Origin of the sequence: Halorubrum zhoui (genome assembly GCF_051194155.1) — an archaeon.
GTDB lineage: Archaea > Halobacteriota > Halobacteria > Halobacteriales > Haloferacaceae > Halorubrum.
This window is the reverse complement of the sequence record NZ_JBLZNJ010000006.1, coordinates 54766-111597: the sequence shown is the minus strand read 5'-3', so window position 1 is coordinate 111597 and position 56832 is coordinate 54766. Positions and strand designations below refer to the sequence as shown.

At 68.2% G+C, this 56832-nt stretch carries 55 protein-coding genes (1 of these 55 only partly in view); 32 read left to right on the top strand and 23 right to left on the bottom strand.

The window, feature by feature from the left end; all coding sequences use genetic code 11:
• Window positions 1-35 precede the first annotated feature (35 nt).
• The 5 genes from ACNTAO_RS10310 to ACNTAO_RS10290 form a co-directional block, all read right to left on the bottom strand.
• Window positions 36-2120 (bottom strand): helix-turn-helix domain-containing protein, encoded by a 2085-nt coding sequence (locus ACNTAO_RS10310; protein WP_435161922.1) that lies wholly within the window; start codon window positions 2118-2120, stop codon window positions 36-38.
• Window positions 2121-2449: 329 nt separating this feature from the next.
• Window positions 2450-3310 carry a hypothetical protein gene (locus ACNTAO_RS10305; protein WP_435161921.1) on the bottom strand — a complete coding sequence of 287 codons (861 nt, stop codon included), beginning with the start codon at window positions 3308-3310 and terminating at the stop codon, window positions 2450-2452.
• A gap of 487 nt (window positions 3311-3797) precedes the next feature.
• Window positions 3798-4733: a hypothetical protein gene (locus ACNTAO_RS10300; RefSeq protein WP_435161920.1), complete on the bottom strand. Its 936-nt coding sequence runs from the start codon at window positions 4731-4733 to the stop codon at window positions 3798-3800.
• A gap of 183 nt (window positions 4734-4916) precedes the next feature.
• The gene (locus ACNTAO_RS10295) at window positions 4917-6008 is read right to left on the bottom strand and encodes a S26 family signal peptidase (RefSeq protein ID WP_435161919.1); all 1092 of its coding nucleotides are present in this window, start codon (window positions 6006-6008) and stop codon (window positions 4917-4919) included.
• Window positions 6009-6087: 79 nt separating this feature from the next.
• Window positions 6088-8235: a DUF5305 family protein gene (locus ACNTAO_RS10290; protein WP_435161918.1), complete on the bottom strand. Its 2148-nt coding sequence runs from the start codon at window positions 8233-8235 to the stop codon at window positions 6088-6090.
• 372 nt (window positions 8236-8607) lie between these two features.
• Here ACNTAO_RS10290 and ACNTAO_RS10285 point away from each other — a divergent pair, with 372 nt between their 5' ends.
• The 3 genes from ACNTAO_RS10285 (at window position 8608) to ACNTAO_RS10275 (ending at window position 10777) form a co-directional block, all read left to right on the top strand.
• Entirely contained in the window at window positions 8608-9447 is an 840-nt protein-coding gene (locus ACNTAO_RS10285) for a hypothetical protein (RefSeq protein ID WP_435161917.1), read from the top strand.
• 114 nt (window positions 9448-9561) lie between these two features.
• Window positions 9562-9993 carry an HIT family protein gene (locus ACNTAO_RS10280; protein WP_435161916.1) on the top strand — a complete coding sequence of 144 codons (432 nt, stop codon included), beginning with the start codon at window positions 9562-9564 and terminating at the stop codon, window positions 9991-9993.
• A gap of 4 nt (window positions 9994-9997) precedes the next feature.
• Window positions 9998-10777: an AAA family ATPase gene (locus tag ACNTAO_RS10275; RefSeq protein WP_435161915.1), complete on the top strand. Its 780-nt coding sequence runs from the start codon at window positions 9998-10000 to the stop codon at window positions 10775-10777.
• A gap of 8 nt (window positions 10778-10785) precedes the next feature.
• On the opposite strand, the gene ACNTAO_RS10270 is transcribed toward ACNTAO_RS10275, so the two are convergent.
• Window positions 10786-11307: a DUF7858 family protein gene (locus tag ACNTAO_RS10270; protein ID WP_435161914.1), complete on the bottom strand. Its 522-nt coding sequence runs from the start codon at window positions 11305-11307 to the stop codon at window positions 10786-10788.
• A 174-nt stretch (window positions 11308-11481) separates the two neighbouring features.
• On the opposite strand from ACNTAO_RS10270, the gene ACNTAO_RS10265 reads away from it, so the two are divergent.
• Entirely contained in the window at window positions 11482-12540 is a 1059-nt protein-coding gene (locus tag ACNTAO_RS10265) for a transcription initiation factor IIB (RefSeq protein ID WP_435161913.1), read from the top strand.
• A 134-nt stretch (window positions 12541-12674) separates the two neighbouring features.
• A complete protein-coding gene (locus ACNTAO_RS10260) occupies window positions 12675-14306 on the top strand; it encodes a GTPBP1 family GTP-binding protein (RefSeq protein ID WP_435161912.1) in 1632 nt (543 codons plus the stop codon).
• 87 nt (window positions 14307-14393) lie between these two features.
• Here the strand turns inward: ACNTAO_RS10260 and ACNTAO_RS10255 are convergent, their stop codons facing one another.
• Window positions 14394-15626, bottom strand: coding sequence for an aminotransferase-like domain-containing protein (locus ACNTAO_RS10255; protein WP_435161911.1), 1233 nt, complete (start codon window positions 15624-15626; stop codon window positions 14394-14396).
• A 302-nt stretch (window positions 15627-15928) separates the two neighbouring features.
• Here ACNTAO_RS10255 and ACNTAO_RS10250 point away from each other — a divergent pair, with 302 nt between their 5' ends.
• The 5 genes from ACNTAO_RS10250 to ACNTAO_RS10230 are packed head-to-tail and all read left to right on the top strand — an operon-like array spanning window position 15929 to window position 22039.
• Window positions 15929-17563, top strand: a complete 1635-nt coding sequence (locus ACNTAO_RS10250) for an ABC transporter substrate-binding protein (protein ID WP_435161910.1) — start codon at window positions 15929-15931, stop codon at window positions 17561-17563.
• A gap of 13 nt (window positions 17564-17576) precedes the next feature.
• Window positions 17577-18572, top strand: a complete 996-nt coding sequence (locus tag ACNTAO_RS10245; protein WP_435161909.1) for an ABC transporter permease — start codon at window positions 17577-17579, stop codon at window positions 18570-18572.
• On the top strand, window positions 18572-19558 hold the full coding sequence (locus tag ACNTAO_RS10240; protein WP_435161908.1) for an ABC transporter permease: 987 nt from the start codon (window positions 18572-18574) through the stop codon (window positions 19556-19558). Before ACNTAO_RS10245 ends, ACNTAO_RS10240 begins: the two co-directional genes overlap by 1 nt.
• Before the next feature lies 1 nt (window position 19559).
• On the top strand, window positions 19560-20678 hold the full coding sequence (locus tag ACNTAO_RS10235; RefSeq protein ID WP_435161907.1) for an ABC transporter ATP-binding protein: 1119 nt from the start codon (window positions 19560-19562) through the stop codon (window positions 20676-20678).
• Entirely contained in the window at window positions 20675-22039 is a 1365-nt protein-coding gene (locus ACNTAO_RS10230; protein WP_435161906.1) for an ABC transporter ATP-binding protein, read from the top strand. Before ACNTAO_RS10235 ends, ACNTAO_RS10230 begins: the two co-directional genes overlap by 4 nt.
• Window positions 22040-22052: 13 nt before the next feature.
• On the opposite strand, the gene ACNTAO_RS10225 is transcribed toward ACNTAO_RS10230, so the two are convergent.
• Genes ACNTAO_RS10225 through ACNTAO_RS10215 form a run of 3 tightly spaced genes read right to left on the bottom strand, consistent with a single transcriptional unit; the run spans window position 22053 to window position 23797 of the window.
• Window positions 22053-22553 carry a DUF7974 family protein gene (locus ACNTAO_RS10225; RefSeq protein WP_435161905.1) on the bottom strand — a complete coding sequence of 167 codons (501 nt, stop codon included), beginning with the start codon at window positions 22551-22553 and terminating at the stop codon, window positions 22053-22055.
• 15 nt (window positions 22554-22568) lie between these two features.
• Entirely contained in the window at window positions 22569-22952 is a 384-nt protein-coding gene (locus tag ACNTAO_RS10220) for a dihydroneopterin aldolase family protein (protein ID WP_435161904.1), read from the bottom strand.
• Between the two features lie 44 nt (window positions 22953-22996).
• Window positions 22997-23797, bottom strand: coding sequence for a PHP domain-containing protein (locus ACNTAO_RS10215; RefSeq protein WP_435161903.1), 801 nt, complete (start codon window positions 23795-23797; stop codon window positions 22997-22999).
• Window positions 23798-23878: 81 nt separating this feature from the next.
• Here ACNTAO_RS10215 and ACNTAO_RS10210 point away from each other — a divergent pair, with 81 nt between their 5' ends.
• From ACNTAO_RS10210 to hisH, 4 genes are all read left to right on the top strand, one after another.
• Complete coding sequence (locus ACNTAO_RS10210) at window positions 23879-25159, top strand: MFS transporter (protein ID WP_435161902.1); 1281 nt, start codon at window positions 23879-23881, stop codon at window positions 25157-25159.
• A 24-nt stretch (window positions 25160-25183) separates the two neighbouring features.
• Complete coding sequence (locus ACNTAO_RS10205) at window positions 25184-26515, top strand: amidohydrolase (RefSeq protein ID WP_435161901.1); 1332 nt, start codon at window positions 25184-25186, stop codon at window positions 26513-26515.
• A 122-nt stretch (window positions 26516-26637) separates the two neighbouring features.
• Window positions 26638-27927 (top strand): adenosylhomocysteinase, encoded by a 1290-nt coding sequence (locus ACNTAO_RS10200; protein WP_435161900.1) that lies wholly within the window; start codon window positions 26638-26640, stop codon window positions 27925-27927.
• 539 nt (window positions 27928-28466) lie between these two features.
• Window positions 28467-29123 (top strand): imidazole glycerol phosphate synthase subunit HisH, encoded by a 657-nt coding sequence (hisH, locus tag ACNTAO_RS10195; RefSeq protein WP_435161899.1) that lies wholly within the window; start codon window positions 28467-28469, stop codon window positions 29121-29123.
• 65 nt (window positions 29124-29188) lie between these two features.
• Here hisH and ACNTAO_RS10190 read toward each other — a convergent pair whose 3' ends face one another.
• On the bottom strand, window positions 29189-30202 hold the full coding sequence (locus ACNTAO_RS10190; RefSeq protein ID WP_435161898.1) for an aldo/keto reductase: 1014 nt from the start codon (window positions 30200-30202) through the stop codon (window positions 29189-29191).
• 111 nt (window positions 30203-30313) lie between these two features.
• Between ACNTAO_RS10190 and ACNTAO_RS10185 the strand changes: the two genes are divergently transcribed.
• The 3 genes from ACNTAO_RS10185 to ACNTAO_RS10175 are packed head-to-tail and all read left to right on the top strand — an operon-like array spanning window position 30314 to window position 32208.
• Window positions 30314-30928, top strand: coding sequence for a class I SAM-dependent methyltransferase (locus ACNTAO_RS10185; protein ID WP_435161897.1), 615 nt, complete (start codon window positions 30314-30316; stop codon window positions 30926-30928).
• A complete protein-coding gene (locus ACNTAO_RS10180; protein ID WP_435161896.1) occupies window positions 30918-31229 on the top strand; it encodes a DUF8101 family protein in 312 nt (103 codons plus the stop codon). The genes ACNTAO_RS10185 and ACNTAO_RS10180 overlap by 11 nt, the downstream gene beginning before the upstream one ends.
• 46 nt (window positions 31230-31275) lie before the next feature.
• On the top strand, window positions 31276-32208 hold the full coding sequence (locus tag ACNTAO_RS10175; RefSeq protein ID WP_435161895.1) for an ABC transporter substrate-binding protein: 933 nt from the start codon (window positions 31276-31278) through the stop codon (window positions 32206-32208).
• 4 nt (window positions 32209-32212) lie between these two features.
• Here the strand turns inward: ACNTAO_RS10175 and ACNTAO_RS10170 are convergent, their stop codons facing one another.
• On the bottom strand, window positions 32213-32671 hold the full coding sequence (locus tag ACNTAO_RS10170) for a DUF8743 domain-containing protein (RefSeq protein ID WP_435161894.1): 459 nt from the start codon (window positions 32669-32671) through the stop codon (window positions 32213-32215).
• A 56-nt stretch (window positions 32672-32727) separates the two neighbouring features.
• Here ACNTAO_RS10170 and ACNTAO_RS10165 point away from each other — a divergent pair, with 56 nt between their 5' ends.
• Window positions 32728-33777, top strand: a complete 1050-nt coding sequence (locus ACNTAO_RS10165) for an ABC transporter ATP-binding protein (RefSeq protein ID WP_435161893.1) — start codon at window positions 32728-32730, stop codon at window positions 33775-33777.
• Complete coding sequence (locus ACNTAO_RS10160; protein WP_435161892.1) at window positions 33774-34598, top strand: ABC transporter permease; 825 nt, start codon at window positions 33774-33776, stop codon at window positions 34596-34598. Before ACNTAO_RS10165 ends, ACNTAO_RS10160 begins: the two co-directional genes overlap by 4 nt.
• Window positions 34599-34618: 20 nt before the next feature.
• On the opposite strand, the gene ACNTAO_RS10155 is transcribed toward ACNTAO_RS10160, so the two are convergent.
• From ACNTAO_RS10155 to ACNTAO_RS10145, 3 genes are all read right to left on the bottom strand, one after another.
• On the bottom strand, window positions 34619-35068 hold the full coding sequence (locus ACNTAO_RS10155) for an acyl-CoA thioesterase (RefSeq protein ID WP_435161891.1): 450 nt from the start codon (window positions 35066-35068) through the stop codon (window positions 34619-34621).
• Window positions 35069-35114: 46 nt separating this feature from the next.
• A complete protein-coding gene (locus tag ACNTAO_RS10150) occupies window positions 35115-36512 on the bottom strand; it encodes a cryptochrome/photolyase family protein (RefSeq protein ID WP_435161890.1) in 1398 nt (465 codons plus the stop codon).
• A 117-nt stretch (window positions 36513-36629) separates the two neighbouring features.
• A complete protein-coding gene (locus ACNTAO_RS10145) occupies window positions 36630-36812 on the bottom strand; it encodes a hypothetical protein (RefSeq protein WP_435161889.1) in 183 nt (60 codons plus the stop codon).
• A gap of 106 nt (window positions 36813-36918) precedes the next feature.
• Between ACNTAO_RS10145 and ACNTAO_RS10140 the strand changes: the two genes are divergently transcribed.
• Window positions 36919-37158 (top strand): DUF8024 family protein, encoded by a 240-nt coding sequence (locus ACNTAO_RS10140; protein ID WP_435161888.1) that lies wholly within the window; start codon window positions 36919-36921, stop codon window positions 37156-37158.
• 3 nt (window positions 37159-37161) lie between these two features.
• Here ACNTAO_RS10140 and ACNTAO_RS10135 read toward each other — a convergent pair whose 3' ends face one another.
• Window positions 37162-38145: a 5,10-methylenetetrahydromethanopterin reductase gene (locus tag ACNTAO_RS10135; protein ID WP_435161887.1), complete on the bottom strand. Its 984-nt coding sequence runs from the start codon at window positions 38143-38145 to the stop codon at window positions 37162-37164.
• Between the two features lie 29 nt (window positions 38146-38174).
• A complete protein-coding gene (locus ACNTAO_RS10130; RefSeq protein WP_435161886.1) occupies window positions 38175-38930 on the bottom strand; it encodes a coenzyme F420-0:L-glutamate ligase in 756 nt (251 codons plus the stop codon).
• Window positions 38931-39052: 122 nt separating this feature from the next.
• Between ACNTAO_RS10130 and ACNTAO_RS10125 the strand changes: the two genes are divergently transcribed.
• The 5 genes from ACNTAO_RS10125 (at window position 39053) to ACNTAO_RS10105 (ending at window position 44350) form a co-directional block, all read left to right on the top strand.
• Window positions 39053-39556, top strand: coding sequence for a DUF367 family protein (locus ACNTAO_RS10125; RefSeq protein WP_435161885.1), 504 nt, complete (start codon window positions 39053-39055; stop codon window positions 39554-39556).
• Between the two features lie 113 nt (window positions 39557-39669).
• Window positions 39670-42045, top strand: a complete 2376-nt coding sequence (locus tag ACNTAO_RS10120) for a heavy metal translocating P-type ATPase (protein ID WP_435161884.1) — start codon at window positions 39670-39672, stop codon at window positions 42043-42045.
• A gap of 84 nt (window positions 42046-42129) precedes the next feature.
• A complete protein-coding gene (locus tag ACNTAO_RS10115) occupies window positions 42130-42453 on the top strand; it encodes a WNWW family protein (protein WP_496923241.1) in 324 nt (107 codons plus the stop codon).
• Window positions 42454-42583: 130 nt separating this feature from the next.
• A complete protein-coding gene (locus ACNTAO_RS10110) occupies window positions 42584-44086 on the top strand; it encodes an amidase (RefSeq protein WP_435161882.1) in 1503 nt (500 codons plus the stop codon).
• 72 nt (window positions 44087-44158) lie between these two features.
• A complete protein-coding gene (locus ACNTAO_RS10105) occupies window positions 44159-44350 on the top strand; it encodes a hypothetical protein (RefSeq protein WP_435161881.1) in 192 nt (63 codons plus the stop codon).
• A 16-nt stretch (window positions 44351-44366) separates the two neighbouring features.
• Here the strand turns inward: ACNTAO_RS10105 and ACNTAO_RS10100 are convergent, their stop codons facing one another.
• Window positions 44367-45434, bottom strand: a complete 1068-nt coding sequence (locus tag ACNTAO_RS10100) for a type II glyceraldehyde-3-phosphate dehydrogenase (RefSeq protein WP_435161880.1) — start codon at window positions 45432-45434, stop codon at window positions 44367-44369.
• A 194-nt stretch (window positions 45435-45628) separates the two neighbouring features.
• Here ACNTAO_RS10100 and ACNTAO_RS10095 point away from each other — a divergent pair, with 194 nt between their 5' ends.
• On the top strand, window positions 45629-46579 hold the full coding sequence (locus tag ACNTAO_RS10095) for an aminopeptidase (protein WP_435161879.1): 951 nt from the start codon (window positions 45629-45631) through the stop codon (window positions 46577-46579).
• Window positions 46580-46615: 36 nt separating this feature from the next.
• On the opposite strand, the gene ACNTAO_RS10090 is transcribed toward ACNTAO_RS10095, so the two are convergent.
• On the bottom strand, window positions 46616-47509 hold the full coding sequence (locus ACNTAO_RS10090) for an HVO_0234 family beta-propeller protein (protein ID WP_435161878.1): 894 nt from the start codon (window positions 47507-47509) through the stop codon (window positions 46616-46618).
• Window positions 47510-47642: 133 nt separating this feature from the next.
• On the opposite strand from ACNTAO_RS10090, the gene ACNTAO_RS10085 reads away from it, so the two are divergent.
• Entirely contained in the window at window positions 47643-48617 is a 975-nt protein-coding gene (locus tag ACNTAO_RS10085; protein WP_435161986.1) for a nucleoside recognition protein, read from the top strand.
• A gap of 59 nt (window positions 48618-48676) precedes the next feature.
• Here ACNTAO_RS10085 and ACNTAO_RS10080 read toward each other — a convergent pair whose 3' ends face one another.
• Window positions 48677-49963 (bottom strand): MFS transporter, encoded by a 1287-nt coding sequence (locus tag ACNTAO_RS10080; RefSeq protein WP_435161877.1) that lies wholly within the window; start codon window positions 49961-49963, stop codon window positions 48677-48679.
• 136 nt (window positions 49964-50099) lie between these two features.
• Between ACNTAO_RS10080 and ACNTAO_RS10075 the strand changes: the two genes are divergently transcribed.
• Window positions 50100-50660, top strand: coding sequence for a helix-turn-helix domain-containing protein (locus tag ACNTAO_RS10075; protein ID WP_435161876.1), 561 nt, complete (start codon window positions 50100-50102; stop codon window positions 50658-50660).
• 16 nt (window positions 50661-50676) lie between these two features.
• Window positions 50677-51849: an HD domain-containing protein gene (locus ACNTAO_RS10070; RefSeq protein WP_435161875.1), complete on the top strand. Its 1173-nt coding sequence runs from the start codon at window positions 50677-50679 to the stop codon at window positions 51847-51849.
• Window positions 51850-51861: 12 nt separating this feature from the next.
• Here the strand turns inward: ACNTAO_RS10070 and ACNTAO_RS10065 are convergent, their stop codons facing one another.
• The gene (locus tag ACNTAO_RS10065) at window positions 51862-52260 is read right to left on the bottom strand and encodes a universal stress protein (protein WP_435161874.1); all 399 of its coding nucleotides are present in this window, start codon (window positions 52258-52260) and stop codon (window positions 51862-51864) included.
• 98 nt (window positions 52261-52358) lie between these two features.
• Here ACNTAO_RS10065 and ACNTAO_RS10060 point away from each other — a divergent pair, with 98 nt between their 5' ends.
• From ACNTAO_RS10060 to ACNTAO_RS10050, 3 genes are all read left to right on the top strand, one after another.
• The gene (locus tag ACNTAO_RS10060; protein ID WP_435161873.1) at window positions 52359-53606 is read left to right on the top strand and encodes an HD domain-containing protein; all 1248 of its coding nucleotides are present in this window, start codon (window positions 52359-52361) and stop codon (window positions 53604-53606) included.
• Between the two features lie 63 nt (window positions 53607-53669).
• Window positions 53670-54125, top strand: a complete 456-nt coding sequence (locus tag ACNTAO_RS10055) for a hypothetical protein (protein WP_435161872.1) — start codon at window positions 53670-53672, stop codon at window positions 54123-54125.
• Between the two features lie 100 nt (window positions 54126-54225).
• A complete protein-coding gene (locus ACNTAO_RS10050; protein WP_435161871.1) occupies window positions 54226-54855 on the top strand; it encodes a thymidine kinase in 630 nt (209 codons plus the stop codon).
• A gap of 16 nt (window positions 54856-54871) precedes the next feature.
• On the opposite strand, the gene ACNTAO_RS10045 is transcribed toward ACNTAO_RS10050, so the two are convergent.
• A complete protein-coding gene (locus tag ACNTAO_RS10045) occupies window positions 54872-56380 on the bottom strand; it encodes an RtcB family protein (protein WP_435161870.1) in 1509 nt (502 codons plus the stop codon).
• A gap of 101 nt (window positions 56381-56481) precedes the next feature.
• Window positions 56482-56832 carry the 3' portion of an archease gene (locus tag ACNTAO_RS10040; protein ID WP_435161869.1) on the bottom strand. It continues 75 nt past the right edge of the window, so only the last 351 of its 426 coding nucleotides appear in the window; the start codon falls outside the window, past its right edge; its stop codon occupies window positions 56482-56484.

The following is a 56832-nucleotide window of genomic DNA, read 5'->3' as shown; positions in this document are numbered from 1 at the left end:
CGTCGATCGAGGCGTCGGCAGCACGCTCGGGTCGCTTATTGTACGGCGGTAGTCGGCTCTCGCTCTGTGCCACCGAACACCACCGACAGCAGTTTTCGTTCGGCGATTCGGATGTGTCGTAGCGCGGTCGTGCGCGAGACGCCGAGCAGGTCGCCGACCTCGTCGGCGGTCGCCACCTGTGGTCGATCGAAAAAGCCCGCCCGCGTCGCGACTTCGAGCGCACGGTGTTGCTTCTCGGTGAGCGAGTCTACTGCTAACGGGAGCCGGTCGTCGGTGTCCACCTGTTCTTTCGCCGCGAGTCGTACCCCGGGGTGTGCGTCTCGAATTTGTTCGACGAACGTGCCCACCGGCGTGTGCCTGGGGAGGTCGACGACGAGCGTCACGGTCCCTCCCACAGCCTCCACCGACTGCACCATTCCGGCGTGTCGTCTGACGTCGCGGACCAGGGTCGGTGACGCCACGGCTACCGTCACCATCGAGACCGGTCCCTTGCTCTCGACGGGCTCGACGTCGACGACCGCGTCGAGCGCCTTCGCCCGCCGTTCGAGGTCGGCTCGTGTGACCGACGGATCGCTCGCGGCGACGAGGTACCGCGAGCTCGACGCCGACCCCTCGTCGATCGGCGTCACGTCTAGGGTCGCTCCATCGAGCTCGGGCGCCGACGACAGCGCGGCGAGCGCGTGGTCGCCCGTGAGCGAGAGCGACACTCTCGTGACCACGTCGCTGGTGAGCGCGTTCTCCTGTGTCTCGATGCCGTAGCGGTACGCGAGCGACGCGGCTATCGAGCGCAGCCCCTCGAGAAATAGGTCCGTCGGTGGCGTCTCCTGTGCGACGGTGACCGTCCCGTAGGTGACCGCCGCGTGCGTGATCGTCACAGACGTGAGGTGCACCGTGCCGGTCTCCGTCGAGACCGTCTCTGTGTGTAGCAGCTGATCGCGCGTCTCGTGGTCTGTAGACTCGTGGCTTCTCTCCTCGTGGTCGTCGGCTGCGGCCGCTGCGACTCGCGCCCCAGCCGGTGCCGTGATCGTCTCGACGAGGTGGTCCGTGGCGGGGTCTCGGACGAGCGAGTCGCCTTCGTCGGGTGCGAGCGGGCACGCCCCCTCTACCGCGAGCACCTCGAGGTCGGACGTGACGTCTGGAGTCATCGTGCTCACTACCCAGGCGCCCGCACAGTCGTTGCTCTCACAGAGCGTTCGGCAGGCACGGGTCGCGGCCGTCCGGACCGACCCGGTCGAGAACAACAGCTCGGCGGAGGACTCACGCCACTGTCGTTTGACCCCGTCAGTGATGCTCACGACGGTGTTTAACATTAGCGAGGGGATCCCGTCCTCGAGCAACACCACGCCCCGCATGATGAACGGCGCGTAGCTGCCGTCGGCACGTCGCAGCCGGATCTCTTCGGAGAACTGTCCGAACTCGTCGGTGAGCTCGTCGAAGACGTCCGGCTGTAACCCGAGCACGGCGGCGTGTTTTGTGCCCACCCGCTCGACATCGCTCGGGTGGAGTAGCTGAAATATCTCCTCGATCTCCCACGACTCCCCGTCGGTGTCGTAGCCGAGCTCGCGGAGGTTGCCGAGCTGGACGTTTCGGCCGGTCCGGAGGTCGTGTGCGGCGAACGTGTTCCCTGTGAGTTCGCCGAACCGCTCGTAGTCCGTGAGCCGCGGTTTCGTCGAGTACTGATGGTGATACGCCAGTGCGCAGCCGCGGATGCTGGCGCCGATCTCCGCCCGCGAGTCGGGGTCGGTCGTCTTGACGTAGTACTCGGTCGCACCCGCATCGAGCAGTTTCGCCCGGGTGAGCGCCGAGTCTCGCTCCGTGTAGAAGACGACCGGAAGCTCCGGGGTGACGTCTCGCACGAGCGCGAGAAAGTCGATCGCCTCGACGCCGATCGAGTCGCACTCGCTCACGACACAGTCGACGCGTCCGGCGTCGACGTGCGCCATCCCGGCCTCTGCGGTCGGCTCACACAGCAGCGTCACGCGGTCCGCGTCGTCGCCGGCTATCGTCTGGACGTCTGGCGTCGGGTCGACGACGAGGACCGTACTGTTCGAGAGCGAGTGGCTCCCGTCGGAGCCGATGAAGGCGTCGAACCCGGCGCGTAAATCATCACGAAGTGACATGTGTGGTGGCGGTGCTGGCGGTGAAGCGGCCTACAGACGACTGCCGCTGTTCGTCGAAGTGCGGATACACGGTCATGAAAACGCGTACTTCGGGAGCAGTTATCAACCGTCTCACCTACATGTGTACAAACTAGCCGAACATATACGCTGTGCGCCCCGTTAACTTCTACAAGCTCTGCTTATGGGTCTGCAAGCCACTGATCAAAAATAATGTTTATATGTTATATTGTATTCACCAAGTTAGTTATTATGGCATGAACATCGACGACTCGCTCTGATAATAACAAATCACAGTATCTCTAAAACCAACACAGAAAAAAAGCGGCAGCCTAGCTGATTGGCTCTGGGGGTACTCCAACTGACGATACCTCTGTCCCATCGGTCGTTCCCACGAAAATTTTATTCAGTATTTTAAACGACCCCGCCTCTATCCCCTCCACAAATGAGTGAATCTTTTCGCCAACACTGTTATCAATCTCAATTTTCAAATCGACGTCAAATGCTACGCCACCTCCTGTCCTAGCAGAAAATGACGAAGCCTGACCTGCTGCTCCGCTCGCAGGAGATATTCGTTTTTTATCATTATCATTGGTATTTTCTATTTCAAAACTAACCACGTCAGCAGCAGCATCGAAATCTATGCCATCACTTGTTAAGCCACCATATTCATCGCTGACAAATGGCTTACCAGTCCCCGCTTTTGAACTCGTATTTGCGTATCCAATTTTTTCATCAGCGAGATTATTTGGAACCGTTCCGAAACCAGTTCCGCTAACATTAATTTCTTCAGCATACTGGATGATAATCTTCTGCTCACTACCGCTATTATTTGTTATTTTAAGAAATTGTGGAAAATCAAGCGTAAGCGTGTTCTCCCCACTATCTGGAATTTGATCAAACGGAATAACTAATCCGAGCTTCAAGTCGCCGTTCGTGTTGTCATCCGCGGCGACTGCTGATTCAGTCTTATCGTAAAAGGTATCATCCGGCGCGGATGCCGTGTAGGCTCCACTTGCACCGGATGGCTCCGTGTCGAATCCTTGGCCACGCTCGATTAGCAACGCATCGGCCGGTGTGTCATCTGGTACGCCAATACGAAAGTCAGCCGTTGGTGCGATCGAATTCTGAATCGTCGCTCCAGTGAGCGCCGTAGCTCCGCTCCCAACTCCTAATGCACCCAGCCCGATCATGAGATTGCGTCTTCTCATTGTACTCTACGGTATGCCTGGCAGTGGGTTCAGCATACACGCTTCATATGCCCACTCGTAGCATCTACATGACGGCAACTTGTCGTGCACACGCGAAAGGTGATACATGACAACTTCATCACGAACCCCGAATACCACCTGTCACAGGGTAGATGTTAGTGTTCGCTCATGTCTGTCGAAGCGGTTGAACCAGTAGTGAGCGAAAAGTCACTGAATCGGTGTGTGGTCAACTAATGGTTTTGACACACCATTGGCGATTGTCGATTAATGACGCCCACATATGATCTGTTTACCGTTTGATCATCTATGCCGGTAGTCTGAGAGCTGACTTTGCTGGTCAAGCATCACAGTGATTACTCTACTCAGTTATTTATTCTCCGCACCCGCCACGTACTACAAATTATATCGTTAAATGCCTCAGCCGGTTACGCCTCTAGTTGATGTACCGCACTTACGATTGAACCGTCGACTATGAATTAAACACTCCGTCTACAGTGACATCACCTGGGCTGTTCGTTTCAACGATGAATATTTTGTCCATCAATCGAACGAAGCTCTCTTCTAGGCTATTGTTGACGTAGTCAGCGATCTCATTGCCCCGGGGTTCACTCATCGTAAACTTAAGTTGTATATTTACGGAACTATTTCCTTCAATGCGCACCGCATTACTTGGTTTTTGATTGGTGTTTGTTCCTTGGTCGGTTTGATGTCCGGATGGTGATATTATTCCACTACTACCGGAATCGTCGATTGCCTCAAATCTGAAGGTGAACGCAACTTCATCGAATGCCAGGTCTTGACCATCGTCTCCAGTTTCCACTACTAAAGGGTCAGTACCGCCTGTCGCATACCCTACGTCGCCCGAACCTGGTGACCCATCTGCGTCAACACTCTCTGTAAACTGAATTGCCACGTCCTTCGCCGCATCCCCATTATTTTCGATCTTGAGAAGGCCATCATCAGATGATTGATTCGTCGGGCCAAATATGTATGTCCGGAGTTTACTGGGACCTAGCTCTACCGCACTTGTAGAGGTAGCACTGTTGTTAGTAGGGATTTTGTCAAACGGTACTCGGATTCCAAACTCAAGATTCTCGTTTATTTCGTCGTTGTGCACTGCTGCGAATTCGGCTTCATCATCCAACGCTGATATCTCACCATTGTCAATATAGTTGATATTTGGGTTAGGACCAAAGTTAGTTCCCCCAAATCCATTTATTACACGTGTGCCCGAGCCAAATACACTACCTCCTTTGACCACGAGGTCAGGGCTCGCCTGTTCGGTGTTCACCCGGAAGTCTGCACTCGGCGCCACTCTGTTAGAGAGTGTCGCGCCTGTCAGCGCCGCTGCTCCACTGCCGATTCCCATCGCGCCCATGCCCATGAGCAGGTTTCTTCGTCTCACAGGTACCCGTAGGATGGTCCACTACCTGTACTCACCCGCTTCATATGTCCAGTACACACGCTCCGTGTTTTTCACACTGCAGACACGCTCTTCGAATCTCTCATACGAATGGTACTTTTACACTGCGCCTTTCTGCCTCGCTAACTGACTTAGTGAGTTGCTGTTAGTGAGCCCTATCGCTTCTCAGAGGTCTCGCAACGGAATCGCCTGAAACCCGACGAACAGGTAAAACGCCACGATAATCGGCGTCAACACCACTCCGGTGACTCCCGCGATCGCCACTGCCGGCGAGATCCCGTGCAGTCGTTCCAACAGTCCAACCGGCATGACGTACGGGTAGTGTGCTTCGGTCCGGAACCGCGCGTAGCGTCCCGGCTCAGCCGGCGCGGTGACCGTGTAGTTCGTCGACGCCGAGGCGTTGTGTGGAACGACGAGCACGGTCTCAGAGAGCGTGGCACCCGACCCGGGTGCCTCGAGAATCACCACCTTCGGCACGTACAGTGTGTTCGTCACCCCGATCGGGACCGTCCGGTCGGTGCCCGGCTCGATGGCCCCCGGCCGACCATCGCTGTCGCTGCTCAAGATCGTGACCTGTGTCGTCCCCGAGGGCACCGTCATGAACGTCACGACGGGGAGCGCCACGATGACGAGAACGACCACCAGGATCACCCAGCCGCGTACCTCCGAGCGGGTCGACTGTCTCGTCGTCTGTCGCCCCTCCTCAACGACGACGTCGTACCCGATGGCGAGCGCGATGAACCCGAGCCCGACGATCAACAGAAACAGGGCGATCTGTGCGCCCGGGTATCGACCGAGGCCGAGCCGCTCGATCCCGCGCTGGAGTCCGCCTTGGACCCCCGTCACGAACCCGCCGTAGCCCGGGATCGTGACCACCTCGCCGCCGACCGCGAGCGGCTTCCCGACGATCTGCGGCGTGGCGACGGGCGGCTCCCCGGACGCTTGGTCGGTGAAGGTGCTGTTGTCGCCCTTCGTGATGTAGCCCTCCGGCGTCTCGTCGACGATCCGGTGAACGGTGAGCGTCACCTCGTTCGTCTCGGATTCGAACACCACGAGGTCGCCGACCCCGGCCGGAGCCGTCACCATCGGCGAGAGGGCGATGAACCCGTCTCCGGGCGCGATGACCGGGTCCATGCTCCCCGTCTCGACGTACCCGAGAAACAGCGGGTGACCCGTGAGCTCGCCCAGCACGACGAGCACGACGAGCCCGACGACCCCGGTACCGAGCACCGACCAGATCGGATTCCGACGCGTCATCCGTCACCTCCCTGGAACCGACCGGACCGGCCACCGAGCCCGCTCGTTCCCGCCCGCCGCTGTCGGGCACCCGCCGGGCTCACGACGTCGACCCCGCGGCGTCCTCACCTGTTCCACGGCCCGGCGCATCGTCGCTCGCCGCACGACCGACTGCGTCGTCGCTCGCCGCACGGCTCTGTGTGTCGCCGAGATCGGCGTCGCCACAGTGCGCCCGGGCGGCGTCGATCCACCGCGCGATCCGAGATGCCGACACCCCCGTTTGTTCACACAGCACCGTCGCGTCCGCCGATGCCAGCTGTCCGACGGTCGTGACGCCGGCGTCGGCCAACTTGGCGCTGTACCGCTCACCGATGCCGCGTATCGCCGTCGGCGGCTGCGCCCTGGGTGACGGCCGTCGGGACCCCCCACGTCCATCTGTGACTGCACCACTCGCCGACGAGGCGTCGGCACCCGGCAACTCCGGCTCCGAGGCCGGTGGTGTCGGCGTTGACCGCTCCCGCGTCGGGGCGGGCGTCTGCGATGCTGCGCGCTCGCCGTCCGCCTGCTCGCGCTGCTCCGGAGACTCCCACACTCGCTCCCCGACCGACTCGCCACCGGCGCGAGTGGGTTCCTCGCCGGCGGCGGACCCACCATCCACGCCCGCGGACTCCTCACTCTCGCGTGCCGGCTCGGTCTCGCTCACGTCGTCGGCTCGTTCGTCTGGTGTGGTCACCTCGTCGTCGATGGGACCGGCCACGAGCCGTCGGGCCCGGTCGACTATGAGCCGCCGAGCCCGGTCAACTACGATCCGCCGAGCCCGGTCGAGCCCGTCGCTCGCTCGCGCCACCCCCGCGCGGCCGACCGACGCGACGCGCGCTTCGCGGTGTCCGTCCCACTCGCGCCCCCGACGCGACACACGGCCGCTCAGCTCGTCGGACGACGGCAACCGCAGCCGAACCCACTCGACCAAGGTCGGTATGGGCCCCTCGGCCGGAGACTCCGTCGTCTCGGGACGCCCCAGCGTGGCCGCTTGCCCGCGTGCAACTAGGTGATGAGCCCGCTCGCGCACGCGTCCCCATCGCGTTCGGACGTCCTTCCGATATCGCTCGACGTGGTCGTCGACGCTGTCGACCCAGGCTGCCGGCACGAGCCGGCCGCCAGCGAGACGGCTCGGTCGGTCGCCGGCTGGCGCTTCGTCCTCGTCGGCGGCCGGGCGTCCCTCGTCGCGCGTCGCTCGCTCCGGTTCGAGCCAGTAGTAGCGCTGGTCGCCGAGCGTGACGACGTACACTCGGTCCGTCTCGTCGTAGATGATCCGCCGGTTGGCGTCGATCGCGAGGTTCGCCAGGTCCCCGAGCGAATCCATCTCGACGTACGCCGCTCGTGGGGCGAACACGTGCTCACCCGCGGATATCCACTCGGCGTATGTCGCCCGCTCGACGGCCCGGGCCAACGCCGTCGTCGGTGGTAGCGTGCGCCGGTACGAGTCGACCCCCCGCGCGAGCAGGAGCAAGAACACTCCGCCGCCGAACAGGAACAGCGCCGACTCCGTGTCTCGCTCTCCGGTCACGGGGTCGCCCTGTACCGTGACCGACTCGGTGTTTGTCGCCGAGGCCTCTCCCTCCACCCAGTACGCGTTGTCGACGATGCGGAGTTCACGGGTGACGTCGAGTGTGCCCTCGTACGGCTCCCCGGTCGTCGAGACCGTACTGTATGTCGCCTCAAGGACGACCTGCGTTCGAATCCCGGCGACGGTCTGGGTGATCTCCTCGACGCGAAAGAGGTAGTCGCTCAATGCGACGACGTCGACCGTCTCCTCGAAGCCGATCTCGCCGTCCGTCACGGTGGCCTCACCGGCTGCGAGCAGCGTCTCGTTCGTCCACACGGTCTCGTCGGCCCGGTCGGCGAACGCCCGAAGCGTGAGCCGATACGTGACCGACACGGATCGGTTGGCAGGGACGGAGACGGCTCCGGTCAGCGTGATGTTGTCTGCCGTGTTCGTGAAGTACGCTGGGTGATTCTCGAGCACTGCCCCGGGCTGGTACAGCGGCGTCTCGCGCTCGACGGTGACCCGGTCGCCGACCGTCGCGGTGAACCGCTGGGTGTCGACCCGCTCTTCGGTCGGCTCCTCGGTGGGTGGCGCGGCGTACACGTACCCCCCGGCGAGAAGCAACACCACGCCAACGAGCACAGCGAGGGCGGCGATACCGCGACCTTTCGTCGCTAGTTGGAGTCGAAATCGAGGAGTCATCCACACCGGGGCCGGCGCGGTGAGACATCGACTCCGTGGTGGCGTTCACACCGAGACGAGCGTGCGAGTACCGTCACTACCGTATCAGTGTATGCCCCGGCGGCAAAACCACCGACCGTACATATGTCCACGTGATTGGCCACTGTCACGTGCTCGCCGCCGTGCCCGACCGTCAACGCACCTCGGCTCGTGCCGAGTAGATGCGGCTAGAACGCGAACGGAGGCGCCTCGTCACGAGTTCGCCGAGAGCGACGAGAGATACACGACATCGCGGCCGTGTCCTGCCCCGGCGTGAGCTCTCGCCCTGCGGCGAGACGACGTGAACATATGACGCTCCCGAACGTATGCGCGTGCACCCTTGATGTTTCCACAATGAAACGGCGACGGCTCTTACTCGGACTCGGGACGGTGGCGGTCGGGAGTGCCGCGGCGGCACTCACCGGCGCGACGCTCTCGAACACCGTCTCACCGACGGCCGACTTTCGCGTCTCCGTCGACAGCGGAACCGAAGTGAAGGCGGCGACGGCGAATCCGACGTACGATTCACGCGGCAATGGCTTCAACGACCTAAACAGCACTTCTACAAAATTGAGCGGGGCATTCCCGAGTCCGGACAACACCGATATCGCAAACAATCCCACGTTCGAACCTGGAAATAACGAGATTCCGGTCGAGGGACTCGGCCGACAAGTCGACTTTTCGTACATCCTCTCGGAAACGCCGGCGGAGCAGGTCGGATTCGGCACCGGCGGCGGCGTCGGTCGTCTGATCGCCGCAAACGCGAAGACGAACGACGAACTCGAGGTCGCGATGAACGTCGACCTTCCATCGACAGACGAAACATTTGAGGCCCCGACTGCAATTGCGATCAAGAACACTGGCTCAGCCTCAAAGAATTACGCCATCTCGTATGAGTACGGGCCGGACGTCGACGCGAACGGAGTGACGGAGGCCGATGTCGCCCAGCTGTACCAGTTCGTCGACGTCGATCCGCAAGATAATACCAATGAGACGCAGCTCTCTCCGACTCAGTCGACACCCGGCAACACACTCACGATCGGTTCCGGTGAAACGTTTCTCATCGATATCCGCGTCAACCTGGATTTTACAGGCGAACAGGAAACGAACATCCGAACACAGATCGCCGATGAGGTCGGGACCGCCGGGGGCGAACTACAGCTCCTCTCGAACATTAACGTTGGCACGCGGTGACTCCGCCGCTTCGATCGCGTCTGCTCACCCACGTCTCTGCATCCGTCACAGCCAGGTGAAGTCGTCGCACCCACACGCCAAACCTTGATACCCCGCGCCGTCGACCCCTCTGACATGACCGACGACTGCATCTTTTGTTCGATCGTCGCAGGAGACGTACCGGCACGCACCGTGTACGAGACCGACGCGGTCCTCGCGTTCCTCGACGCGAACCCGCTCGCGCCCGGGCACACCCTCGTGATCCCGAAGTCGCACGCGGCCCGCATCGAGGACCTCGAGACCGACCTCGCGGCCGCCGTCTTCGAGGCGGTCGCCGACCTCACCCCGCGCGTCCAGGACGCGGTCGATGCCGACGCCGCGACCGTCGGGATCAACGACGGCGAGGCGGCCGGCCAGGAGGTGCCACACGTGCACGCACACGTGATCCCACGATTTGACGACGACGGCGGCGCGCCGATCCACGCGGTCGCGGGCGACCGTCCCGACCTCGATTCGGACGATCTCGACGCGCTCGCCGACTCGATCGCCGACGCGACCTCGGCGTGAGCCGATGACGCCACACACCCTCGCGCTCGTCGGCGCGACCGGCGGCGCGGGAACCACCCGGACGGCCGTCGAACTCGCGGCTGTCGGCGCCCGTGCCGGTCACGACGTCGTCGTCCTCGACGCCGCCTACGCGACTCAGGGACTCTCGGAGTACGTCTCCGGTCGGATCGGCACCGACCTCACGACGCTCCTCACCGACGACCCCGACGCGTCGCTGTCGGCGGCGACGTATCCGATCGCGGTCGACGACGACGCGCGTGGCGCACTCGACGGTCGTGCCGACATGGTTCCCGCTCGGGCCCCGTTCGAGCGCGTCGCTCGCGCGAAGACCGCCGAAGCCGCGCGTGCACTTGAACGCCGCATCGACGAGGCGGCGGCCGCGTACGACGCGGTGGTCGTCGACACGCCGCCCGTCGCCTCGAATCAGGCCGTCGCCGTCGTCACGACGGTCGACCGCGTCGCCGCGGTTCGGCCGGCCACGCCACACGGCCGCGACGCACTCGCTCGGCTCTACGGTCGAGTCGCCGACGTCGGCGGCAGCGTCGACGCGACGGTCGCGGTGGCGCGCACGGATACGACCGCCACCGACGCGGACGAGCCGACGGACGGGGCCCTCGACGCGTCGATCGGCGTGACGAACTCACCCGTCGCGGCGGCACCGACCACGGCAACGGCGACCGACGCGTACACGGGTGCGGTCGTCGACGCGTACGAGACGCTGTTCGACACCTCGCTCGATCTCGAGTTCGACCGGCCGGGCGTGTTCGACCGACTCACGGGGTAGCGACCGTGCTATCGGAGCCCATCGGGTGCACCGACCGCGTCGCCGAGCGGGTCGGCCGCGCCGAGTCCGCACCCGAGCGGCGAGGAGCCGGCTAGGTTCGCGGCGACGGCGTCGGCGACGGCCGGCAGCGGGTCGTGGGTCTCGACGTACGCCGTGAGTGCGAAGTCTGCTTCGTCGCCACCCGTGAGCGCGAGCGCCTCGCTGCGCGCGATGGCCCCGTCGAGCCACTCGCGAACCACCGCGCGACGGGTGGGTGCGAGCGGGCACACGCCGTTGACGCCACAGCGGTGCAGCGTCTTCGCGGCAGTCATCGGCGTCACGCCGGCGGCTGCCGCGGCGTCGCCCACGCTCCGGCCGGCAGTGTAGGCGTCCACCAGCGTCGCGGTCGCCGCTGGCGTACACGGGAGGGCGTCGGCGTGCTCGCGGAGTCGCTCGACGAGCGGCACGTCGGTGTCGTCGGCGACGGCGACCCCTCGGTCGCGCTGGTCGAGGGTGATCGTGAGCCCGTCGGCGATCTCCGACAGCGTCATGTGCACCACTGCCGCGGATCGACTGATAAATCCACCGCCTGAGACGCGATCGGTGCCCCGACGCTCGCCGAGATCACCGACCGGTAACCGGTCGGTAATCGGTCGGCCGATCGCCGGGGATCCGGTGGATCGACCTGGATTTAAGTAACCGATCGGGCCCGACGTTCAGGTGTGATGAGCGAGGCACCCTCGATCCGCTCCGGCGCGGCCGCCACCGACTCGACCGACGACCGGCTACCGAACGATGGGGTCCCCACAGACCGACCGCACGGTGATCGGCCGCGCGACGACCGGACGCCGGCGACGAACCCGAGTCGTTCGCGGACGACCCGGTCTCTCGTCTCCCCGCCGTCGGCGCTCGCGCACCGCCACACGGACGCCTGTCCCGAGTGCGACGGCCGCATCGAGACGACGAGCGGGGAACGCGTGTGTGCCGAGTGCGGGCTCGTCGTCGAGGCCGATCGGATCGACCACGGCCCGGAGTGGCGGTCGTTCGACGACGACGAGACGGACCCGAAACGAACGGGCGCGCCGCGAACACGCTCGCGTCACGACCGCGGCCTCTCGACGGAGATCGGCCGGTCGACCCACGTCGCCGGTCGCAAGCGCCGCCGACTGGCCCGTATGCGGACCCAACACAACCGCGCGCAGATCGCCACCAAGCGCGACCGAAATCGGGTGTACGCGTACACCGAGATCCGTCGACTCGTCGGCGCGTTAGAGCTGCCGACGGGTCTCCGGGAGACCGCCTGTTCGCTGTTCGACTCCGCACAGGACGCCCGGCTGCTCCGTGGTCGGTCCATCGAGGGGTTCGCGGCCGCGTGTGTGTACGTCGCCTGCCGAACCGTCGACGTCCCGCGAACGGTCACCGAGGTGTGTGCGGTCGCGAAGGCCACGGAGGCGGAACACCGCGCCGCCTTCGACGCGATGAACCGCGAACTCGGGCTCCCGATCGGGCCGACCGCCCCGGCCGAGTACCTGCCGCGGCTCGCGAGCGACCTCGGCTGTTCGGCCGAAACCGAGGCCCGTGCCCGCGACCTCGCCGACCGGGCCGTCTCCGAGGGCATCGCGAACGGTCGAAACCCGGTCGGCGTCGCGGCTGCCTGTGTGTACACGGCTGCCAGACAACGCGGGGACGACTGTACCCAGGCGGCCGTGGCTGCGGCCGCCGACGTCACACCGGTGACGGTCCGACGGACCTACCTCGACCTGACGCGTGGGGACGGCCCCTGAGCGCAGGACCTCTGGCACATCCCCGGACGACTCACGAGCCGAACGGACCGCTCGAGCCGGCTCTGGTCCGCTCGGGACCGCTCTGGACCCCACGGACGAAAACCGTTAAGCCGTGCTATCACGTACCGAATTTTATGAGCGCTGACCGGTCCGCCTTACGGCGGGCCCTGGAGCGCGGCGAGCGCGACGGCGGTGCGATCGAGTTCAAAGAGCGGCTCACCCGCGAGATCCACCTCGCAGACGGTCGGATGGAGTCGCTCGTCGCCCAACTCCGACACCGCGTTCTCTCTGGTGACGGCGAAGCAACGTACGTGGTGGGCGTCACCGACGACGGTGGGCTCGCCGGCATCGCCCCCGAGGCGTTCTCCGAGACGATGGACGTCCTCTCGTTGCTCGCCGAGGAGGCCGACGCCCACATCGCCGACGTGGAGACGTGGAGCGCCGGAGCGGACGGCGAGGGCGACGCGGCCGGACTCGTGGGACTCGCGACCGTCAGAGAGGGCGCGATGTTCGCGACGGACGACGACCACCTCGTGATCGGTACGGCCGGGCACGTCGACCACGGCAAATCGACGCTCGTCGGCAGCCTCGTCACCGGCCAGGCCGACGACGGCCAGGGCGGGACCCGCGGCTTCCTCGACGTCCAGCCACACGAGGTCGAACGCGGGCTCTCTGCCGACCTCTCGTACGCGGTGTACGGCTTCGCCGAGGACGCGGGCGACCCGGTCCGTATGGACAACCCACATCGCAAGTCCGACCGGGCCCGGATCGTCGAGGAGGCCGACCGACTGGTGTCGTTCGTCGACACCGTCGGCCACGAGCCGTGGCTCCGTACGACCATCCGTGGGCTCGTCGGCCAGAAGCTCGACTACGGGCTGCTCGTCGTGGCGGCCGACGACGGCCCGACCGCGACGACGCGCGAGCATCTCGGTATCCTCCTCGCGACCGAACTCCCGACCATCGTCGCGATAACCAAGACGGACGTCGTCACCGACGAGCGGCTCGCGGCCGTCGAACGCGAGGTGGAGTCGACGCTGCGAGACGTCGGCGAGACCCCGCTCCCGGTGGATCGATACGGCGTCGACACCGCCGTCGCAGAGGTGGGTGACGGCGTGGTACCCGTGCTCCGAACCAGCGCGGTCGAACGGACCGGCCTTGACACGCTCGACCGGCTCTTCGAGACGCTCCCCAAGCGCGCGACGCCCGAGCGGGAGGCGTTCCGGATGTACGTCGACCGGAGCTACAAGGTGACCGGCGTCGGCGCGGTCGCTTCCGGGACGGTGAACTCGGGCGTCGTCGAGGCGGGCGACGAACTCCTGTTGGGGCCGATGGCCGACGGCTCCTTCCGCGAGGTCGAGGTCCGGTCCATCGAGATGCACTACCACCGGGTCGACCGGGCGACGGCCGGCCGGATCGTCGGTATCGCGCTGAAGGGCGTCGACGAGGAAGACGTCGAACGCGGCATGGCGCTCGTCCCCCGGGACGCCGACCCGACGCCGGTCCGGTCGTTCGACGCCGAGGTGATGGTGCTCAACCACCCGACGCGGATCCAGCCCGGGTACGAGCCGGTGGTCCACTTAGAGACCCTCTCGGAGGCGGCCGTCTTCACCCCGGCGGAGGGGCGGCTCCTCCCGGGTGACACCGGCCGTACTCGCGTCCGATTCAAGTTCCGGCCGTACCTCGTCGAGGCGGGCCAGCGGTTCGTCTTCCGGGAGGGCTCGAGCAAGGGCGTCGGGACGGTCCGGGCCGTCGGGCCGACCGAGTGAGCGGACCCGTCGAGACGAGACCGGATCGTGGGCCGAACCGTCGCCGGAGCGCCCGAACAGTTCCAGAACCGCGTCGTTTGAGCCCGGTCAGTCGTCGGCCTCGGCCGTCGGCATCGCCGCCTCGACGGCACCGGCGAGCGCGGCGATCCCCTCGTCGATCGCTTCTGGGGTCGTGTGGCTGAACGAGACGCGGGCGTGTCCCGCTCCGCGGTCGTCGGGGTAAAAGAAGGTCCCCGGCAGGTAGGTCACGCCGCGGTCGATGGCGTCGTCGAGCATCGTCTCCGCGTCGACGCCGTCGGGGAACCCGACCCAGACGAAGAACCCCCCGTCGGGCTCACTCCACGTCGTTCCCGGCGGCATCCTCGCTTCGAGGCTCTCGAGGAGCTGGTCGCGGCGAGGCTCGTAGCCGGCACACAGCGCCTCGATCGCGCGGTCGAGGCGACCGTCTTCGGCGTACTTCGTGATCAGTCCACGGGTGAAGCTGGGCTCGCCGCCGGCGTTGATCCGGTCGAACTGCGCCGTGATCGCCTCGTCTGCGATCGTCCACCCCGTCCGGACGCCGGGCGCGATCGTCTTCGAGAACGTGTTGACTCGGATCACGCGCCCGCTCTCGTCGAGTGCCTTGATCGGTGCGGGTTCCGTGCCGTCGAACCGCAGCTGACCGTACGGGTCGTCTTCGAGGATCACGAAGTCGTACGTCTCGGCGAGTTCGAGCAGCCGGGCCCGTCGGTCCGCGGTGAGCGTCACCCCGGTCGGGTTGTGGAACGTGGGGATGGTGTACAGAAGCGTCGGGAGCGTCTCGCCGGCCGCGGCACGCGCCTCGAGCGCCGCGGCGACCGCCTCGACGTCGAGCCCGTCCTCGTCGACGTCGAACGCGGCGATCTCGACGTCGTAGTTGCGGAACAACCGCAGTGCACCCATGAACGTCGGTCCCTCGACGAACACCGCGTCCCCGGGGTCGAGGAACGTCTGACAGACGGTGTCGATCGCGTTCGTCGCCCCGTTCGTCAGGTGTATTTCGTCGGCCGTGCACGCGATGCCACGGTCGCGTGCTCGCGACGCGATCAACTCGGGCAGCGCGTCCGCGTACTCGCCGCCGCCGTACTGGAGCGCGCAGTCGCCTTCGGCCGCGACGAGCGCCTCGGCCGACTTGACGAGGGCGTCGTTCGGGAACGAGTCGGGGTACGGAAAGCCGAAGCTCAACGGTACGGCGTCGGCGCCCGCTATCGACCGCCACGCGCCGTACGTTCCCCCGTCCATCGTCGCGCGAACGGTCTCGCTGTACAGGTGTGTGAGACCGTCGGAGTCTGTGTCGGTCATTCGGTGTTTGTTGGTGAAAACGGCAACACGGACATAAATCTACTGGCGCTCTCGGCGGCGTTTGCCGAATAATACCGTCGTTCAGCGCCGATCTGCCGGGCGTTCGTGACGAATGCTGATCAAATCCGGACTCCGCCGTCGCGTGACGGCGGGGGCCGATCCGATACGTCGACTCCCGACCCGGCTCACCGCGCCGTCACTCGTGTCTTGTCGAGTCACGATATCAGCGGTCGGCCACGCGGCGCGCCCATCCGTGACCGACCGAAGACAACGTTTTTGTGTATTACCATCAAGCAACAGGTATGTCTCAGCAACGGCAGACAGGGCTCTCCAGACGACGACTCCTCGCCTCTGGCGCCGCGGGCACTTCGCTCCTCCTCGCCGGCTGCACGGGTGGTGGGGAGTCCGGCTCCACGGACGATGGCGGCTCGTCCGAAGACGGCGGTGCCGACCCGACGCTGTACTTCGCACAGGTGAAGGGGCCACTCGACATGGACCCCGTCGTGATCAACGACGTCCCCTCGGGGCAGATCGCCGGCCAGATCTTCGACGGCCTCTACGAGTACGGCACCGACGTGAGCATCCAGCCGAAGATCGCCGCCGACATGCCGACCGTAGAGCGCGAGGGTACCCGGTACATCGTCCCGCTTCGCGAGGGGGCGACCTTCCACAACGGCGATCCGGTCACTGCCGACGACGTCGTCCACACCATGACCGCTCCGGTCGACGAACAGACCGAGAACGCCTCCGAGGTCAACATGATCGACACCGCCGAGGCGGTCGACGAGACGACCGTTCAGTTCGATCTCAAGTACCCGTACGGCGCGTTCACCACGGCGATGGTGCGTAACGTGGTCAACGCGGACGTCCGGCGCGACGACCCAGAGGCGTACAACCAAGACCCGGTCGGTTCCGGCCCCTTCCAGCTCGTCGAGTGGGAGCCGGAGAACTACGCGACCGTTGAGCGGTGGGACGACTACTGGGACACCGACAGCCGTCCCGCGGTCGCGGGGATCGAGTTCGACCCGATCGAAGAACAGACCACTCGGGTCACCGAACTCGAGACGGGCAACGTCGACGTCATCGAAACGATCCCTCCACAGTTGTACGAGACGGTCGAGGGTAACCAGAACGCACAGATCACCGAGTCCCCAGGTGTCGGCTACTACTACCTGGCGTTCAACTGTGCCAACGGCCCGACGAGCGACCCGCGCGTCCGTGAGGCAGTCGACTACTGCTTCTCGATGGACCAGGCCATCGAGAACTTCGTCGAGCCCTCCGGCGTGCGCCAGTACAGCCCGTACCCGGCGTCGATCTCCGAAGAGTGGGAGTTCCCGGTCGACGAGTGGGCGAGCATCCCGCACGACCAGGACATCGAGACGGCACAGTCGCTGTTCGAGGAGGCGGGCGTTCCGACCGACTACGAGTGGCGGATCATCGTGCCCCCGGACGACATGCGCGAGCAGATCGGGATCACCATCGGCGACGGGCTCCAGAACGCCGGCTTCGAGAACGTCCAAGTTCAGCGGCTCGACTGGGGGACCTTCATCCAGACGTACCAGAGCGACGAGGGACCGAACAGCGAGGACGCGTACAACATGTACACGCTCGGCTGGTCTGGATCGCCCGATCCGGACGCGTTCGCGTACTACCTGCTCAGCCAGCAGACCAACGGAGTCACCAACGGGACCTTCCACGGGTACGACGAGGCCTCCGAGATGCTCACACAGGCGCGTGAGTCCGCCGACTACGAGACGCGCCGCGAGCGCTACATCGACGCGACGACCCGGCTGCTCGAAGCGCGCGTGCACCTCCCGGCGTACAACCTGAACAACTCCTACGGGGTCCGCAACGCCGTCGACGGCTTCAGTGCACATCCGATCGCGACCGAGGTTCAGGTGGCGACCGACCACACCACCGTCTCGGTCTCACGATAACTCGTCACGACCCGTGGGCCTCCTCCGATACACGCTCTGGCGGTTCGTACAGGCGATACCCGTCTTACTCGGGATCGTGACGATCACGTTCGTCCTCGCCAATCAGATCCCCGGCGACCCGGTCGAGATCATGCTCGGCCCGACGCCGGCACAAGAACAGGTCGAGGCGATCCGCGCCCGGTACGGACTCGACCGGCCGATACACGAGCGATACCTCACCTACCTCGCCGGGGTAGTCACGGGCGACCTCGGCCAGAGTATCTACTACGACCGGCCGGTGCTCGAGATGATCCTGTTGCGGCTGCCGGTGACGCTGCTGCTCATGTTGTCGGCGTTCGCGTTCGCGATCGTCACGGCAATCCCGCTCGGCGTGCTCTCGGCGAAGCGCCGGAACGAGCCTGCAGACCACGTCTCCCGGGTCGTCTCGTTGATCGGCGTCTCGACGCCGTCGTTCTGGATCGGGCTGGTGTTGATCATCGTCTTCGCGTTCTACCTGGGGTGGTTCCCGGCGCGGGGGCTCGTCCTCCCGTGGGCCGATCCCGCGGACGTCCGTGGCGCGGCGACGCGACTCGAGGTGCTCCGGCAGTCGGTCCACCACCTCGTCTTACCGATGGTCGCGCTCGGGACGCTCCAGATGGCACAGATCACGCGGATCGAGCGCTCGTCGATGGTCGACTCTCTCCAGGGCGAGTACGTGACGCTCGCGCGGGCGTACGGCGTCCCCGAGTCGACGATCGTCCGCAAGCACGCGTTCCAGGTCGCACAGCTCCCGGTGATCACCATCATCGGTCTCGGGCTCTCGACCGCGCTCGGCGGTGCGGTGCTCACGGAGACGGTCTTCGAGATCCAGGGGATGGGCCGACTGATCATCACGGCGATCAACAACCAAGACTACGAGCTGATCATGGGGACGACACTCGTGTTCGGGGTCGTCTACGTGGTCGGTGTCATCGTCACCGACGTCGCGTACAGCTACCTCGACCCACGGGTCACCTACGGTGACGACTGATGGCGATCGACAGCGCTCCCACGGACGACGACGCGCCGGTCGACGGCGACGCGAGCGGCGGCCCCGACGAGGTCGAGGCCCGCGTCGGCGCTCGGTACACGCTGAAGCAGGTTCGACAGGACACGACGGCACGGATCGGGGCCTACGTCGTCGGACTCATGACGTTCGTCGCGGTCTTCGCGGCGGTCGACTACTACCTCCTTGACTACGCGGTCGCGGAGGCGATCCTGTACAACCCCGAGACCGATCCAGAGACCGTTCGACGGCTGCTCCCGCCGGTCGGCATGGAGAACCAGTTCGGGCAGGGGGTGATCGAGCACCCGCTCGGCACCGACCACCGCGGGCGCGACCTGCTCGCCCGCACGATCTACGGCACGCGGATCGCGATGACGGTCGGGTTCCTCGCGACTGCCATCGGCCTCGGCGGGGGCACCGTCATCGGCGCGGTCTCCGGCTACTACGGCGGGTGGATCGACGACGTGCTCCAGCGCGTCACCGAGACCATCTACGCGATCCCGTTTCTCGTGCTGGTCATCGCGTTCATGACCGCGTTCGGGCGGGACCTCACGTTCGCGATGGTCGGGGTCGGCATCACCGCGATTCCGGTGTTCAACCGACTCATCCGGTCCCGGGTCGTCTCGATCCGCGAGGAGGACTACGTCGAGGCCGCCCGGGCCGCCGGGGTGAGAGACCGGAACATCATCCGTCGACACGTCATCCCGAACAGCTTCGCGCCGGTTCTCGTTCAGGCGACCCTGCAGGTCGGCGTGAGCATCCTCATCGTCGCCGGGCTCTCGTTCCTCGGCTTCGGCGCACAGCCGCCGACGCCGTCGTGGGGACAGATGCTGTCCGCGTCGCGAGGGTACATGCTCCCTGCGCCGACGTTCAGCATCTTCCCCGGTATCGCCATCCTGATCACCGTCATCGGGTTCAACATCCTCGGGGACGGGCTCCAAGACGCGCTCGACCCACGCATCAACAACTGACATGAGCGACCCCCTACTCAGCGTACGCGACCTCAAGACACAGTTCTTCACCGAAGACGGGACGGTCCGCGCCGTCGACGGCATCTCGTTCGACGTTCACGAGGGAGAGATCGTCGGGCTCGTCGGCGAGTCGGGCGCCGGCAAGTCGGTCGCGACCGCCAGCATCCTCCGCCTCGTCGACAGCCCCGGCGAGATCGTCGGCGGCGAGATCGTCTTCGACGGCGAGACGTTGTTCGGACTCGAAGAGGGGCCGAACGGCGAACTCCGCCCGCGCGAGGAGATGCTCTCGGAGTCGGCGATGCGCGAACGGATCCGCGGGCGCCGCATCGCGATCATCTTTCAGGACCCGATGGAGTCGTTGAACCCCGTGTTCACCGTCGGGGGCCAGCTCCGGGAGTTCATCGAGCTCAACCGCGACCTTGACGCCGACGCGGCGAGGGCCGAGGCGATCGACATGCTCAGAGAGGTCGGGATCCCGGCGCCGGCAGAGCGGTACGACGAGTATCCCCACCAGTTCTCGGGGGGGATGCGACAGCGCGTGCTGATCGCGATGGCGCTCGCCTGTGAGCCCGATCTCATCGTCGCCGACGAGCCGACCACCGCCCTCGACGTCACCGTCGAAGGCGAGATCTTAGAGCTGGTGACGGACCTCCAGGCGACGTACGACACCGCGTTCATCTGGGTCACCCACGACATGAGCGTCGTCGCGGAGATCTGCGACCGCGTCAACGTGATGTACCTCGGCGAGATCGTCGAGCAGGCCGCGGTCGACGACCTGTTTTATGACACGCGTCACCCGTACACGTCGGCGCTGCTCGACTCGATGCCCCGCCCGGACGAGACGGTCGAGGAACTCGACCCCATACGAGGGGTGATGCCGGAGGCGATCGACCCGCCGTCGGGCTGTCGGTTCCATCCCCGGTGTCCAGAGGCCAGAGCGGTGTGTCGTGAGGTCCACCCGGAGCCGCGAGACCTGCAGGACGCGGCGTCGACACACACGGCAGCGTGCGTGAAACACGACGGCTTCGACGTGGGGTACGACGAGAGCGTCCCGATCGACGCGGAGGCGACGGGTGGATTCTCTGCGGGGTTCACAGAGACCGGGGGTGACGCGGAGTGAGCGACGTCGGCCCGCCGGCGTCGAACCCGGACGCGTTGGTACAGGTTCGAAACCTCACGAAGCACTTCGACGCCGAGGGTGGGCTGTTGGGCGGCGTCGAGTTCACGGACGAGTTTCCGTACGTCTCTCGGTCGACCGCGAGCGTCCGCGCCGTCGACGGGGTGAGTTTCGACATCGTCGAGGGAGAGACGCTTGGACTCGTCGGGGAGTCCGGCTGCGGGAAGTCGACGCTCGCGCGCACCGTCCTCCGGCTGCTCGAACCGACGGACGGCAGCGTCTACTTTCAGGGCGACGACCTCGCGTCGCTGTCGGGTGAGCCGCTGCGACGAAAGCGCAAGGACATGCAGATGATCTTCCAAGACCCGCAGTCGTCACTCGACCCGCGGATGAAGGTCGGCCCGATCGTCGAGGAGCCGATGCGGGCCCACGGGATGCTCGACGAGGAGGGACGGGAGGCTCGCGCCAAGGAGCTGCTCGAAAAGGTCGGACTCGATCCCCAACACTACAACCGCTACCCACACGCGTTCTCCGGGGGGCAGCGCCAGCGTGTGAACCTCGCGCGGGCGCTGTCGGTGAACCCAGACTTCATCGTCTGTGACGAGCCCGTCTCGGCGCTCGACGTCTCCATCCAGGCACAGGTACTCAACACGATGGAGTCGCTCCAGGCGGAGTTCGACCTGACGTACCTGTTCATCGCACACGACCTGAGCGTCATCCGTCACATCTCCGACCGCGTGGCAGTGATGTACCTCGGGAACGTCGTGGAGCTGGCCGACAAAGAGGAGCTGTTCGAGCACCCGCAACACCCGTACACGAAGGCGCTGCTCGATGCGATTCCGGTTCCCGACCCACGAAGCGACGGGCGAACGGCGACGCTCTCCGGCGACGTGCCGTCACCGATCGACCCGCCGTCGGGCTGTCGGTTCCGGACGCGCTGTCCGAAGGTGATACAGCCGACGGCGTACGAGCTGCGCGAGGGCGCCTGGGAGAACCTCTTGCGGTTCAAACGGGCGGTCGAGCGCCGGGCGTTCGAAGAAACCGCCCCCGACGTGCTCCGCCAGCGGTACTTCGCGGACGCGGTACCGAGCGGTGCGGCCGGCACCGTGCTCAAGGAGGCGTTCGACCGACTCGAACGCGGCGCGTGGGACGACGCCGAGCGGCTCCTCGCCGAGCGGTTCACAGACGAGAGCGTCTGTGCGACGGCGACGCCCGCCTACGAGGTCGACCCGGCCCTCGGTGACGGCCGCCACTACGCGGCGTGTCACCTCCGTCGCGACGAGGCCATCGCGTCTGCCGTCGACGACGTCGTGGCCGGGGAGTCGGCGCGCTCCGACCCGACGGCACCCGACGCAGACGACTGAGCGGGTCGTTGCGCTACCGAATCCGGATCGTCGTGACGTCCTCGTGGCGCCCGTCGGGCTCTCGAACCCCCACGAACGCGGCGACCGTGTGTGTACCGGGCTCGGCCGGGACCGACCGGTCGAGTCCGTCTGCGCCGCCAGTCCGACGAAACCGGCCGTTCCACGTGGCCGTCACCCGTCTCGTCTCGCCCGCCCGGAGCGACAGGGTAGACCGCTCGGACCGCACGTGGCGCTGCTCGTCGGTGGCCTCGACGATGCCGTCGACGGCCCACCCCCACCTCCGGCGGGTCGCGGTGGGGACCTCGATCGGTACCGGCAGTCGGTTTCGGATCGAGACCGCGATCGTGACCGGCTCGTCGGGCGCGTACGTGTCGGCGTCCGTGCGCACACTTACCGCGACCGCGCGTCGCGCCACCGCGTGTGGCACCACGCGGCCGAGTGCGGCCGTGAGGTAGTTCGTCGTCTCGTCGAAGCCGGTTCGATCCGGCGGTGTCTCGTGGCGTCGGTCGACCATCGGCGTCCCGCCGCGTTACGACTCCGAGTCGGTCTCGATAGGCCGCGTCGACTCGGCGTCGGCGTCCACGTCGACCAGTTTCATCAGCGGGTAGCCGTCTTCCATCTCCATTCGCGTTCGGACGACGACCCCTTCGTGTTCGATTCGCATCTCGACGTCCATGAGCGACCCGGTGAGCTCGGTGTAGTCGGTCTCGTGGTCGATCGCGTCGGCGACGCGGTCGTCGTGAATCTCGACGCGCACGGACGCACAGAACGGTTGGTTCTCGATCGACGCTGCCATGGCCGTCTCGAGACTCCGGGTGCTCGTCGGACTCACGGGCGTCCCGGCGAACTGGTGGTACAGCGAGCCGAACTTGATCCCGGCCTCGAAACACGCCTGCTGGGCGTCGGTTGCCATACGCGTACGCGACGCCCTCGGGACAAGAAGCTTCGGAGCCGCCCTCACGCGGACGACGACTCGTCGACGACCGCCGACAGCGGGAGCGGCTCGATCCCGGTCGTCGCGAGGAACCGGTCGAGTCGGTCGAGTCGTCCGGTGAAGTCGCCGGGGTCGTGGGCGTCGGTCCCGACGACGAAGCGTACCCCGTGGTCCCGAAACGTCTCGACGAACGGGGACGCGGGGTGGAGGTCGTCGAACTCGCCACGGTCGCCGGTGCGCCCGGCGTTGATCTCGGGGACGGTTCCCGTCTCGGCGCAGGCGGCGGCGACTCGGCGTCGATGGGCGTCCGTCGTGCGACCGCGGAGCGCCGGGTGGTCTTCGATCAGGTCGACGTGACCGAGCACGTCGAACAGGTCGGACTCGGCGAGCGACACCACGGCGTCGTAGTACGCGTCGACGAACGCGTCGCGTGCCGCGTCGTCCTCGTCCGCGAACGACTCGAACGGGAAGGCGTGTCGCCCGTCGACGTAGTGGACGCTCCCGATCGCGTAGTCGAAGCCGGCCGCCTCGAGAAACGACTCGATGGCCGTGGCCGCCGCTGGCGCGTAGTCCATCTCGACCCCGTCGTACACGGTCAACTCGGGCGCCCGGTCGGCGGCGACGGCGAGCGCCTCTCGTCGTCGCTCGTACGTTCGGTCGAAGTTTCGGTTCCACAGCAGTCGCTCTTCGCGACGCGCCCCGTCGACGCCGCAGTGGTCGGTGAAGCCGATCGCGTCGAGTCCGGCGTCCGCGGCGGCGTCGACCATTCGTGGAAGGCCAGCGCCGTCGGAGTACGAGGTGTGTGCGTGTGCGTCCTCGGTCACGAGCGTGGTTGGGTGCGGACGGACATAGCTCCGGCGTCGCTCAGAAGGGTTTTACCGACCGACTGAGGAGCATCGCTGTCGATGAATCAGAACAGTCGGTCGATCGTCAGCTTCACCATGGTTTCTCACGCGATCGTCCACACGTACGAGCTCTCGATTCCGATCCTCGTCGTCATCTGGCTCTCGGAGTTCTCGATCACGACCGCGGCGATCGGGACGGTCGTGGCGGTCGGGTACGCGTTGTTCGGGGTCGGGGCGCTGCCGAGCGGCGTCCTCGCCGACCGGTACAGCACGAAGCGGCTGGTGCTCGTCGGGCTCGCCGGCATGGGGGCGTCGTTTCTGTTGTTGAGTCTCGCACCGGGGACCGCGACCATCGCGCTCGCGCTCGCGCTCTGGGGCGCGTTCGCGAGTATCCACCACCCGGCGTCGCTCTCGCTCATCTCGACGGGGGTCGACGAGAGCGGGACCGGGTTCGCGTACCACGGGATGGCCGGCAACCTCGGGATCGCCTTCGGCCCCTTCCTCACCGCCTCGCTGCTCGTCGCCTTCGACTGGCGGGTCGTCACGGCGTTGCTCGTCGTTCCCGCCGCCGTCGCGGTCGCGTACGCGCTCTCTGCGGAGTTCGACGAGATGGCCGCCGTCGACGTTGACGACACAGACGACGCCGGTGATACAGCCACTACCGCCGATGGCACCGACCGCGGCTTGCTGGGTTTCCTCGCCGACACCCGAGCGCTGTTCACCGTCGGCTTCACGCTCGTGCTCGCGGTCGTGGTGACGAACGGCCTCTTTTATCGCGGGACACTGACGTTCCTTCCGGACGTGCTCGGCGGCTTCGTCGCGGACGTACCGGGGCCGTTCGACCGCATCGCCCCCGACTCGGCGCTCGCCGCCGAGTTCGACCTCGCCTCGTACCTGTACGCCGGACTGTTGACGGTCGGGATCGCCGGGCAGTACACCGGCGGAAAACTCACCGACCGGATTCCGGTCGTCGCGGGGCTCGCGGCCGTCTTCACCGCGCTCGTCGCGCTGGCGGTCGCGTTCGTGCCGGTCGCGTCGCAGGGGCTCGTCCCGCTCGTCGCGATCAGCGCGGTGTTCGGCTTCGTGCTGTTTTCTATCCAGCCGCTGTATCAGGCTGCCATCGCCGCCTACAGCCCGCCGGACGGACGCGGGCTCTCGTACGGCTACACCTACCTCGCCAACTTCGGAGTCGGGGCGGCGGGGGCGGCGATCGCCGGCTACCTGCTCGGGATGACGACGGTGTCGCAGGCGTTCTTCCTCCTCGCGCTCGTCCCTGCGACCGGCGCGGTCCTCGCGGTCGTCCTGTACGCGGTCGTCGGCGAGGGGACCCGAAGCGGTTAGGCGGACCGGGCAGAATCGGTCCGCATGGATACGCTGTGTCTCACGGGCGGACGGGTGCTCCACCCCGACGGACGGGTGCGGAGGGGAGACGTCGTCGTTGACCGCGACGACGGCACGATACTGGCGGTCGGCGCGGACGAAGACGACAGCGGCGACGTCGCTGCCGCGGTCGACGACGCTACCGAGGCGCTCGACGCGACGAACGGGCTGGTGATCCCCGGGCTGGTCAACGCCCACACGCACGTCTCGATGACGCTGCTCCGCGGCTACGCCGACGACAAGCCGCTGGACGCGTGGCTCCGCGAGGACATTTGGCCGGTGGAGGCCGCGCTCACGGACGACGACATCGCCGTCGGCGCCGAACTGGGCGTCCTCGAGATGATCCGCTCGGGGACGACCGCCTTCGCGGACATGTACTTCGCGATGGACCGGGTCGCGGCCGTCGTCGAGCGAGCCGGCGTGCGCGCTCGACTCGGCCGCGGTGTCGTGACCGTCACCAAGTCGGACGCGGAGGCGGCCGCCGACGTCGACGAGAGCCTGTCGTTCGCGACGTCGTTCGACGGCGCGGCCGACGGCCGGATCCGGACGGCGTTCATGCCGCACTCGTTGACGACGGTCGACGAGTCACACCTCCGTGAGGGAATCGAACAGGCGACCGCCGCCGGTGTGCCGGTGCACCTCCACGCGAACGAGACGCGCGACGAGGTCGACCCGATCGTCGACGAGCACGGGGAGCGACCGCTGGCGTACGCCGACTCGGTCGGTGCGCTCGGCTCGGACGCCTTCGTGGCTCACTGCGTTCACGTCGACGACTCGGAGATCGGACTCCTCGCGGAGACGGACACGGCTGCTGTCCACTGTCCGGCCTCAAACATGAAACTCGCGAGCGGGATGGCGCCGGTCCAGCGTCTTCACGAGGCGGGCGTCACGGTCGCACTTGGGACCGACGGCGCGGCCTCAAACAACGACCTCGACCTGTTCGACGAGATGCGCGACGCCGCAATGGTCGGGAAGCTCGCGGCCGGGGACGCGAGCGCGGTGCCCGCCGAGGCGGTCGTCGAGATGGCCACCGCCGCGGGTGCGGACGCACTCGGCCTTCCAGGCGGTCGGATCGCGCCCGGCGCGGCCGCTGACTTGGCGGTCGTCGACCTGGGGGCAGCACACCTGACGCCGGTCCACGACCCGGTTTCACAGCTGGTGTACGCGGCTCGCGGCAGCGACGTTCGACACACGGTCTGTGACGGGCAGGTCCTCATGCGCGACCGAGAGGTCCTGACGCTCGACGCCGAGTCGATCCGTGAGCGCGCCGCGGTGGCCGCCCGCGATCTCGTCGATCGCGCCGCGGCGGGCGAGTAGCACCGACCGTATCGATCGCGTCGCGGCTGCTGCTCACCGATGACAGCGGGCTAGCCGGTGTTGTTCGTCGCGTGCGTTCCCGGTGTCGGCAGCGTTTAGTGGCCGGTGAGCGAACAATACGTATGAGCACACACGCGTATCCGCCGGTGACAGAACACCTGTCCGACCCGGAGACGGCCCGCGAGGAGGGCCGTCGCAAGATGGAGTGGGCGCTCCAGCACATGCCCATCCTGAACGCGCTCCGCGAGGCGTTCGTCGCCGAACAGCCGCTTGCGGGCGAGACGGTTGCGATGGCGATGCACGTCGAAGCGAAAACCGCGAACCTCGTCGAGCTGCTCGCCGACGGCGGCGCGACGGTAGCAATCACCGGCTGCAACCCGTTGTCGACACACGACGACGTCTCCGCGGCGCTCGACGCACACGACGACATCACCTCGTATGCGGTCCGCGGCGTCGACGAGGAGGCGTACTACGACGCGATGCACGCGGTCGTCGCTCACGAGCCGACGATCACCGTCGACGACGGGATGGACATGGTGAAACTCGTTCACGAGTCGTACCCCGAGCTGATCGATTCGGTGGTCGGCGGCGCCGAGGAGACGACGACGGGCGTTCACCGCCTGCGCGCGATGGACGCCGACGACGAGCTCCACTACCCAGTGTTCGCGGTGAACGACACGCCGATGAAGCGGCTCTTCGACAACGTCCACGGGACGGGTGAGTCCTCGCTCGCGACCATCGCGATGACGACGAACCTCTCGTTCGCCGGCAAGAACGTCGTCGTCGGCGGCTACGGCTACTGTGGAAAGGGCGTCGCGAAGAAGGCGGCCGGCCAGAACGCTCACGTCATCGTCTGTGAGGTCGACCCTCGAAAGGCGCTTGAGGCCCACATGGAAGGGTACGAGGTGCTTCCGATGGCCGAGGCCGCCGCGAAAGGCGACGTGTTCGTCACGACGACGGGTAACCGAGACGTGATCACCCGCGAGCACTTTGCGGTCATGCCCGACGGCGCCCTGCTCGCGAACGCCGGCCACTTCGACGTGGAGATCGACCTCGACGCGCTCTCCGATCTCGCGGTCGACCGTTTCGAGGCCCGCGACGGGGTCGAGGGGTACGAACTCGCCGACGGTCGCGTGCTCAACGTGCTCGCCGAGGGCCGGCTCGTCAACCTCGCTGCCCCGATCGCACTCGGCCACCCGGTCGAGGTGATGGACCAGAGCTTCGGCGTGCAGGCGGCCTGTGTGCGCGAGCTCGCCGAACACGGCGACGAGTACGACCCCGGCGTCCACGACGTTCCCGACGCGCTCGACCGCGAGGTCGCCGAGATCAAACTCGACGCCGAGGGAGTCGCTCACGACAGCCTCTCCATGACCCAGCGTGAGTACATGGACAGCTGGGAACACGGCACGTAACCGACCCCACCCTACTTCGCTCGGCCTTGCGGCCTCGCTCGTTGAGGGTAGCGTGGGACCGACGGTCCCACGGACCATGCGAACGGGCGCGTAGCGCCCGTGAGCAGATGGGGCTTTGATGTGGTTCTCGCCCTCGGTTGGCGCGACGGGGCGTCTTGTGCGCCTCGCCTACCGGACGCCCTTCGGGGTCGACAAACCCACCATTCAGGGCCGGGCTACTGCGGCCCGTACTGCGCGCCACGTGTGGACGCACAGCACTAACTAGCGGTAAAATATGGTGTAATATACTGGTTACGAAAGCTCATGTCGGCTTCCTCTCCGGCCTACTCGCGTCGCGCTTCCGACTGAGCGTCGGAACCCCTCGCTCTCTCCTCACGGGCCGCAGGCCCGTTCGGATGGTCAGCGGGACCTCCGGTCCCGCACGACTTGAGGCCGGAGGCTCCGCCTCGAAAACTGCTGACGTCGCTCTCGGCCGCGTCTCCGTCGCCGTCGGTGTTCCGAAGGGAAACCGACTTCTTCTCACCGGACAAGCGTGTGGTATGCACTCGTTCGAACCGCCCGCGGAGACGCTGGCGGACGTCGTCCTCGTCGACTACGGGCTCGGAAACCTCCGCTCGGCCGCTCGCGGGCTGGAGCGGGCGGGCGCAGCCGTCGAGATCACCGACGACCCCGAGGCGTTCGCGGCCGCAGACGGGGTCGTGCTCCCGGGCGTCGGTGCGTTCCGTGAGGGGATGGAGAACGCCGGCCCGCTCCGTGCGGCCCTCACCGACCACGCCGCGGCGGGGCGTCCGCTCTTCGGCATCTGTCTCGGCATGCAGATGTTGCTCACCTCGAGTGAGGAGGCCGACCACGAGGGCGAAGGCGAGGTGACGGGTCTCGATCTGATCCCAGGCACCAACGTCCGGTTCGACGTCGACCGGAAGGTCCCGCACATGGGCTGGAACGAGTTGGCTGTCGAGCGCGACCACCCCCTCGTCGCCGGCGTCGACGGCGACCACGCGTACTTCGTCCACTCGTACTACGCCGAGCCCGACGATCCGGCCGCGGTCGTCGCAACGGCGGACTACGGCGTCGACTTCCCGGCGGTCGTCGCCAACGACGCCGGTAACGTCTTCGGCACGCAGTTCCACCCGGAGAAGAGCGGCGAGACGGGACTCCGTATCCTCCGGAACTTCGTCGAGTACTGCGCCGATTGAGCTCCGTCCACGACTGACGTCGTGGGCGCTCTCCTCGTCTCTCTGTAGGCCGCCGGACGCCCCGCTCAGAGTCCGTCGTACGGCCCGGCTTTCGCTGCCGTCAGCCGGTCGACCTGTGCGGGTGAGAGGTCGATCGACGCGGCCGCGAGGTTCTCGTGAAGCTGTTCTACGGTCCGTGCGCCGACGATCGGGGCGGTGACGCCGTCGCGGTGACACAGCCACGCGAGCGCGACCTGTGCCGGCGTGGCGTCGACTGCGGCGGCGACGGCGTCTAGCTCCTCGTGCACGTCGAAGTTCTCCGGCGTGAGGTACGACTCCCGAAAGCGACGTGATGCCGCTACCTTCGAGTCGGCCGGTACGTCGGCGTCGCGGTCGTACTTGCCGGTCAGAAACCCCTGACCGAGTGGACTCCACGGACAGACGGCGAGCCCCTGCTGACGGGCGAACGCCAGGTAGTCGCCTTCTATCTCGCGGTCGACGAGGTTGTACCGCGGCTGGAGGACGGTGAACGGCTCCCACCCGTTCGCGCGGGCGATCTCGTTCGCCCGGGCGACCTTCCAGGCGTTCGGGCGATGCGTCGAGGCGCCGAGGTAGTGGACGCGGCCCGACTCGACGAGGCCGTCGAGCGTCTTCATCAGCTCGCGGGCGTCGGTCTGGTCGTCCCAGCGGTGGATGTAGAGGACGTCGACGTAGTCCGTGTCGAGTCGGTCGAGCAGCGCGTCGATCCGATCGCGGACGTTCTTGCGGTTCGTACCGCGACTGTTCGGGTCGCCGTCGCGGATCTGCCAATAGATCTTCGAGGCGATCGCGTATCGCTCGCGGTCCCGCTCGGCGAGCCAGTCGCCGATCCACCGCTCACAGCTGCCGCCGCCGTAGACGTCGGCGGTGTCGATGTACCGACCGCCGGCGTCGGCGTACGCGTCGAGCAGCGCGTGTGCGCGCGACTCGTCGATCTCGGTCTCTCCTGTCTCGTTCACCCGTCCGAACCGCCAGGTGCCGAACTGGAGCTCGCTCGTCTGGAGGCCGGTCCCCGTGAGCGGCGTGAACTCGAGGGTCCGCTGGGTCGGAGCGTTCGTCATCGATCGGTACTCATCGCCCGACGAGAAAAACCCGGAGGACCCGCGGGCACACGCCGGAGGACCCGGTCGGCTCGACACAAGTCACAAACCCGTGGCGACCGTTCACACGGCATGGACCGCACCGCGGTACGGCGCGCCTGGGACGAGGTGGCAGAGACGTACGCCGAGCGCCGCGACCCCTCCGGCTCGGACGCCGCACTACTCGACGACCTCCGGGCCGACCTGCCGGCGGACCCGGTCGTCCTCGACGTCGGGTGTGGCGACGGTGCCCGAACGCTCGCGAACCTCCCCGCGGGCAGCGTCGGCCTCGATATCTCCAGACGAGGGCTCGAACTCGCGCGCGAGACCGTCCCCGGTTCCCGGCTCGTCCACGGTGAGCTGTCCACGCTCCCGTTCGCGGCCGACCGGTTCGACGCGGTGACGGCGTACCACGCGGTGTTCCACGTCGCGCGCGAACGACATCCGGCAGCCTATCGGGAGTTCGCTCGGGTGCTCCGCCCCGGTGGCCGGTTGTTGATGACGCTGCCGGCCGGCCGGTTCGAGACGGTGCGCCGCGGCTGGATGGGCGGCCGGATGTTCTTTTCGGCACCGGGGCGCACCCAGACGCTCGACCAGCTCCGGTCGGCCGGATTTGGCGACCTCGAGACGACGACCGCGACCGACCCACTCGGCAGCAGCACGGAGTTCGTGACCGCAACGATGGATGAGGGAACCGATGCCGACTGACGTCGACGGTCCCGACGACGCGGCCGCCGACGCGACACCGCTCGAAGACGTCCCACACGACGTTCGGGCGGCGCTCACACAGCTGCTCGCCGAGGCCCGGTCGGCGGCGCGGGCCGACGACATCGAGACCACGACGGCACTCCTCGAGACCGCCGAGACGGTCGCGACGAACAAGCTACCGCCCGGTGACCGACGCGACCGAGTCCGCCGTGGCTGTGTCGCGGCCGCCGACGCGCTTCCCGACGCTGCGCTTGCGGCTGCGTACGCCGAGGCGGCGCGGTCGTACGTCGCCGCGGAGTGACCTCGTTGGTCCGAACGGCTTTGTTGACCCGAGCCGTTCACAGCCCATGCACGTGGCTTCGCTTCTCCCGTCCGCGACCGAGCTCCTGGTCGCGCTCGGCGTCGAACCGGTCGGCGTCTCACACAGCTGTGATCACCCGCCGGTCGTCGATGCCCTCCCGACGCTGACGAGCACCGTCGTCGACCACGCCGACCGCTCGGCGGCCGACATCGACGCCCAGATGCGGTCGGTCGAGGGCGCAGCGTACGACCTCGACGTCGACCGGCTCGGAGCGCTCGACCCGGACTGTCTCGTCACCCAGGCGACGTGTGACGTGTGTGCCGTCGACGCGAGTGCGGTCGAGGCGGCGGCCGCGTCGCTCACGCCCACGCCCGAGGTGGTGACGCTCGATCCGCACTCCTTCGAGGAGGTCCTCGCGGACGTCACGCGGCTGGGCGCGGCGGTGGACGCACGCGAGGCCGCCGCGTCGCTCTCGGCGTCGCTTTCGGCCCGCGTCGACCGGGTTCGCGAGCGCGCTGTTGCGGCGGTCGACGCGACCGGCCGCCCGCGAACCGCAGTGCTCGACTGGACCGACCCGCCGATCCGGGGCGGCCACTGGGTCTCGGACATGATCGCGCTCGCCGGCGGCGACCCGTCGTTCCAGCCGGCGGGGGCCTCGGAGCCGGTCGCGTGGGCCGACCTCTGCGCGTACGACCCGGCGGTCCTCGTCGTGGCACCCTGCGGGTTCGAGGTGGACCGGGCCGCTGAGGCGGTCACGACGCTCCGGGACCGCCCCGGCTGGTCCGAACTCACGGCCGTCGAGACCGGTCGGGTGTACGCGGTCGACGGCAACGCCCTCGTGAACCGACCGAGCCACCGGCTCGTCGAGTCGCTCGAGACGCTGTTCGCGTGTCTTCACCCCGCGCACGCCGCGGGGCTGTTCGAGGATGCAGCCGAGGAGGCTCCTCGAATGCGGCGGGTGTCGGTCGCGTCGGTGTGAGGCGTCACGTCTCCGCGCGCGCTGCAAGCGCGGAGAGCGTGTCGGCCGTCCGGAGGTCGTCGACCGTACAGTACCAGGCGCCGCGCACGCCGTGCCCGTCGTTCTCGACCGGGGCGTCAAGCGGCACGAGCGACTCGAACTCGAAGACGACGACCACGCGCTCCTCGGAGAACGGGTCGATGAGGTCTGCCCAGTCGGACTCGTCCAGCCGACCGGGCCCGCCGCGGGTCTGTTCGGTTCGCTCGACGATCCGGGCGTAGTGGGTGATCGCCGACACCGGCGCGGTGCGGTAGAAGGCCATGTGGGTGACGTCGGCCCGCGTCCGGTCGTACGAGCGCGGTGCCGGATAGAAGCCGTCGCGACACCGCTCGAAGGTGTCCGGACGCGTCGCGACCACACAGACCCGGGCGTCGTCGGGGGCGTCGTCCGCCGGCGTGTCGGCGGCGAACCGGTCGAGATCCATGCACTATCGTGCGCACCGAACGCGGATATATCCCCGTTCGACCCGTATCGATCCCGATGGCACGGAACGCGGCGTCGACGCGGGATCGGACGGCTGGCGGGTCGACGGCCGAGGAGACGACTACGGACGGGTCGACCCCGGATCCGGCGCTCGTCGTCGACGGCGTCTCGAAGCGGTACGGCACCGGCGAGGGGTCGGTCCTCGCGGTCGACGAGGTGAGCCTGACGGTCGAACGCGGGGCAGTCGTGGGGCTACTCGGGCCGAACGGAGCCGGGAAGACGACGCTCATCAAATCCATCCTCGGGACGGTGCTCCCCGACGCCGGTACGATCCGGCTGTTCGGCACCGACGTCCGGGCGGATCCACGGGCGGCGTACGCCGACGTCGACGCCATGCTGGAGGGCGCACGCAACGACTACTGGCGGCTCACCGTCCGCGAGAACCTCCGGTACTTCGCGACGATCGGCGGTGTCGACCCCGACTCGGTCGCGGCCCGCCACGACCGCCTGCTCGACCGACTCGGGCTCGCCGACGACGCAGACACGCCGGTTCGGGACCTCTCGCGCGGGATGAAACAGAAGGTGTCGCTGGCGAGCGTGCTTGCCGGCGGCGCGTCGCTCGTGTTCCTCGACGAGCCGACCCTCGGGCTCGACGTCGAGAGCGCCCGCGTCCTCCGACGCGAGATCCGCCGACTCGCGCGCGAGGAGGGGCTCACCGTGCTCTTGAGTACCCACGACATGCCCACCGTCGAGGCCGTCTGTGACCGCGTCGTCCTGCTCGCCGACGGCCGTATCGTCGCCGACGACGCGCCGGACGCGCTGTTGTCGGCCGCCGGCCGCGACGTGACGCGGATCGCGAGTCCCGACCTCGACCGGTCGGTCGTCGCCGCCCTTCGTGACCGGTTCGCCGTCGAGGTCGTCGACCGATCCGGCGCGTCGGCCTCGGGGGGCCGATCTGTCGTCGAGGTCGACGCGAGTGGTGACGACCTCTACGCGCTGCTAGACGTGCTCCGAGAACACGGGGTGACACCGTCTGAGGTCCGGACCGTCACACCCGACCTCGAGGACGTGTTTCTCGACATCACCGACGGAGGGCGGTCACGATGACCGAGGACCGCGTGTCGACCCGAACGGACGCGGACGCGGACCCGCGCCCGGCGACCCGCTGGCACCTCCTGCGGGCGGTCCTCGTCCGCGAGTTCCTCATCACCGTCCGATACCCTGCGAACGCGGTCGGCGGGGTCGTCGTCGCCGTGTTCTTCTTCGGAGTGCTGTTCTACGGTGGGACGCTGCTCGCCGGCCAGGCGCTCGCCGACTCGCTGTCGGGGATCGTCGTCGGCTACTTCCTCTGGACGCTGTCCGTCGGCGCGTACTCGTCGATCTCGAACGACGTCGGCAGCGAGGTGCAGTGGGGGACGCTCGAACGACACGTCACCACTCCGTTTGGCTTCGCACCGGTCGCGCTGATCAAAGGCGTCGCGAAGGTCGTCCGGACGTTCCTTACCTCAGCGGTCGTCCTCGCCGTGATGCTGCTTCTCACCGGTACGCGGCTCGCACTCGACCCGCTCACGGTCGTCGTCGTCGCGGGACTCGCGGTCACCTCGGTGCTCGGGCTCGGCTTCGCCGCCGGCGGGCTCACCGTGTTGTACAAGCGAGTCGGGACCTGGTTGAACTTACTGCAGTTCGGGTTCGTCGTCCTCGTGTCGGCGCCGGTGTTCGACGCCCCCTGGCTCAGAGTACTCCCGCTGGCACACGGCAGCGCGCTGTTACAGCGGGCGATGGTCGACGGCGTCCGACTGTGGCAGTTCGGCCTCGGCGACCTCGCACTCCTCGTCGCCGTCGCTGCCGCCTACCTCGCCGGCGGGTACGCCGTCTTTCACTACGCGACGCGGCGAGCCCGACGCCTCGGGGTGTTGGGCGACTACTGATCGATGGGAAACTGTGCTCGTCACCGCGTCTCGTCCGGCTCCGCGGCGAGTGCGGCGTCACGCAGCTCCCGGCACCGGTCGCCCTCGACTGTGAGGTCGGGCACCGGCGTCGGCGAGCCCGCCTCGTCGACGGCGACGAAGACGAAGTACGAGTCGGTCGTCTGCTCGCGGCCACCGGTCCGCGGCTCCTCGCGGTACGCGCGCAACCGCACGCGAACGCTCGTCCGGCCGGCGGCGTACGCGTACGACTCGATCACGCAGGTGTCGCCCTGCGGGATCGGGCGCACGAAATCGAGCTCGCTGATCTTCGCGGTGACGCACGTCTCGCCCGCGTGGCGCATCGCCGACATCGCACCCACCTCGTCCATCCACTTGACGACCGTGCCGCCGTGTGCGGCCTCGTAGTTGTTCGTGTGCGTCGGCTGTACCCGCTGGCGGTTCTCGATGTAGGTGTCGCTGACGTTCGACATACGGGCGTGTGGGGCGACCCACACAAAGCCCCGTCGCCGCCGGGGCTCACCGCTTGCCGAGCGCCTCCTCGAACACCCGCTGTGCGCGGTCGTATCCCTCGTTGCGGTCGACGATCGGGTGGACGTACTCGGGGGCGAGCTCCTCGCGCTCGCGGTGAGAGAGCGTCGGCCAGTCGATCACCTTGTCGGCCGGGACGTCGCGCAGCTCCGGGACGTACTCGCGGATGTATCGCGCGCCGTCGTCGTACTTCGACGCCTGACTCACCGGATCGAAGATCCGCACGTCGACCGAGTCGGTCCCCGTCGAGGCGGTCCACTGCCACCCGCCGTGATTCGAGGCGTAGTCGTGGTCGATCAGCTGTTTGGTGAAGTAGCGCGCACCCCGCCGCCAGTCGACGAGGAGGTGTTTCGTGAGGAAGCTCGCGACGACCTGCCGCGGTCGGTTGTGGATGTACCCTTCTGCATTCAGTTGTCGCATCCCGGCGTCGACGAGCGGGTACCCGGTCTCACCGCGCGTCCACGCCTCGAAGTCGGCGTCGTCGTCCCGCCACGCGATCTCGTTGGGGAACGACGTGTAGTTCGAGACGGCGAGGTCCGGGTTGTAGTACAACAGGTGGTACATCTGCTCGCGCCAGGAGAGCTCGTAGCGGTACTTGTCGACGTTTCGGCGCTCGCCGCCGGTGACGGCGTCGTACACGTCGCTCGCGCCCGCCCACACCTCACGGATGCCGATCGCGCCCGTCGCCAGGTACGGCGACATACGCGAGACGGCCTGTGCCGGGGCCTCGACCGCCCGCGGGAGGTCGTCTCTGGTGTCGTTGTACGAGAGGATGCCGACGTCGAGGAAGTCGTCGTAGCGATCACGCGCGCCCCGATATCCCGCCGGCGGGAGGTCCACGTCGACGTCCGGCTCGGGAACGGTCTTGCCGTCGGCGACGTCGGCGAGGACGTCGGGATCCGGCTCGGCGTACGGACCTCGCTTCGGTACCGCCTCCCAGTCGCCGTGGAACTGGCTGTGGTTCGGGTACGACGACTCGAGCCGACCCGGATCGACCAACACGAGGTCGGTCCGTCCGTCGAGGTCGACCCCCTCACCGGCCAGTGCTTCTTCGACGCGGCGCTGGCGGTTGCGTCTCGCCGCCCGATAGTGGTCGTTACAGTAGACCGTCTCGGCGTCGAACGTCTCCGCGAGCGCGGGGAGCACCTCGTCGGGCTCGCCGGCGCGAACGATCAGGTCGCTCCCGATGTCGCGGTAGCGGTCCTCTACGGCGGCGACGTGCCGGAGGAAGAACCCGCGCTGCCGGGCGCCCATCGTGGCGAGCAGGTCGGCGTCGTACACGAAGACGGGAACGACCGGGTCAGACGGGGTCGCGTCGCGTGCGGCGGCTGCGAGGCCGGCGTTGTCTCGGGTTCGCGGATCTCGTCGGTGCCAGAAGAGCGGCATACGATCGGTTGGGGCCCGAGCCGATAATGTCCTTCGACCTGGCCCGGACGCGTCGCGCTCGCGCCGCTCGCCGGTCGAAAGATACGCAGGACTCGCGTCGAGACGGAACCGGACGCGTCAGTCGTCGGCGGGCGCGCGAGGCTCAGCGGGTGGCTCCTCGCCGGCCGGCTCCTCGTCCGGCCGATCGGCCGCCGGTTCGACGGATTCGTCGATCGCGTCCGGTTGGTCGTCCGTGGCGTCTGCCCGGTGACGCTCCGCAAGATCCTCCCACGAGAGCGCCTCGCCCATGTGATGACACATGACAGCTATACACATGGGCTTCGGACACAAAACCGTTGGGCCGTTCTCCCGTGGCGGCCTCGCCGAAGCTGAAAGAGCCAAGTACCCCGCTCCCGAACGATCGATTATGATGGCACTCCTCGACTTCGTGGTGCGACTCGTCACCGACGTCGGACGCTTTCTCGACGTCTTCGTGAACGATCTGATCCTGGGCGCTGGTGACCCGCTGTCGGCGGTCCTCATCGTCACGGGACAGGCGATACTGCTCACCGCGGTCGGCGTCTTCGGCTACGCCGCGATCGGCAGTCTCCTCAACGAGGTCGGGATCACGCTCCCGGCGCTCGGCGGCCGCGGTCGAGGCGAGTAGCCCTCAAAAGACGCCATCGACCGCTTCCGCGGCGAGGTCGACGCTCGCCTCGAGGTCTGGTCCGAGCGGGGCGCCGACGACGAGCCCGTCGACGTGCTCGGCGAGGTCGACAGCGCGGTCACGAACCGCGTCCGGTGTGCCGGCCATACAGAACGCGTCGATCATCGCGGGAGTGACCCGCTCGAACGCGGCGGAGAACTCGCCGGCAGCGACCGCCTCGCCGATCGCCGCGGCCTCGTCCCGGTCGATGCCGTGCCGCTCGAGGACCGGCGGGGCCGCGCCGCCGGTGATGAACGCCACGGGCGGCCGTGCGGCCTCCCGAGCGGCTGCCGGATCCTCGTCCACGCTGACCGCGGCGTACGCCACGAGCGCGAAGTCGCCGCGATGGCTCGGTCGGTCCGCGAGGCCGTCTTCGACCTGCTCGCGGGCCCACGCGAGGTCCATTGGGTGTGAGCCGTTGTAGAGCAAGCCGTCGGCATGTTTCGCGGCCATCCGACACATATGTGGCCCCTCGCCGCCGACGTGGACCGGAATGTCGGCGCCCTGGGGCGGCTCATAGTTGAGCCCGGCGCCCGTGGATTCGAACGTGCCGTCGGCGTCGACGCGCTCGCCGGCCCACAGCCGCTTCGCGGTCTTGAACGCCTCGAGCACGGACCGGAGTCCGCGCTCGTCGGCTACTCCGAGATTCGAGAGCGTCGACGGGTCGCCCGGGCCGAGCCCGAAGACGGCGCGTCCCTCGGAGAGCTCGTCGAGGGTCGCGACCTTCGAGGCGAGCGTGACGGGGTGCGTCTCGTACGGGTTGGCGACGCCCGGGCCGAGCCGGACCGACTCGGTCGCGGTCGCGAGCTGTGAGAGGACGGCCCAGGGGTCGCGGTTGTTGTAGTGACACGTCGAGTAGACGACGTCGTAGCCGGCGGCTTCGGCGCGGACGCCGAGGTCGACGATGCGATGCGGGTCGTGTTCGGGGGTGAGTTCGATTCCAAGCATTAGTGTGGTGGTTGACGGCTGGTCGGTCGTTACGGGTCGTAGCGCCACTCGCGGAGCGCCTGCCGAACGAAGTCGCCGGCGACCGCGCGGAAGTGGGCGTTGGAGCCGTCGTGGTCGCCGAACGACCAGCCGCGGACGACGACGACGGGAGTGCCGCCGTCGCCTTCGCCGGCGACCAGGTTGGCGGCGGCGGCGAGCTCGTCGACCACGTTCTGGACGGTGACGCCGAGTTCGCGCCCGTCGCGGTCGGCCTCGCCGCGCCAATCCCGGCTCGCCGGCAGCCCGTCCCAGCCGATGGCGACCCCGCGCTGCCCGTGTCGAAATGGCCGTCCGGAGGTGTCGGTGACGACGACGCGGTCGGCGTCGATCCCCGCGCGGATCCGCGCCGCGCTCTCTGTGGGGCGTTTCGGGAGCAACAACAGGTCGTGGTCGGGAACGTTCGAGCGGTCGATGCCGGCGTTGACACCGACGTGGCCGAAGTGGGTCGCCGTGAGAAGAAACGGTGCCTCCATGATCAGCTCCGTCGACTCCTCCAAGACGGCCTGTGCGAAGCGCGGATCCTTCTGTTCGCCCGTACAGTCAGCGAGCCGCTCGGCGACCTCGACCGCGCGCGGACTCGGCGGAAACGCGTCGAGGTCGAACGCCCGACCCTCCGCCTTCGAGACGACCGTGCTGGCGACGCAGACGACGTCGTCACTACGGAGGTCGACCGCGTCGTCGATCAGCGCGGCGAGGTCGTCTCCCTCCCGAACTTCGGGAAGGCCCGGGACGGCGAACAGCTCCATACCGTCTCCTGAACGGCGACGAGGAAAAACCTCGCCGGTACCGGGGTGGTTTGACGCTATCGCGCCGCCCGGAACACGTGAGCTCCGTGTCGCTTAAGCGCCGTCCACTGCTCCGAGTCGACGTGGACCTCCACGTCCGGTACGAGGGCGACGACGACCCCGACAAGTGTACGGCCCGCAAGCTCTCGCGGTTCGACCTCGCGACGCTTCATCGTCGCGACCGCGAGACGCCCGCCGGGGTCGTGTTGAATCCCCACGCCGAGCGCGCGCTCTCGCCGGCCGACGCCGAGCACGCTACGGATCGCGCGCTGGTCGCACTCGATTGTTCGTGGGAGTCGGCCGGCGAGAAGCGATTCTCGCTGTCGGGTGCCCACCGGGCGCTCCCCTATCTCGTCGCCGCGAACCCCGTGAACTTCGGCCGTCCGATGCGACTCACGACCGTCGAGGCGCTCGCGGCCGCCCTCTCGATCCTCGGCGAGCCGGACCACGCGGCGCGGATCCTCGCGAAGTTCACCTGGGGAGAGACGTTCCTCGAACTCAACGCGGAGCCGCTCCGCCGCTACGCCGACTGTGCCGACTCGACCGAGGTCGTGGCCGTCCAGCAGGCGTACCTCGACCGCGGGTGACGACCGCGCCGCCGCCGAGCTGTTAACTGACGCGGTCTTCTTGTGAGCACGTTGCAAAATTCACGGTGAAAATAGCAGCTGGGTTAATACTCGTCCGAGTGCTACCGCGGCGTATGAGCGACCGCGAGGGGACAGGGGAGACCGCCGAGGTTCGGTTGACGGTCCCTGACATGGACTGTCCGACGTGTGCTGGGAAGGTCGAGACGGCCCTCGACCGCGAGGGGGTGGTGGCCGTCGACACCCGCGCGACCGCCGGCGTGGTCGACGTGACTCACGACCCCGACGTGTGTCCGCCGGACGCGCTGGTCGCGGCCGTCGAGCGGGCCGGCTACGAGGTCGCCGACACGGACGCGTCGACCGTCGCAGCTGGACTCTTCTCGAGTCGGCGGGCGATCGCGACCGCTACCGGGGGTATCTTCCTCCTCGTCGGGCTCGCACTCGAGTGGGCGGTGCCGGGACTCGACCCGACGTTCGCGACGTTTGGTGAAGGCGTCGGCGCGTTCGGTCCGTGGGAGGTGACGGGGGCGACGCTGGCGTACTTCGTCGCGATCGGCGTCGCTGCGCCGCCGATACTGCGAAACGGCGCCTACTCGCTCCGGAGCCTACACCTCGACATCGACCTATTGATGTCGATCGGGATCGTCGCCGCGTTGCTCGTCGATCTGCCGTTCGAGGCGGCGACGCTCGCGGTGTTGTTCTCGGTCGCAGAGCTGTTAGAGCGCTTTTCAATCGACCGGGCACGACGCTCGTTGGGGGAGCTGCTCGCGCTCTCACCGGACGAGGCGGTCGTGCTTCGTGACGGCGAGGAGACGACGGTCCCGGTCGAGGCGGTCGCGGTCGGCGAGCGACTCGCCATCCGCCCCGGCGACCGCGTCCCCCTCGACGGCGTCGTCCGCGAGGGCACGGGCGCGGTAGACGAGTCGCCGATCACCGGCGAGTCGGTGCCAGCGGAGGTCGCACCCGGCGACGAGGTGTACGCCGGCTCGATCAACGAGGCCGGCTACCTCGAGGTCGAGACGACCGCGCCCGCCGAGGACTCGACGATCGCGCGGGTGATCGACCTCGTCGAGTCTGCGACCGCAGAGCAGACCCGCGCCGAGCGGTTCGTCGACCGCTTCGCCCGCGTGTACACCCCCGTCGTCGTCGCCGCCGCGGTCGCGACGGTCCTCGTCGGCACCGTCGCACTCGGCGGCTCCGTCGAGACGTGGACCGTCCGCGGACTCACGCTGCTCGTGATCGCGTGTCCCTGTGCGTTCGTGATCTCCACGCCCGTCAGCGTCGTCTCCGGCGTGACGGCGGCGGCGCGCAACGGGGTGCTCGTCAAAGGCGGCGAGCACCTCGAGGCGGCCGGCGACGTCGACGCCGTCGCGCTCGACAAGACGGGCACGCTGACCGCCGGCGACCTCTCCGTCACCGACGTGATCCCGCTCGACGCCCCGGACGCGGACGCGGTGCTCACGCGGGCGACCGCCCTCGAGCGCCGGAGCGAACACCCAGTCGCCGCGGCGATCGTCGACCGCGGGCGCGAGTGCGACCTCGACGACGGGGCCGTCGCAGACACGGCCGTCTCCGAGTTCGAAGCGCTCGCGGGCGAGGGTATCCGAGCCGACCTCGACGGCGAGACGCACTACGTCGGCAAGCCCTCGCTGTTCGAGTCGCTCGGCTTCGACCTTGGGCACGCACACGTCCGAACCGACGGCGGGCTCGCGACGACTGAGCCCGGCGCGACGACAGCGGGGTCGCCGGTTCCCGCACCGACCGAGTGCGAGCACGGTCGCTACGTCGACCTGGCCGGCGAGATCATCCCGGACCTCCAGGCGGACGGCAAGACGGTCGTCGTCGTCGGGACGGCCGACCGCGTGCTCGGCGTCGTCGCGGTCGCGGACACGGTCCGCCCGGAGTCGTCGTGGGTCGTCGACCGCCTCCACGCGCTCGGCGTCGACCGCGTCGTGATGCTCACCGGCGACAACGAGCGGACCGCCCGCGCGATCGGGGCCGCCGTCGGCGTCGACGAGGTTCGTGCGTCGCTCCTCCCCGAGGAGAAGGTCGCGGCCGTCACGGCGCTCGCCTCGACGACCGACGGAACCGTCGCGATGGTCGGCGACGGGATCAACGACGCGCCGGCGCTCGCGGCCGCCGACGTGGGGATCGCGATGGGAGCCGCCGGGACCGACACCGCGATCGAGACCGCAGACGTGGCGCTCATGGGGGCGGACCTCCGCCGACTTCCGTACACGTTCGACCTCGCGGGGCGTGCGAGCCGGACGATCCGAACGAACATCGGCGCCTCGCTCGCGGTGAAGGCGCTGCTCGCCGTCGGGGCACCGCTCGGGTACGTGACGGTCGCGATGGCGGTCGTCGTCGGCGACATGGGGATGAGTCTGGGGGTGACGAGCAACGCGCTCCGGCTCGGGAACGTCGAGCCGGCCGAGCCGCTGATCCGGCGCGAGTCCGAGTCGTCGTCTCCCGACGCCCCCACCAGGAGCTGATCCGCCGTCCCGTCGGGGCTCACCGAGACCGCGGCGGTGCTCCACGCCCACCGAAACGTCGATCGGTCCCACCGGGTGAGTCAAGTGTCTACGGGCGGTACTTCCGGTATGAAACGAGCGCAACTCGAGGCGGCGCTCGCCGAGTCGTTCGACGGGACGCCGGCGGAGCGACGGGCGGTGGCGCGAGCCGCACGCGACCTTGCCGACTCGGGAAAGCCCGCCGAGGACCGGGGACACGCGCTCGGCGTCGCCGACGTGCGCCGTCACCTCGCGGACGCCCCGGACGGCTCCTCAGTCGTCGATCGGTGGAACTGGTGGATGGGGGCGCTCGAGGCCGCCTACGGCGGCTACGACTACTTCACCGTGCGGTTCGTCGAAGCGAACGAGACGGCCGACCGCTACCGGTGAGTGGACCGGCTGTTCGCGTGTCGACCGTCCGCGAAGATGCCGACGACCTGTGGCACAGTCGGGGTGACAGCCACGAGGCTGGTGACCCCGCCGAAAGCGCTATTGAGGCCCCGTCTGTCTGCCCGAACAGATGACCGACCGACCGATCCCGGCCGACTTCGAGCTCACAGAAACCACCGTCGCGGCGGTCCACGCGGCGTTCGAGGAGACGACGCTCACGGCCGCGGGGCTCGTCGAGGCGTTCCTCGACCGCATCGAGCGACACGACGACGCGCTCAACGCGGTCCTCACGACCAACGAGGCGGCGATGGACCGGGCACGCGAGTTGGACGCTCGATTCGCGTCGGACGGGCTCACGGGGCCGCTCCACGGGATTCCGGTCGCGATCAAAGACAACCACGATACGGCGGACATGCCGACGACGGCGGGGTCGGTTCGGTTCGCCGAGTTCGTCCCCGAGTCGGACGCGGCCGTCGTCGAGCGACTTCGCGAGGCGGGCGCGGTCGTCGTCGCGAAGACCAACCTCCAGGAGCTCTCCTTCGGCGTCGACTCCGTGAGCTCACTCGGCGGCGAGACACACAACCCGTACGCCCTCGATCGGCGGCCGTCGGGGTCGAGCGGCGGCACCGCCGCCGCGGTAGCGAGCAACCTGGCGGTCGCCGGCACCGGCACCGACACCTGCTCGTCGGTGCGCTCGCCGCCGGCGTTCACGAATCTCGTCGGCCTCCGTCCGACGATCGGGTTGGTGAGCCGAACGGGGATCGTCCCGTTGTCGCTGACGCAGGACACCGCCGGACCGATCACTCGTACGGTCGAAGACGCGGCGCGGCTGCTCGACGTGCTCGTCGGCTTCGACCCCGCCGACCCGGTGACCGCGCGGGGGGTAAACCGGACTCCGGCAGAGGGCTACCTCGCACACGTCGACCCGAGTGGGCTGGAGGGTGCTCGAATCGGCGTCCTTCGCGACTTCTTCGGTGCGTCGGATCCGACGGCTCCGGCGGCCGAGACGGCTCCGGCGGTCACCGAGACGGTCGAGGCGGCGCTCGCGACGATGGAGGCCGCCGGCGCGACCGTGGTGGACGACGTCTCGCTCGTCGACCCGGACCGACTCGAGTCCGCACGCGTCGTCGGCCACGAGTTCGAGCGCGACTTCGACCGGTATCTCGCCGAGCGGCCGGCGACCCCGGTCGACTCGCTTCGCGAGCTAGCGGAGAGTGGGACCGTGGCAGAGAGCGTGGAGCGCCGGCTCCTCGAGGGGGCGATCCTCGACACCGACGTCGACGCACTCGAGACGGACCCGGACTACCTCCGGTCGCTCGCCGACCGGGAGGTCCTTCGGACCGACGCGATCGCCGGGCTCGTCGAGGCCGACCTCGACGCGGTCGTCTACCCGCCGTCTGCCGTGCTCCCGGTCGAGATCCCCGAGCACCAGCCCTTCTCCGAGATGCGCTGTGCGCTGGCCGCCCACACCGGACTGCCGGCGATCGTGGTGCCTGCCGGCTTTGCGGGCGACGGGCTCCCCGTCGGCGTCGAGCTGCTCGGGCGGCCGTTCGCCGAGCCGCGCCTCTTCGAACTCGCCGCCGGCTACGAGGCCACCGCCGACCACCGACACCCTCCGGCCGACTTCGAGTGAGCCGCACGACCACTTTCAGTTTCACCGCGCGGTTGGGTCGGTTATAGGGTCGATCCCCTAGATCGCCTGCGTATGAGCGCGACTCTCGAGAGCCGACCGCGGTACGCCACGGAGACCCGTGTCGACGTCACGGACTGTCGCACCGACCGCATCGCCGACCGGATCCGATCGAACCGCGTCGCCGACGCCGAGGTCCACCTCGAACGACGCGGCGGCAGGACGTTCCTCGTCGCGACGCCGACGCGTACCGACCACTCGCCGTAGGGCCCAACCGCTCGCTTCAGTCGTCTGCGGCGACCGGGCCGCGGCTTCGCTGGTCGGCGTCGAGCAGACTCTGCAGCCCGACGCCGAGCGACTCGTTGGTCCGCTCGACGGAGGTCGACGCAGAACAGTCGGTCGTCATCGCGCGTATCGCGTCGACGTTTTCGGGCACGACGTCCGCTTCTTGATGGACATTTTGAAACAGGGACACGTCCCGTCCGGAGACGCTCACCGACTCCGCCCAGATGCAGTTCTCCCAGAGGTCACCCCGCGGTCGGCCGCGGTCCATCGCGTACTCTTTCAGTGCGCCGGCCCCGTCGATGCCGGCGTCCGGCGGGACGAGAAAGAGCCGGTCTTCACCGGCGAGACGCTCCCGGACCGCCGCCGTCGTCGGCGCAGCCTGGAGGGTGACATCGACGCTGTGAGTGTGCATCGCGGTGACGGGGGCCTTCAGTGCAGCCGTGTGGACATCGACGTCTGACAACACGGTGTTCACGTCGGGACCGTGGTGTGACGGGACAGAAACTGGATCCGGAACGATGTCGTTTATCGGACCGCGGTCGGTCTCGCTCGGGTCACCGCCTCGACGGATCAGGGTGACTCGCGCCTTCTCGACGCCGTACGCCTCCTCGAGCGGCGCGAGGAGCCGCGCGAGTCCGGTGGTGTTACACGAGACGACGCGCACGGCGTCGGCACCGCGGGCGGCGTCGAAGTTCGTTCGCGCGGTGAACGAGGTGTCGGCGACGGCGGCGTCCTCGCCGCCCTGGAACACGGCGGGGGTGTCGTGGGCGGCGTACGTCGCGCGGTTCTCGGCGCCCACGCCGGAGGGACAGCAGTCGACGACGACGTCGATAGACTCGAGGAGGTCAGACAGTGCGCCCGCGGTAGGGAGGTTGCTGTCGACGAACCTGTCGAGACTGGCTGCCGTCGCCGCGTAGAGGTCGTAGCCGCGTCGGACGGCCGTCTCTGCGCCGTGGTTCGGTCGGGTCTTCGTGACGCCGACGAGTTCCATGTCTGGCTGGGCGGTGACCGCGTCTGCGACCCGCTTTCCGATCGTCCCGTACCCGTTCACGCCCACACGTATCATATCTTTACGCCCGGACGAACAGACTATAATTGTTTCGGGTATATTTGGGGAGAAACTAACTACGGTTCGAGTACATTGCCGGAAAAACCGGCGTCATTCGTAATGATACTCTATTATATTACACAGTAAAAATAAAGTATTCGCGCCGCCCCGGCGGCAGAAGACATACCTCGATCGGTGCCGACCAGCCGATCATGAGCGACGCGCTTTCGGCGGCAGCCCGCACGGCGATCGGCCAGTGTCTCGGCGTCGGCTCCGAGGAGTCCGTGGTCGTCGTCACCGACGACGAGCGTGAGCCGATCGGCGAGGCGATGTACGACGCGGCCGCCGCGGTCACCGACGACGTCACGCTGCTCCGGTATCCGCCGAGCGACCAACACGGCACGGAGCCGCCGGCGCCGGTCGCAGCCGCGATGGCCGAGAGCGACGTCTTCGTGGCCCCGACGACGAAGAGTCTGAGTCACACACGTGCTAGAGGTGCCGCCTGCGCGGCGGACGCCCGGGGTGCGACGCTCCCAGGCATCACACAGTCGGTGTTCGAGACCGGTCTCGACGCCGACTACGACGCCATCGACGCCGCCTGTGATTCGGTGCTCGCGGCCGTCGGTGACGCCTCGACGGTCCGCGTCACCGCGCCGGCCGGAACCGACCTCACCGTCGAGGTCGGCGACCGCGAGTGGCTCGCCGACCGCGGCGTCGTCCACGCGCCCGGGGCGTTCTCGAACCTCCCCGCCGGCGAGGTGTTCCTCGCGCCGGAGACCGCGAGTGGCACCGTCGTCGTCGACGGGACGATGCTGCCACACGGCCGACTCGAATCCGGCCGGTCGGTGTCGATCGAGGTCGCGGACGGTCTCGTCACGACCATCGACGACGACGCGGTCCGCGCGGACGTCGAGGCCGCCGCCGCGTCCGTCGGTGACGACGCGTACACGTTCGCCGAGCTCGGGATCGGCACCAACGTCGGCGTCGACCGACTCGTCGGCTCCGTCCTCCTCGACGAGAAGGCCGCCGGCACGATCCACGTCGCTATCGGCGACAACGCGGGGATCGGCGGCGACACCGACGCGCCGATCCACCTCGACGGCGTCGTCCGTGACCCGACCGTCTACGCCGACGGCGAGCCGGTCGAGCTGCCGACCCCCTGACCACCGGCTGCGGGACGGCGTCGAAGCGGCGTCCGCCTACTCGGCGGGCGCGATCGCGACCCCGGAGACGCCAGAGACGCCGAGCGCCTGGTGTCGCCACCCGTCTCCGGCCTCGACACACAGCGTCCCGGCTTCGGTCACGACGACGGCGAGACCGGGACGAGCGGCGAGCGCGACCGGTCGCTCGTCGACCGGAAGCGCGGTTCCGGCCCACGCCACTGCACTCCAGTCCGTCTCGCCCGTCTCGTGTGCGAGGAGCTGCCCGTCGACGACGGCTAGTGCGGCCCCCTCACGAGCTGCCGTCACGGCCGTCGCGTCTCCCTCGATTGCCGGCATCCAGCCGTTTCCGAGCCAGTAGAGCCCGGTCGCGGTCGCGGCGAGTGGCATCTCCGCCGCGGCCACGTCGCGTGCGTCGTCGAGGCCGACCGAGACGAGTGTGGACCCACGCTCCGTCGGCTCGTCGTCGACGCGGTGAACACCGTCGCGTCCGGCGACGAACGGCCCGGCTATCGCGGTGACACCGTCGACGCGGCCCACCCGGTGCGTCCCCGTCGGAGTGCCGTCGTCGTCGACTGTGGCCCGCGAGAGCGTCCCGTCTGCGTCCGCGATCGAGATCGCCGCGTCGGTGCCACCGACGGCGACCGGATCCTCGACGCCGACGTCGACCGAGCGCGGTTCGCCTCCCGTAGGGCCCACGTAGAGCCCGTGCTCCGTCGCGGCCGCGACCACGGGGACGCGTTGGCGCGCGAAAACGGCCACGTCTCTGACGACGCCGCGGTCGCCGACCAGCTCGAAGGTGCCGACCTTGTCACCCGAGACGGCGACCCGTACGAGCCCGGTCTCGGTCGCGACGTAGACGTCGCTGCGGCCCGTGTTCTCCGCGTACACGCGCTTTTCGTCGATCGAGATGTCGTCGTCGGCGGGTGCCATCGCCGGGCGATTCACGCTCGACTCGTAAAAGAACCGCGAGCGAGTGCGACCGTTCGGGAGGGCGGTTCGACGCCGCACGACGCGTTCCGACGCCCCTTTGAGCGATCCCCAACTACCGTCTCGAGTGACTCCGATCGCCGCCGAACTCCTCGGGCTGCTCGCGGAGGTCCTCCCGCGGCTCGCGCGCATCACCGCGTTCATCGCCGTCGGCGTGTTCCTCGCCAACGTCGCCGTCGCGTTCGGGCTGATCCGCTACGTCGCGGGCCTCGCCGGGCTCCTCACGCGTCCCGCGAACCTCCCGGACGAGGTCGGAACGGCGATCCTCACCACCGCCGCCTCGACGACCGCGGGCTACGCGACGCTGGCCGAATACCGCGAGTCGGGGCTGCTCGACGACCGCGCGACGCTCGTGGCGGTGGTGATAAACACGTTCTTCGGCTTCGTCCAACACGTCTTCACCTACTACGTCCCCGTGCTCGTCCCGATCCTCGGGCGGACCACGGGCGTCCTCTACGTCTCGGCCCGGGCGGGAATCGCGCTCGCGATCACGGTCACCGGAGTGATGCTCGGAGGACTCCTCCTCTCCGAGCGCAACGTCGATCGCTCGGCGCTGGCGGCGATAGACGCGAGCGGTCCGGGGACGGACGACCGCACGGCCGACGCGCGCGTCCGTGAGGCGGTCGCGAAGTCGTGGTCGACGCTTCGACGCATCGTTCCCCGGCTCGCGGTCGTGTACACGCTCGTCATCGGGCTCGTGAGCCGCTACGACGTCTCCTCGCTGACGGCCGTCGCAGAGCCGGCTACGAGTCTCCTCGGCCTCCCCGGCGCCGCGGTACCCGTCGTCGCCGTCTACACGCTCGATACGACCGCGGGCGCGGTCACGATCGAGCCGCTGCTCGGCGACCCCTTCACCCCGCGCACCGCGGTCGCGACGCTGCTCATCGGCGGCATCCTCTCGTTCGCGGTGTCGACGTTCCGACGCTCGATCCCGTTCCAGTACGGCATCTGGGGCGCGTCGTTCGGGACGAAAGTCATCGCCGTCAACACAGCGCTGAAGCTCGTGTTCATCTCGCTCACGGTGGCGCTGTTGGTGCTCCCGGCGTGGTGACACCGGGACCGCCCACCCGCAACACGATACCGAAGGCGACCGCGTACGTCGTCGACGTCTCACTCGCCGGCGACGACCGTCGGCTCCGGTTCGCTCGCGTCACCGTACCGGGTCACGATGGCGACCGTCGCGGCGCTCGCACAGAGTGCGGCGACGCCCACGAGCCCGAACGTCGGCCGATACCCGACCGTCTCGATGAGTGCGCCGAAGACGGGCGGGGCGACCGTGTTTCCGACCATGATGCCGATCGTCACGACCGCGAAGTTGCGCCCGATGTCGCGACGCGCGGAGAGCCGGTCGGCGAGCTTGTCGCGGGCGGGGAGGCCGAGGCTCCCGAGACTGCCGGCGAGGATCCCGACGCCGAGCGCGACGACAGGCGGCGCGACGGCGGCGGCGAGCCCGAACACCGCGAGGGCGACGAGCCCGTAGGCGGCCGCGAGAATCGTGCCGGGGCGGAATCGATCCGCCAACACTCCGCCGACGAGAATGAGTCCGGCGCCGACGACGAACATCGCCGTCAGCGAGAGGCTTGCCAGCTCGTCGGCGAGACCGTATCCCTCGGTGAGGAACACCACTAGGTACGAGGAGACGCCCCAAAACGCGGTCGACGCGAGCATCGAGACGACTCCAAGCCCGAGAATCGGCCCAGCGTCGGCGAGCGCCCGGAGCTCCGCCCAGATCCGCCCGCCAGCAGTGTCGTCGCCTCGTCGTCGCTCGTCGGTCGCGTCGGCGTTCGGCCGCGTGATATCGTCGCTCACGTACCGACCGAGCACCGTGCAGGCGACGACGCCATAGACGGCACCGACGACGGCGATCAGTCCGAACGCGTGCCGCCAGCTCGTTCCCGGCAGCGCGGTGACGCCGAGGATCACGACCGGCGGCGCGGCGAAGCCGAGGTTGCCGGCGAAGCCGTGGGCGCTGTAGGCCGCCCCGCGGCGGGACGCGCTCGTCGCGTCCGACAGCAACGGAAAGTGCGCCGAGTGGTGACCGGCGACGCCGGCGCCGAGGACCGCCTGTCCGAGGAGGAGCACCTCGTAGCTCGGAGCGACCGCGAGGATCCCGGCGCCGAGCGCGCCGAGACCGAGACACAGCGCCAGTGTCAGCACGCGGTCGTACGCGTCCGAGAGGTAGCCGTACGGGAGCTGAAGCGCCGTGTTCACGAGCGCCTGCACGCCCATCGCGACCCCGAGTGCGCCGATCCCGACGTCGAAGTCGGCCGCGAGCGTCGCGAGGATCGGCGGGAACAACACCAAGTAGAGGTGATTCACGACGTGTGACCCGCTCACGAGCCCGACGACGAGCGCGGTCTCACGCGGGAGCGTCTCAAGCGCGTCGCGCGGGTCCATCGGCGCATCTCGCCGTCGACACGACAAAACGGTACCAGATGCGGCCGGCGTTGCCGATGGCGTCTTCGACCGCCGACGGCGCTCGACGCCCGTCATCCCGTCACCTTTTATCCGGTGGCGCACCCTATCTCGGGATATGCCGAAGTACTCGACGGGCGGTGGCGGGGGCGGCGCCGGCGGTGACGCCTGCGAGCTCTGCGGCCGGGAGACGACCGACCTCGGGCGGGCGAACGTGGCCGGCGCGACGCTGCTCGTCTGTTCGGCCTGTCGGTCACACGACGACGCGGGTAACGCGCCCGACGGCGCCGACGACGCGGACCGATCCCCCGATCGCACCGGCGGGGGGTCGACCGGCCCGGACGGGGCGTCGACCGGAACGCGAAGTCGCACGCAGGAGCTGGCGAACAAGCAGGCGCGAATGTACGACGCCGCGACGGGCGGCTCAGACCGCTGGGAGGCCGAAGGGACGAGCTACGAGGACGACCAGCTGCCGTACCTGGTAGCCGACTACGGCGACCGGGCGACCGAGGCGCGTCAGGCGGCCGGCCTCACCGTAGACGAGCTCGCGGCCGACCTCGACGTCGACGAGCGGGACCTCCTCGCGATCGAGGACGGCCGGGCGGCGACGGCGACGGTCGGCGGCTCGGTGGTGCGCGCGCTCGCCGACCGACTCGACGTGACGCTCGTCGACGAGTGACGGGTCGACACGGCGCGTGATGCGGGTCAAAGACAGCGTCCACGGCCACGTGCGGTTGGGGCCGCTCGCGGCCGATCTGATCGACACCCCCGCCTTCCAGCGACTGCGTCACGTCAAGCAGCTCTCCACCGTGCGGCTCGTCTATCCGTCGGCGAACCACACTCGGTTCGAACACAGCCTCGGCGTCTACCACCTGGCGTGTGCCGCCGTCGAGGAACTCGGCATCGACGCCGACACCGCCGCACACGTTCGGGCGGCCGCGATGCTCCACGACGTCGGTCACGGCCCCTACGGCCACCAGACGGAAGGAATCATCCGCCGCCGGACGGGCCGTGACCACGACGAGGTGGCGTGGCTGGTGACCGACCCCGACCGCGCGGTCACTGCGGTCCTCGAACGCCACGGACTCGATCCGTCACGGGTCGCGTCGCTGATCGCCGGCGAGGAGGCCGTCGGCCCGCTGATCTCCGGTGCACTCGACGTCGACCGGATGGACTACCTCGTGCGTGACGCCCACCACACGGGCGTCCCCTACGGGACCGTCGACACGGGACGGCTCGTGACGGCGCTTCGACTCACGGCGTCCGACGAGCTCGTGCTGGCCGAGGGCAACGTCGCGACCGCCGAGAGCCTGTTGCTCGCACGGTCGCTGATGAACGCGGTGGTGTACCGCCACCACGTCTCACGGGTCGCGGGCGCGATGCTCGAGCGTGCCTGCGAGCGGTACCTCGACCGGGCGCCGATCGACGCCTCGCGCTTCCGCCGGCTGGCCGACCACGAACTGTTGGTCGGGCTCTGTGAGCACGTCCCGGCGCTCGGCCGTCGGATCGAGCGCCGCGACCTGTACAAGCGTGCGGTCTGGGTCGGGATCGACCGCGTTCCGGCTGGAACCGTCGAAGCGACCCGGACCGACGAGCGCGCGGCCGAGCGCGAGATCGCCGGAGCGGCTGGGCTCGACCGCGATCAGGTCGTCGTCGACGTCCCCCCGCGACCGACGGTGAAGGGCTCGGGTGCAACTGTCGTCGTCGGCGGTGAGACGCGCCGACTCGACGACGCGTCGACACTGGTGGCCGGGCTCGAGGCGGCCGAGCGCGAGCGCTGGCGACTCGGCGTGTACTGTCCCGCCGACCACGTCACGGCGGTGCGGTCGGCGGCCGAGTCCGTCCTCGGGCTCGCAGACCGCTCGTGAGCCGCTCGGGCGTCAGTCGTCGCCTTTCGGGACCGCGAACACCGGCCGGTCACTCTGAAGGATGACGTTCTGGGTGACGCTCCCGAAGACCGCCTTTCCGCTCGGTCGTCGCTTTCGACCCGACAGACAGATCGCGTCGGCGTCGATCGCCTCGGCGGCGGCGACGATCTCTGCTCCGGGGTCGCCGCTGGCCTCGTAGTGGTCGTACGCGATACCGGCGTCGTCGAGCGCCTCGCTGGCGCGCCGAACCGCGGCGAGCTGATTCACCGACGCCCCCTCCGGATTGTCGCGAAACACGTGACAGAGGTGGACGGTCACCCCGTCGGCTGCCCCCGGCAGGTCGGCGATCGCCCGCGCCTGTGCGAGTGCTCGCTCCTCGTCGTCGTCGATGGCCACGAGTACGTCGTACATATCCCATGATCCATCATACGGAGTACTAAACCGTACCGACATCGCCGCGCCGACGAACACACGCTGACGTTTTTATTTGCTTGCGCCTAACCCACCGCATGGTCACGGTCAAAGACACCGTCCACGATCACATCACGGTCGACGGTGTCGGCGCGGCCCTCCTCGACACCCCGCCGGTCCAACGGCTTCGGCATATCTCCCAGCTCGGCACGGTACAACTCGTGTACCCGTCGGCGAACCACACCCGGTTCGAACACAGTCTCGGCGTCTATCACCTCGCACGCCGGGCCCTCGACCACCTCGGCATCGAGGGGCGGCGCGCCGATCGGATCGAAGCGGCCGCGATGCTACACGACGTCGGACACGGCCCGTTCAGTCACAACCTGGAAGCGCTCACCCATCGCCGAACGGGCAAGTACCACGACGACGTGCGGACGCTCGTGACCGACGGGGTCGTCGGCGACACGCTTCGCGACCACGACGTCGACCCGTCGCGCGTGGCGTCGCTGATAGCCGGTGAGGGACCGTACGCCGGGCTGATATCGGGCGAGCTCGACGTCGACCGGATGGACTACCTCGTGCGTGACGCCTACCACACCGGCGTGCCGTACGGCACCATCGACACCGGCCGCTTCGTCAGGGAACTCGCGTTCGTCGAGGGGGCCGCCGAGGACGGGGGGCCGGCACTCGTCGTAGACGAAGGGAACGTCCAGACGGCAGAGAGTCTCCTGCTCGCCCGTGCGCTGATGAATCCCGTGGTGTACACCCACCACGTCGCGCGGATCTCGAAGGCGATGGTGCGCCGAGCGGCGGCCGATCTGCTCGATACGACGGCGACGACCGCCGAGGAGCTCCGTCGGATGGACGACCACGATTTCCTCGCCGCGATCCGCGCGTGTCCGGCGACGGCCGACCTCTCGCGCCGCTACGACGAGCGGGCCCTCTACAAGCGGGCAGTGTGGGCAGAGTACGATGACGTACCACAGCGCGTCCGCGACGCCGACCACGCCGAGACGCTGTCACTCGAGACCGAGGTCGCCGAGATGGCCGACGTCGATCGCACGGACGTGATCCTCGACATTCCGGCGGAGCCGACGATGCGAGAGTCGACGGCACGGGTGACGGTCAACGGCGAGATCCGCCGGCTGGAGCGCCAGTCACCGCTCGTCGCCGCGCTCCGCACGGCGCAAAAGAACCAGTGGCGCCTCGGGGTGTACGCCCCGTCGGCGGCGACCGATCGCGTCGGACGGGCGGCGGCCGAGGTGCTCGACCTCGACCCCGACGCGCTCGTCGTCGAGGTCCGCCGAGCACTGCCGACGACGCTCGCCGAGTTCGACACCGAGTGAGGCCGGTTCACGGCTCCGAGCGGGACCAGTAGGGTCAAACGGATGGTTAGCGAACGGGCGCACATGGTCGAGTTCTCACTGCTCACCGGCCTCGCTATCGGCCCGACGGTCGGCCTGCTCGCCACGCTGGCGATGGACCTAGTCATGGCCCGGCTGCCCGAAGGGGAGACCCCGCCGAAGGTCGCCGCGAGCGTGCTGACCGGCGAGTCGGTCGACACCGCACCGGCTCGGCTGGCGACGTGGATCCACTACGTCGCCGGCGCCGGGTCCGGGCTCCTCTTCGTCGGTATCGCGGCCGCCCTCGGCTCCGCCCTCGACGGAGCCGTCGTGACGCTCACCACGGCGAGCGTCGTCCAACTCGCGCTCATGATCGGCTTCTTCGCGTTCGTCCCGCTGCCGCGCGCGACGGGCGTCCCACGGGGTCGCCGCGCTCGGGTTCGACGTGCGTGGGCGATCGAGGCGACTGCGTACGTCCTCGTCGCCGCACTCGCCGTCGCCGCGGTCGGTCGCGTCGTCTAAGCGCGAACCACCTCCCCCGTGCGACGCGAGCCGTGGCTGCCGGGCCGCCAGACCGCCGCGTGAGAGAAACCGTTTAGTTCGTGGGTTGGCCCCTTCGAGCATGCACGCGATCACCCGGTCCGGGTGGGTCGAGGTCATCTCCGGATCGATGTTCTCCGGGAAAACCGAGGAGCTGCTCCGCCGACTCCGGCGGGCCGAGATCGCAGACCAGTCCGTCGCCGTCTACAAGCCGGCCGTCGACGACCGATACGGCGAGACCACCATCGGCACCCACACCGGCCGGCAGTGGGACGCGACCGTGATCGACAGCGAGGGGGACGGCCCGCTCGCGATCCTCGAGTCGGCCGCCGACGCCGAGGTGGTCGCGGTCGACGAGGCGAACTTCTTTTCGACCGCACTCGTCGAGGTCTGTGACGCGCTCGCCGACCGCGGCGTTCGCGTGGTCGTCTCTGGGACCGACACGACGTTCCGCGGGGAGCCGTTCGAACCCCTCCCACAGATCATGGCGACCGCCGAGTACGTCGACAAGTTTCGGGCCATCTGTACGGTGTGTGGCGAGCCGGCGACTCGGAATCAGCGGCTCATCGACGGCGAGCCCGCCCACGTCGACGACCCGACGATCCTCGTCGGAGCCGAAGAGTCCTACGAGGCTCGGTGTCGCGACTGCCACGTGGTTCGAACCGACGATGAGCGACCGACTCGCCGGTCGGAGACGCGCGTCGACGACTGAACACGCGCGTCCCAGCTCATCCCTTGATGTTACACACCGGGAACGTCCGAGCGACGCGGTCGCCGATCCCGAGCGCGTCGCTAACCGCGACGACCTCGTCGACGTCTTTGTACACGCCCGGCGCCTCCTCGGCGACGGTCGCGCCGGACTGCGCTCGCACGTAGATCGCCGACTCCGCCTCCAGCGACTCGCTCACCTCGTCGCCGTGAAACTCGCGTTTGGCCTGGGTTCGACTCATGAGACGGCCGGCCCCGTGGGCGGTCGACCCGAACGAGGTCTCCATCGACGCGGCCCCGCCGGAGAGGACGTACGAGCCGGCCCCCATACTACCGGGGATGATCACGGGCTGGCCGACGTCACGGTACGCCGCCGGAACCGCCTCGTGGCCGGCCGGGAACGCTCGCGTCGCGCCCTTGCGGTGAACGTACACCTCCCGTTCGGCGTGGTCTGTGACGTCGTCCCCGACGGCGGGGAGGCCGTCTGGGCCGACGCCGACCTCGTGGGTCTCCTTCTTGCCGACGTTGTGTGCGACATCGTACAACAGCTCCATCCCGAGGTCGTCGATCGGGTCGGCGTCGAAGACGTCGCCGAACACCGCCCGAGTCCGGTGCGTGATCAGCTGCCGGTTCACCCACGCGAAGTTGATACACGCGCTCATCGCGCCGTAGTACTCCTCGGCCAGCCGCGAGCCGGCCGGCGCGGCCGCGAGCTCCTTGTCCGGCAACGACGACAAGAGGTCCGCGTGCTCGGTTTCGATCCGACGGAGGTACTCAGAGCACGTCTGGTGGCCGAGTCCGCGACTCCCACAGTGGATCAGGACGACGATCTGCCCCTCCGAGAGGCCGTAGGCGTCCGCGGTCGCCCCGGCGTCGACGTCGGTGACCCGCTGGACCTCGAGGAAGTGATTCCCCGAGCCGAGCGACCCCAGCTGGTTGCGACCGCGGTCTTTCGCCTTCTGTGGCACGAACGCCGGCTTCGCGTCGGGGCGACACCCCTCGTCTTCACAGCGTGCGAGGTCGCTCTCGATCCCGTAGCCCGCCTCGACCGCCCACTCGACGCCGCGTTCGAGCGCCCCCTCGATCGCATCTGCCGTCCCGTCGATCACGCCGCCACCGCCCAGGCCGGACGGGATCGCCTCGAAGAGGGCGTCGACGAGCTCCTCTTCGCGGCCGCGGACGTCCTCGTACTCCAGCGTCGTCCGCAGCATCCGGACGCCGCAGTTCACGTCGTATCCGATCGCTCCCGGTGAGATGCACCCGACCTCGGCGTCTACCGCACCGACCCCGCCGACCGGAAAGCCGTAGCCCTGGTGGCCGTCGGGCATACACAGCGCCGGCTCGACCATTCCTGGGAGGTGTGTCGCGTTGCGCAGCTGCCGGAGCGTGTCGTCCTCGCCGATCGCTTCGAGCAGCGGTTCGCTGGCGAACACCCGGGCCGGGACGGTCATCCCGCCTTCGCGCGGGATCTCCCAGACGTGCTCGCGTACTCGTTCGAGGCGAACGCCGCCGTACTCACGTGTAGTCATGCGATTCGATTTGCGGTGCGCAGGCAAGGGCGTTGCGTCAGCGGCCGGCCAGCGCTCGTACCGCTATCAGCCAGGGCGTCACCCCCTCCCGCATCTCCGTCTCACACGTCGAAGACGACGTACGCCTCCCAGCCGCTGTCATCTCGTTCGATGGACATCTCGGAGTACGTGACCGCTTTGATCTCCCGGGCGTCGACGGCCGAGAGCGGTACCCCGCGTGCGCTGGCCTCGACGGTCCACGCGCCCACCTCGCCGGCCGCCGACGCTCGCACCCGACACCGGTGGTCGGCCGGCAACACGTGCCGCACGTCTCGTTCGTAGATCAGTCGATCGAGGTAGTCGAACAACACCGCCTCGCGGCTCGCGGCCGTCGCTTCGACGCCGAATCGCTCACCAGTCGCCTCGGGGACGGACTCGCTGCTCGCGGCCGTCAGTCCGTCGGCGACCGCCGC

Coding starts and splice junctions, on each gene's coding strand:
- ACNTAO_RS10310 (WP_435161922.1), bottom strand. CDS start 2,120: ATGTCACTTCGTGATGATTTACGCGCCGGGTTCGACGCCTTCATCGGC.
- ACNTAO_RS10305 (WP_435161921.1), bottom strand. CDS start 3,310: ATGATCGGGCTGGGTGCATTAGGAGTTGGGAGCGGAGCTACGGCGCTC.
- ACNTAO_RS10295 (WP_435161919.1), bottom strand. CDS start 6,008: ATGACGCGTCGGAATCCGATCTGGTCGGTGCTCGGTACCGGGGTCGTC.
- ACNTAO_RS10290 (WP_435161918.1), bottom strand. CDS start 8,235: ATGACTCCTCGATTTCGACTCCAACTAGCGACGAAAGGTCGCGGTATC.
- ACNTAO_RS10285 (WP_435161917.1), top strand. CDS start 8,608: ATGAAACGGCGACGGCTCTTACTCGGACTCGGGACGGTGGCGGTCGGG.
- ACNTAO_RS10280 (WP_435161916.1), top strand. CDS start 9,562: ATGACCGACGACTGCATCTTTTGTTCGATCGTCGCAGGAGACGTACCG.
- ACNTAO_RS10275 (WP_435161915.1), top strand. CDS start 9,998: ATGACGCCACACACCCTCGCGCTCGTCGGCGCGACCGGCGGCGCGGGA.
- ACNTAO_RS10270 (WP_435161914.1), bottom strand. CDS start 11,307: ATGACGCTGTCGGAGATCGCCGACGGGCTCACGATCACCCTCGACCAG.
- ACNTAO_RS10265 (WP_435161913.1), top strand. CDS start 11,482: ATGAGCGAGGCACCCTCGATCCGCTCCGGCGCGGCCGCCACCGACTCG.
- ACNTAO_RS10260 (WP_435161912.1), top strand. CDS start 12,675: ATGAGCGCTGACCGGTCCGCCTTACGGCGGGCCCTGGAGCGCGGCGAG.
- ACNTAO_RS10255 (WP_435161911.1), bottom strand. CDS start 15,626: ATGACCGACACAGACTCCGACGGTCTCACACACCTGTACAGCGAGACC.
- ACNTAO_RS10250 (WP_435161910.1), top strand. CDS start 15,929: ATGTCTCAGCAACGGCAGACAGGGCTCTCCAGACGACGACTCCTCGCC.
- ACNTAO_RS10240 (WP_435161908.1), top strand. CDS start 18,572: ATGGCGATCGACAGCGCTCCCACGGACGACGACGCGCCGGTCGACGGC.
- ACNTAO_RS10235 (WP_435161907.1), top strand. CDS start 19,560: ATGAGCGACCCCCTACTCAGCGTACGCGACCTCAAGACACAGTTCTTC.
- ACNTAO_RS10225 (WP_435161905.1), bottom strand. CDS start 22,553: ATGGTCGACCGACGCCACGAGACACCGCCGGATCGAACCGGCTTCGAC.
- ACNTAO_RS10220 (WP_435161904.1), bottom strand. CDS start 22,952: ATGGCAACCGACGCCCAGCAGGCGTGTTTCGAGGCCGGGATCAAGTTC.
- ACNTAO_RS10210 (WP_435161902.1), top strand. CDS start 23,879: ATGAATCAGAACAGTCGGTCGATCGTCAGCTTCACCATGGTTTCTCAC.
- ACNTAO_RS10205 (WP_435161901.1), top strand. CDS start 25,184: ATGGATACGCTGTGTCTCACGGGCGGACGGGTGCTCCACCCCGACGGA.
- ACNTAO_RS10200 (WP_435161900.1), top strand. CDS start 26,638: ATGAGCACACACGCGTATCCGCCGGTGACAGAACACCTGTCCGACCCG.
- hisH (WP_435161899.1), top strand. CDS start 28,467: ATGCACTCGTTCGAACCGCCCGCGGAGACGCTGGCGGACGTCGTCCTC.
- ACNTAO_RS10190 (WP_435161898.1), bottom strand. CDS start 30,202: ATGACGAACGCTCCGACCCAGCGGACCCTCGAGTTCACGCCGCTCACG.
- ACNTAO_RS10185 (WP_435161897.1), top strand. CDS start 30,314: ATGGACCGCACCGCGGTACGGCGCGCCTGGGACGAGGTGGCAGAGACG.
- ACNTAO_RS10180 (WP_435161896.1), top strand. CDS start 30,918: ATGCCGACTGACGTCGACGGTCCCGACGACGCGGCCGCCGACGCGACA.
- ACNTAO_RS10175 (WP_435161895.1), top strand. CDS start 31,276: ATGCACGTGGCTTCGCTTCTCCCGTCCGCGACCGAGCTCCTGGTCGCG.
- ACNTAO_RS10170 (WP_435161894.1), bottom strand. CDS start 32,671: ATGGATCTCGACCGGTTCGCCGCCGACACGCCGGCGGACGACGCCCCC.
- ACNTAO_RS10165 (WP_435161893.1), top strand. CDS start 32,728: ATGGCACGGAACGCGGCGTCGACGCGGGATCGGACGGCTGGCGGGTCG.
- ACNTAO_RS10160 (WP_435161892.1), top strand. CDS start 33,774: ATGACCGAGGACCGCGTGTCGACCCGAACGGACGCGGACGCGGACCCG.
- ACNTAO_RS10155 (WP_435161891.1), bottom strand. CDS start 35,068: ATGTCGAACGTCAGCGACACCTACATCGAGAACCGCCAGCGGGTACAG.
- ACNTAO_RS10150 (WP_435161890.1), bottom strand. CDS start 36,512: ATGCCGCTCTTCTGGCACCGACGAGATCCGCGAACCCGAGACAACGCC.
- ACNTAO_RS10145 (WP_435161889.1), bottom strand. CDS start 36,812: ATGTGTCATCACATGGGCGAGGCGCTCTCGTGGGAGGATCTTGCGGAG.
- ACNTAO_RS10140 (WP_435161888.1), top strand. CDS start 36,919: ATGATGGCACTCCTCGACTTCGTGGTGCGACTCGTCACCGACGTCGGA.
- ACNTAO_RS10135 (WP_435161887.1), bottom strand. CDS start 38,145: ATGCTTGGAATCGAACTCACCCCCGAACACGACCCGCATCGCATCGTC.
- ACNTAO_RS10130 (WP_435161886.1), bottom strand. CDS start 38,930: ATGGAGCTGTTCGCCGTCCCGGGCCTTCCCGAAGTTCGGGAGGGAGAC.
- ACNTAO_RS10120 (WP_435161884.1), top strand. CDS start 39,670: ATGAGCGACCGCGAGGGGACAGGGGAGACCGCCGAGGTTCGGTTGACG.
- ACNTAO_RS10110 (WP_435161882.1), top strand. CDS start 42,584: ATGACCGACCGACCGATCCCGGCCGACTTCGAGCTCACAGAAACCACC.
- ACNTAO_RS10105 (WP_435161881.1), top strand. CDS start 44,159: ATGAGCGCGACTCTCGAGAGCCGACCGCGGTACGCCACGGAGACCCGT.
- ACNTAO_RS10100 (WP_435161880.1), bottom strand. CDS start 45,434: ATGATACGTGTGGGCGTGAACGGGTACGGGACGATCGGAAAGCGGGTC.
- ACNTAO_RS10095 (WP_435161879.1), top strand. CDS start 45,629: ATGAGCGACGCGCTTTCGGCGGCAGCCCGCACGGCGATCGGCCAGTGT.
- ACNTAO_RS10090 (WP_435161878.1), bottom strand. CDS start 47,509: ATGGCACCCGCCGACGACGACATCTCGATCGACGAAAAGCGCGTGTAC.
- ACNTAO_RS10080 (WP_435161877.1), bottom strand. CDS start 49,963: ATGGACCCGCGCGACGCGCTTGAGACGCTCCCGCGTGAGACCGCGCTC.
- ACNTAO_RS10075 (WP_435161876.1), top strand. CDS start 50,100: ATGCCGAAGTACTCGACGGGCGGTGGCGGGGGCGGCGCCGGCGGTGAC.
- ACNTAO_RS10065 (WP_435161874.1), bottom strand. CDS start 52,260: ATGTACGACGTACTCGTGGCCATCGACGACGACGAGGAGCGAGCACTC.
- ACNTAO_RS10060 (WP_435161873.1), top strand. CDS start 52,359: ATGGTCACGGTCAAAGACACCGTCCACGATCACATCACGGTCGACGGT.
- ACNTAO_RS10055 (WP_435161872.1), top strand. CDS start 53,670: ATGGTCGAGTTCTCACTGCTCACCGGCCTCGCTATCGGCCCGACGGTC.
- ACNTAO_RS10050 (WP_435161871.1), top strand. CDS start 54,226: ATGCACGCGATCACCCGGTCCGGGTGGGTCGAGGTCATCTCCGGATCG.
- ACNTAO_RS10045 (WP_435161870.1), bottom strand. CDS start 56,380: ATGACTACACGTGAGTACGGCGGCGTTCGCCTCGAACGAGTACGCGAG.